The 57,228-nt window shown below is 64.7% G+C and carries 48 protein-coding genes and 1 tRNA gene; 28 read left to right on the top strand and 21 right to left on the bottom strand.

Annotated features, from left to right (window positions below; all coding sequences use genetic code 11):
• The first annotated feature begins 184 nt into the window (after positions 1–184).
• Together FKZ61_RS19820 and FKZ61_RS19825 are read left to right on the top strand one after the other, a co-directional pair.
• Positions 185–472 (top strand): hypothetical protein, encoded by a 288-nt coding sequence (locus FKZ61_RS19820; RefSeq protein WP_141611883.1) that lies wholly within the window; start codon positions 185–187, stop codon positions 470–472.
• A gap of 45 nt (positions 473–517) precedes the next feature.
• Positions 518–1,198 carry a hypothetical protein gene (locus FKZ61_RS19825; RefSeq protein WP_141611884.1) on the top strand — a complete coding sequence of 227 codons (681 nt, stop codon included), beginning with the start codon at positions 518–520 and terminating at the stop codon, positions 1,196–1,198.
• Positions 1,199–1,330: 132 nt separating this feature from the next.
• Here FKZ61_RS19825 and FKZ61_RS19830 read toward each other — a convergent pair whose 3' ends face one another.
• The 3 genes from FKZ61_RS19830 to FKZ61_RS19840 all read right to left on the bottom strand — a co-directional run bounded on the left by FKZ61_RS19830 (position 1,331) and on the right by FKZ61_RS19840 (position 6,116).
• A complete protein-coding gene (locus FKZ61_RS19830) occupies positions 1,331–3,943 on the bottom strand; it encodes a cyclic nucleotide-binding domain-containing protein (protein WP_170200058.1) in 2,613 nt (870 codons plus the stop codon).
• 500 nt (positions 3,944–4,443) lie between these two features.
• On the bottom strand, positions 4,444–5,832 hold the full coding sequence (locus FKZ61_RS19835; protein ID WP_141611886.1) for an SH3 domain-containing protein: 1,389 nt from the start codon (positions 5,830–5,832) through the stop codon (positions 4,444–4,446).
• Between the two features lie 199 nt (positions 5,833–6,031).
• Positions 6,032–6,116, bottom strand: a tRNA-Leu gene (locus tag FKZ61_RS19840).
• Positions 6,117–6,199: 83 nt separating this feature from the next.
• Here FKZ61_RS19840 and FKZ61_RS19845 point away from each other — a divergent pair.
• The 3 genes from FKZ61_RS19845 (at position 6,200) to mutM (ending at position 9,553) form a co-directional block, all read left to right on the top strand.
• The gene (locus tag FKZ61_RS19845; RefSeq protein WP_229964327.1) at positions 6,200–6,850 is read left to right on the top strand and encodes an RNA polymerase sigma factor; all 651 of its coding nucleotides are present in this window, start codon (positions 6,200–6,202) and stop codon (positions 6,848–6,850) included.
• A 233-nt stretch (positions 6,851–7,083) separates the two neighbouring features.
• Positions 7,084–8,697: an anti-sigma factor family protein gene (locus FKZ61_RS19850; protein WP_141611888.1), complete on the top strand. Its 1,614-nt coding sequence runs from the start codon at positions 7,084–7,086 to the stop codon at positions 8,695–8,697.
• A 10-nt stretch (positions 8,698–8,707) separates the two neighbouring features.
• Complete coding sequence (mutM, locus tag FKZ61_RS19855) at positions 8,708–9,553, top strand: bifunctional DNA-formamidopyrimidine glycosylase/DNA-(apurinic or apyrimidinic site) lyase (RefSeq protein WP_141611889.1); 846 nt, start codon at positions 8,708–8,710, stop codon at positions 9,551–9,553.
• Positions 9,554–9,573: 20 nt separating this feature from the next.
• Here the strand turns inward: mutM and FKZ61_RS19860 are convergent, their stop codons facing one another.
• The 3 genes from FKZ61_RS19860 to FKZ61_RS19870 form a co-directional block, all read right to left on the bottom strand.
• Positions 9,574–9,798, bottom strand: a complete 225-nt coding sequence (locus tag FKZ61_RS19860; RefSeq protein WP_141611890.1) for a hypothetical protein — start codon at positions 9,796–9,798, stop codon at positions 9,574–9,576.
• A gap of 337 nt (positions 9,799–10,135) precedes the next feature.
• Positions 10,136–10,849: an HAD family hydrolase gene (locus tag FKZ61_RS19865; protein WP_229964328.1), complete on the bottom strand. Its 714-nt coding sequence runs from the start codon at positions 10,847–10,849 to the stop codon at positions 10,136–10,138.
• Positions 10,850–11,093: 244 nt separating this feature from the next.
• A complete protein-coding gene (locus FKZ61_RS19870; protein WP_211358653.1) occupies positions 11,094–11,903 on the bottom strand; it encodes a PspC domain-containing protein in 810 nt (269 codons plus the stop codon).
• Between the two features lie 290 nt (positions 11,904–12,193).
• Here FKZ61_RS19870 and FKZ61_RS19875 point away from each other — a divergent pair, with 290 nt between their 5' ends.
• The 3 genes from FKZ61_RS19875 to uvsE are packed head-to-tail and all read left to right on the top strand — an operon-like array spanning position 12,194 to position 14,360.
• Positions 12,194–12,616 (top strand): hypothetical protein, encoded by a 423-nt coding sequence (locus FKZ61_RS19875; protein WP_141611892.1) that lies wholly within the window; start codon positions 12,194–12,196, stop codon positions 12,614–12,616.
• On the top strand, positions 12,613–13,374 hold the full coding sequence (locus FKZ61_RS19880; RefSeq protein WP_141611893.1) for a YqjF family protein: 762 nt from the start codon (positions 12,613–12,615) through the stop codon (positions 13,372–13,374). The genes FKZ61_RS19875 and FKZ61_RS19880 overlap by 4 nt, the downstream gene beginning before the upstream one ends.
• Before the next feature lie 32 nt (positions 13,375–13,406).
• The gene (gene uvsE / locus FKZ61_RS19885) at positions 13,407–14,360 is read left to right on the top strand and encodes a UV DNA damage repair endonuclease UvsE (protein ID WP_141611894.1); all 954 of its coding nucleotides are present in this window, start codon (positions 13,407–13,409) and stop codon (positions 14,358–14,360) included.
• Positions 14,361–14,422: 62 nt separating this feature from the next.
• Here the strand turns inward: uvsE and FKZ61_RS19890 are convergent, their stop codons facing one another.
• Positions 14,423–15,322 (bottom strand): MBL fold metallo-hydrolase, encoded by a 900-nt coding sequence (locus FKZ61_RS19890; RefSeq protein WP_141611895.1) that lies wholly within the window; start codon positions 15,320–15,322, stop codon positions 14,423–14,425.
• Positions 15,323–15,521: 199 nt separating this feature from the next.
• On the opposite strand from FKZ61_RS19890, the gene FKZ61_RS19895 reads away from it, so the two are divergent.
• From FKZ61_RS19895 to FKZ61_RS19905, 3 genes are all read left to right on the top strand, one after another.
• Positions 15,522–16,259 (top strand): DUF1361 domain-containing protein, encoded by a 738-nt coding sequence (locus tag FKZ61_RS19895; RefSeq protein ID WP_170200060.1) that lies wholly within the window; start codon positions 15,522–15,524, stop codon positions 16,257–16,259.
• A gap of 138 nt (positions 16,260–16,397) precedes the next feature.
• Entirely contained in the window at positions 16,398–17,489 is a 1,092-nt protein-coding gene (locus FKZ61_RS19900) for an HAD family hydrolase (RefSeq protein ID WP_141611897.1), read from the top strand.
• Entirely contained in the window at positions 17,474–17,974 is a 501-nt protein-coding gene (locus tag FKZ61_RS19905) for an NUDIX hydrolase (protein ID WP_229964329.1), read from the top strand. Before FKZ61_RS19900 ends, FKZ61_RS19905 begins: the two co-directional genes overlap by 16 nt.
• 150 nt (positions 17,975–18,124) lie before the next feature.
• On the opposite strand, the gene FKZ61_RS19910 is transcribed toward FKZ61_RS19905, so the two are convergent.
• A complete protein-coding gene (locus FKZ61_RS19910) occupies positions 18,125–20,908 on the bottom strand; it encodes a cation-translocating P-type ATPase (RefSeq protein WP_141611898.1) in 2,784 nt (927 codons plus the stop codon).
• Positions 20,909–21,597: 689 nt separating this feature from the next.
• Between FKZ61_RS19910 and FKZ61_RS19915 the strand changes: the two genes are divergently transcribed.
• The 9 genes from FKZ61_RS19915 (at position 21,598) to FKZ61_RS19955 (ending at position 31,048) form a co-directional block, all read left to right on the top strand.
• The gene (locus tag FKZ61_RS19915; RefSeq protein WP_141611899.1) at positions 21,598–23,328 is read left to right on the top strand and encodes a PAS domain S-box protein; all 1,731 of its coding nucleotides are present in this window, start codon (positions 21,598–21,600) and stop codon (positions 23,326–23,328) included.
• Positions 23,329–23,392: 64 nt separating this feature from the next.
• On the top strand, positions 23,393–24,040 hold the full coding sequence (locus FKZ61_RS19920; RefSeq protein WP_229964330.1) for a response regulator: 648 nt from the start codon (positions 23,393–23,395) through the stop codon (positions 24,038–24,040).
• 12 nt (positions 24,041–24,052) lie between these two features.
• Entirely contained in the window at positions 24,053–25,246 is a 1,194-nt protein-coding gene (locus FKZ61_RS19925) for a phosphotransferase family protein (protein WP_141611900.1), read from the top strand.
• 8 nt (positions 25,247–25,254) lie between these two features.
• Positions 25,255–25,803 carry an adenylyl-sulfate kinase gene (locus FKZ61_RS19930; RefSeq protein ID WP_141611901.1) on the top strand — a complete coding sequence of 183 codons (549 nt, stop codon included), beginning with the start codon at positions 25,255–25,257 and terminating at the stop codon, positions 25,801–25,803.
• 129 nt (positions 25,804–25,932) lie between these two features.
• Positions 25,933–26,853 carry an NAD(P)/FAD-dependent oxidoreductase gene (locus FKZ61_RS19935; RefSeq protein WP_141611902.1) on the top strand — a complete coding sequence of 307 codons (921 nt, stop codon included), beginning with the start codon at positions 25,933–25,935 and terminating at the stop codon, positions 26,851–26,853.
• A 75-nt stretch (positions 26,854–26,928) separates the two neighbouring features.
• Entirely contained in the window at positions 26,929–28,050 is a 1,122-nt protein-coding gene (locus FKZ61_RS19940) for a 6-phosphofructokinase (RefSeq protein WP_141611903.1), read from the top strand.
• 59 nt (positions 28,051–28,109) lie between these two features.
• Positions 28,110–29,207: a DUF3419 family protein gene (locus FKZ61_RS19945; protein WP_141611904.1), complete on the top strand. Its 1,098-nt coding sequence runs from the start codon at positions 28,110–28,112 to the stop codon at positions 29,205–29,207.
• A gap of 4 nt (positions 29,208–29,211) precedes the next feature.
• The gene (locus FKZ61_RS19950; RefSeq protein WP_141611905.1) at positions 29,212–30,009 is read left to right on the top strand and encodes a diacylglycerol/polyprenol kinase family protein; all 798 of its coding nucleotides are present in this window, start codon (positions 29,212–29,214) and stop codon (positions 30,007–30,009) included.
• Positions 30,010–30,037: 28 nt separating this feature from the next.
• Positions 30,038–31,048, top strand: coding sequence for a GNAT family N-acetyltransferase (locus FKZ61_RS19955; protein ID WP_141611906.1), 1,011 nt, complete (start codon positions 30,038–30,040; stop codon positions 31,046–31,048).
• Between the two features lie 33 nt (positions 31,049–31,081).
• On the opposite strand, the gene FKZ61_RS19960 is transcribed toward FKZ61_RS19955, so the two are convergent.
• The 3 genes from FKZ61_RS19960 to FKZ61_RS19970 form a co-directional block, all read right to left on the bottom strand.
• Positions 31,082–31,957, bottom strand: coding sequence for a carbohydrate ABC transporter permease (locus FKZ61_RS19960; protein WP_141611907.1), 876 nt, complete (start codon positions 31,955–31,957; stop codon positions 31,082–31,084).
• Positions 31,958–31,959: 2 nt separating this feature from the next.
• Complete coding sequence (locus FKZ61_RS19965; RefSeq protein WP_141611908.1) at positions 31,960–32,922, bottom strand: carbohydrate ABC transporter permease; 963 nt, start codon at positions 32,920–32,922, stop codon at positions 31,960–31,962.
• Positions 32,923–33,051: 129 nt separating this feature from the next.
• On the bottom strand, positions 33,052–34,446 hold the full coding sequence (locus FKZ61_RS19970) for an ABC transporter substrate-binding protein (RefSeq protein ID WP_229964331.1): 1,395 nt from the start codon (positions 34,444–34,446) through the stop codon (positions 33,052–33,054).
• A 672-nt stretch (positions 34,447–35,118) separates the two neighbouring features.
• Here FKZ61_RS19970 and FKZ61_RS19975 point away from each other — a divergent pair.
• The 8 genes from FKZ61_RS19975 to FKZ61_RS20010 all read left to right on the top strand — a co-directional run bounded on the left by FKZ61_RS19975 (position 35,119) and on the right by FKZ61_RS20010 (position 45,584).
• Positions 35,119–36,177: a LacI family DNA-binding transcriptional regulator gene (locus FKZ61_RS19975; protein ID WP_141611910.1), complete on the top strand. Its 1,059-nt coding sequence runs from the start codon at positions 35,119–35,121 to the stop codon at positions 36,175–36,177.
• Positions 36,178–36,298: 121 nt separating this feature from the next.
• Positions 36,299–37,060 (top strand): SDR family NAD(P)-dependent oxidoreductase, encoded by a 762-nt coding sequence (locus FKZ61_RS19980; protein WP_141611911.1) that lies wholly within the window; start codon positions 36,299–36,301, stop codon positions 37,058–37,060.
• 134 nt (positions 37,061–37,194) lie between these two features.
• Positions 37,195–38,349 carry a glycoside hydrolase family 88 protein gene (locus FKZ61_RS19985; protein WP_141611912.1) on the top strand — a complete coding sequence of 385 codons (1,155 nt, stop codon included), beginning with the start codon at positions 37,195–37,197 and terminating at the stop codon, positions 38,347–38,349.
• Positions 38,350–38,364: 15 nt separating this feature from the next.
• A complete protein-coding gene (locus FKZ61_RS19990) occupies positions 38,365–39,306 on the top strand; it encodes a carbohydrate ABC transporter permease (protein WP_141611913.1) in 942 nt (313 codons plus the stop codon).
• Position 39,307: 1 nt separating this feature from the next.
• Positions 39,308–40,216 carry a carbohydrate ABC transporter permease gene (locus tag FKZ61_RS19995; protein ID WP_141611914.1) on the top strand — a complete coding sequence of 303 codons (909 nt, stop codon included), beginning with the start codon at positions 39,308–39,310 and terminating at the stop codon, positions 40,214–40,216.
• Between the two features lie 288 nt (positions 40,217–40,504).
• Positions 40,505–41,866, top strand: coding sequence for an extracellular solute-binding protein (locus tag FKZ61_RS20000; protein ID WP_170200064.1), 1,362 nt, complete (start codon positions 40,505–40,507; stop codon positions 41,864–41,866).
• A gap of 348 nt (positions 41,867–42,214) precedes the next feature.
• Entirely contained in the window at positions 42,215–44,548 is a 2,334-nt protein-coding gene (locus FKZ61_RS20005; RefSeq protein WP_170200066.1) for an alginate lyase family protein, read from the top strand.
• Positions 44,549–44,612: 64 nt separating this feature from the next.
• Complete coding sequence (locus FKZ61_RS20010) at positions 44,613–45,584, top strand: aldo/keto reductase (protein WP_141611917.1); 972 nt, start codon at positions 44,613–44,615, stop codon at positions 45,582–45,584.
• A gap of 9 nt (positions 45,585–45,593) precedes the next feature.
• Here the strand turns inward: FKZ61_RS20010 and FKZ61_RS20015 are convergent, their stop codons facing one another.
• From FKZ61_RS20015 to FKZ61_RS20060, 10 genes are all read right to left on the bottom strand, one after another.
• Positions 45,594–46,577, bottom strand: coding sequence for a threonine ammonia-lyase (locus tag FKZ61_RS20015; RefSeq protein ID WP_141611918.1), 984 nt, complete (start codon positions 46,575–46,577; stop codon positions 45,594–45,596).
• 207 nt (positions 46,578–46,784) lie between these two features.
• Positions 46,785–46,997: a hypothetical protein gene (locus FKZ61_RS20020; RefSeq protein WP_141611919.1), complete on the bottom strand. Its 213-nt coding sequence runs from the start codon at positions 46,995–46,997 to the stop codon at positions 46,785–46,787.
• A 228-nt stretch (positions 46,998–47,225) separates the two neighbouring features.
• Positions 47,226–48,332 carry a metal ABC transporter permease gene (locus FKZ61_RS20025; RefSeq protein ID WP_141611920.1) on the bottom strand — a complete coding sequence of 369 codons (1,107 nt, stop codon included), beginning with the start codon at positions 48,330–48,332 and terminating at the stop codon, positions 47,226–47,228.
• A gap of 43 nt (positions 48,333–48,375) precedes the next feature.
• The gene (locus tag FKZ61_RS20030) at positions 48,376–49,512 is read right to left on the bottom strand and encodes an iron chelate uptake ABC transporter family permease subunit (protein ID WP_141611921.1); all 1,137 of its coding nucleotides are present in this window, start codon (positions 49,510–49,512) and stop codon (positions 48,376–48,378) included.
• 2 nt (positions 49,513–49,514) lie between these two features.
• Positions 49,515–50,360 (bottom strand): metal ABC transporter ATP-binding protein, encoded by an 846-nt coding sequence (locus tag FKZ61_RS20035; RefSeq protein WP_141611922.1) that lies wholly within the window; start codon positions 50,358–50,360, stop codon positions 49,515–49,517.
• 14 nt (positions 50,361–50,374) lie between these two features.
• Positions 50,375–51,334: a metal ABC transporter solute-binding protein, Zn/Mn family gene (locus tag FKZ61_RS20040; protein ID WP_141611923.1), complete on the bottom strand. Its 960-nt coding sequence runs from the start codon at positions 51,332–51,334 to the stop codon at positions 50,375–50,377.
• Between the two features lie 471 nt (positions 51,335–51,805).
• Complete coding sequence (locus tag FKZ61_RS20045; RefSeq protein ID WP_141611924.1) at positions 51,806–52,621, bottom strand: ABC transporter ATP-binding protein; 816 nt, start codon at positions 52,619–52,621, stop codon at positions 51,806–51,808.
• Entirely contained in the window at positions 52,614–55,025 is a 2,412-nt protein-coding gene (locus FKZ61_RS24105) for an FtsX-like permease family protein (RefSeq protein ID WP_141611925.1), read from the bottom strand. Before FKZ61_RS24105 ends, FKZ61_RS20045 begins: the two co-directional genes overlap by 8 nt.
• Before the next feature lie 4 nt (positions 55,026–55,029).
• Positions 55,030–56,358, bottom strand: a complete 1,329-nt coding sequence (locus FKZ61_RS20055; RefSeq protein WP_141611926.1) for an HlyD family secretion protein — start codon at positions 56,356–56,358, stop codon at positions 55,030–55,032.
• A gap of 172 nt (positions 56,359–56,530) precedes the next feature.
• Positions 56,531–57,199, bottom strand: coding sequence for a nitroreductase family protein (locus tag FKZ61_RS20060; RefSeq protein ID WP_141611927.1), 669 nt, complete (start codon positions 57,197–57,199; stop codon positions 56,531–56,533).
• Positions 57,200–57,228 lie beyond the last annotated feature (29 nt).

Below are 57,228 nucleotides of genomic sequence, written 5' to 3' on the forward strand. Positions count from 1 at the left end.
CAGAGGCCCGATCGGTTAAGCCGCGGGCCAGAGGCCCGATCGGTTAAGCCGCGGGCCAGAGGCCCGATCGGTTAAGCCGCGGGCCAGAGGCCCGATCGGTTAAGCCGCGGGCCAGAGGCCCGATCGGCGAATTTCTGCCGGGATTTACTCGCCTTTGATGAACCGGGAAAGAGAGGGGGGAGCCATGTTCAAAGTTTTGATCAGCTACGATATGCAAGAAGGCAAAGAGCAGGCGTGCCAGGAGTATCTGGTCAACAAGCTGGCCCCAGGCCTGGCCCGCCTGGGCTTCCGGGTGTCCGACGTGTGGTACACTGTCTGGGGGAATTCGCCCCAGATTACCAGCGGCGGGGAAGTGGAGGATCTGGAACAGGTACGCACCATCTTCCTCTCGCCGGACTGGCAGTCCCTGGCCGAAGGGATGGCCGAACTGACCCGCAATTTTCAGGTGCGGGTCGTCAAGGCCCAGAATTGACGGCAGTCCTGGTCTCGGGGCTGCTCCGGAAGGGATAAGCACACCATGAAGCATGCCGCCAGGCCGTTGGCCCTGGTTGTCCTGCTGGAGAACGTGGGGCATATTCACGGCATCCGGCTGCCGCCCTGGATCATGGCAGCCATCGACTTCGTCACCGAGGAGTACGCCAAGGCGCTGCTCCACCTCTACGGCGCCTATGGCCGCTACGACCTGGTGCGGATTCTGGAGGATGAATGGGCCACCGGTCCCTATCTGGCCGACACGCTTCTCCAGGTGAGCAAGACCCACCGGGTGGACCTGCTCTTGCTGGTCCACGGCTACGAAGGGGGGCTCGTCGGCTACCGAGGTCGCCGTTACGGCACGGACGCCATCTTCGGCCCCCTCCAGGCCGCCTGCCGCACCACCCCCGGGGCCCTGGATCTGCGCATGGTCTATGGCCTCAACTGTTACGGGGCCAGCCTGATCCCCACCTGGCTGGACCTGGGCGTCCAGGTGGTCAACGGCGCGGTGGGGGTGAACTGGATGCCCGAACCCAGCCTCTCCACCTTTCTGCGGGCCTGGCTCAACGGGGTTCCCTACTCCCGGGCAGTGGAGCAGAGCTATCAGGTGGCGGTGCGCTGGTGGCGTCGGATCTGGCGTCCCCGACACGGCCAGGAACACCCGTTCATCGCCAGCAGCCGCCAGGTGATTGCCGGCCGCCAGGACGTGCGCATCCACGAGGTGTAGGCAGCGGGGAAGGCGGTGGCCGGAAGCGACGGCCGGCCTGTCCCGGTGAGACAAAAACGGGGGAGCCAATCATTGGCTCCCCCGTCTCTTTTTGTCCCGTGGATCGGCGGCATCCCCCGGGCCGCCAGGGCCTCAGGGCCGGGTGACCCGTTGGAAGGTCAGCAGGAAGGAAGTGTGAATGCCGTAGCGGGGGCGGGTCAGGTCCCCCATGCCGGCGCCCACCAGGATGTCGCTGGGCGCACCTTCCACCTTGACGTTGTAGGCGTTGCCCGCCGCGTACATCTGGAAGTTGAAGGCGTAGTCCGGCGGGTTTTTATCTTCGGTGGGGGCGGTGTAGCTGCCATCTCCCCAGTAGACGGTCACCGGCTGGCCCACAATGCGGTTGCCGTTTTCGTCCAACACCTCCACGTAGATGTGGTGTTTGCCGCCGGATTCCTGTTCATCCCACCAGCGGGCCTCGATCAGGCGCCAGTAGGACTGCCCGGGCGGCACATTGGCCTCTTCCACCCGGACGCCCAGTTGGTCCAGCCGGGGATCCCAGGCCCGGGCCGGCAGGGAAGCCGCCTGGATTTCGGGCTCGGGGGTGGGCTCCGGCGGTGGCGCTGCCTGTTGGACGATGACCTGGGTCGGCGTGGCCGTGGGCGTCGGAGTCGGAACAGGCGTGTTGGTGGGCGTTGGGGTCGGGATGGGCGTGTTGGTGGGTGGCGGGGTGTAGGTGGCCGTGGGGGCCACCTGGCGATCCGCCATGGCGATCATCTGGGCCATTTGCTCGTCCCGCTGGGCCAGCTCATAGCTGCCTACCGCGTAGACGGCCTCGATGGCATCCAGCAGGTTGGTCGACGAGAGGGACGCGCCGCTGGCCACGCTGGTTCCCTGCAGAAGCTGGGCCAGGGCATAGGGCGCGGCGATCAGAAGCAGCCAGATGAGGAGCAAGATCAATAAGGCCAGACGAACTTTGGCAAAGGTGCTCAGGCTGCTGAACCACTGGCCGAAGCTGGTACGCTCCGGGGGAGGCGAGACCTGGCCGACCGCGGGCGCAGGGCGCCGCCGGGCCGCTGGGATGTTGGTGGCGATGGCCGTGGCCGAAGGTACGTAGCCGCCTTCCCCGGCCTCGCCGGCGGGATCCGGGCCGGCCGGCGTCAAACGCTGGCTCAACATGCGGCTCATGCTGATGGCCAGGCTGGGGTAGCGGTTCATCAGCATGTCGAAGTCGGCCTTGCTCAAGGTCCAGACGTCCACGTCCGTCTCGGCCATGGCGCTGGCGTTGTGGGGCTGGTTGGTGAGCAGAGCCCGCTCACCGAAGGTTTCTCCCGGTCCCAAGAGCCAGCTCCCCCCGGAGAAGGGCTGGATGCGCACCTGTCCCTTTTCCAGCAGGAAGAGGGTATCGGCCGGGCTGCTGGCCCGGTAGATCAGCTCGCCGCTCCGGTAGCGCATGGGGCGCAGGAACTCCACCACCTGTCGGAGCTCAACCGGGTTCAGTTCCGACAGCAGGGCAAAACGCCGGAACCGCTCTTCGTCGTATTCCTCTTCGTGGGTGGCCAGGCGAGAGGCCAGTCCCTGGTTCAGGGCTTTGCTGATGGCCGGGTGTTGGCTGGAGAGCTCGTCCAGGTCGGCGCGGTAGAGCACCCACAGGTTGGTGTTGCGGATGGCCGTGGCGTCTTCGGCCCGGATCTGTCCGGTCAGCACTCCCATCTCGCCGAAGAAACCGCCGGCGCCGATGCGGGCCAGCTCTTCCACCACACCGCTGGCGTTTTCCGCCGTCAGCTCGATCTCGCCCGATTCCACCAGGTAGAGCGCGTCGCCGGCTTCGCCCATCATGTAGACTCGTTCGCCGGCGGGCACATGCTGGAGGACCATCCGCTGGGCCACAGCCTGCATGATCTGGGGCGGCACCTCGGTGAAGAGGGGCATTTGGGCCAGCCGGCGCACGGCTTCCGCCTGGTCGGCCTTGCTCAGGCGAGCCCGCAGGTTGCGGCTGAGGGCCCGGCGCAACCCGGGGTGCTGGCTGCTGATGGCCTGGAAGTCTTCCACCGGCAGGAGCCAGAGGCGGCTCTCCTGAACGGCTGTAGCCGTCTGGGCATAGGGCTTGCCGGTCAGCAGGGCCAGCGCCCCCACCACTGTGCCGCTGCGGAGTACCTGGCGACCCTCTTCCGGCATCCCGGCCTCGGGCACCAGCTCCAGGGCGCCGCTCTCGATCACGTAAAGGCCCCGGGCCGGCTCACCGGCATGGTACAGGGTTTCTCCCGCGGGGAGGCGGTGGGGCTGCAGGCGTCGGGCAACTGCTTCCAGGGTGTGCTGGGGGAGGGCGCCCAGTTCCTGGGTGTTGGCCAGCCGCTGGATCAGGTAGTCCTGCATCTGGGCAATCAGGCTGCCGAAGTTTTCGCTGAGCCGGATGCCGATGGACGGCTGTTGCAGGATGAGCTCCCGCAGCCGGCGGTCCGACAGCTTCCAGAAAGAAAGGTCGGACACGGCCACTGCGGTGAAATCCAGGGGGGCCCCGTAGAAGAGGCTGGCCTCCCCCAGGAGGCTGCCTGGTCCCAGGGTCGCCAGGCTCTGCCCGGCTGCCGAGGTCAGGGCCACAAAGCCCTGGCCGATCAGGTAGATGGCCTCCCCCCGTTCGCCGGCTTTCAGCAACGTGGCGTGGGCCGCGCACTGGCCTTCCACAAAGGCGTTGGCCAGGGCCTCCCGCTCTTCGTCGCTCAGGCCAGCAAAAATGGGTACATATTGAATGAGTTCGTTTTTCACGCAACCTCCTCGCCGTCAGCAGATGCAATGTTGGCGCCACTGTCGGCGGATTCTGCCTGCCAGAGGGGCATCGAAAAGACTTTGGCAGAGACCCTGTCCCCCTTGCACCTCTGGGATATTTTAACAGTAGCGGCCAGATTGGACATGATACGGCGAACCGTGGTTATGATTTTGGGGCATAAACAATGCCCGGCCCGGTCAGTATACCATCTCCGTTCAGTACACCGTTCAGTACGCCTCAGTATCTCCCTCCAGGATACCCCTTCAGTATACCATGGCTGGCTTTGATTTTACCCGACATTCCACTGACGGCAACCGCTGAGTGTCCGCCTATTCGGCTACTCCTGCAGTCCGGTGGGGCCGCCAGGGCCAACCACAGGTCTGCCCCGTGTGCCCCGGTGTGAACGCAGGGCACACCCGGCCTGTCTCCCGCACCACGCTGTTTTGGACAGGATTCGGGGGAACTGGGAGGGCGCCCTGGACGTTGCCGAGGCAGAGAATCAATAGCTGCGCTGGAAAGTCACCGTCCAGCTATAGTGGCCGTAGCATCCCGGCGCATCCACAAAGGTCTTGCAACTGGCGTCGTCAGTACAGTAGCGCCCCTGGATCAGGTATTCGTAGGGGATCTCTGCCGGTCGGGTGGTGAGGCCCCGGGCGACCTCGCTGCTCACTTCCCGACCATCCACATCTCGGATGACCCGGACATCCTGGCCAGCGCCCAAGACGAATTCCACCACGCCGTCTCCTTTGCCCTGGGCCCCGGTCACATAAATTTCCTGGGCGCCATAGAGCACCTGGACGGCTACCCCGTTCAGCCGGTTGCCGTTGGCGTCGATGACGTTGACCACCAACTGGCGCTTCTCTCCGCAGACCACCGACGGACCGTCCAGACGGCCACCGTTTTCGTAGACATCCCAGAGGCGTTTCTCCACCACCCGGAAGTCGGGCCCATCGGCAGGGGCGGGTGCCGGAGCCTCCGGTGCCTGGGTGGGCTCCGCCGCCACGGGCGCCGGGGTGGGGGTGGGCGGTGGCGGCGGGATGCTGGCAGCCACCACCACATCCTGGACATTGCCGCTGGTCTCCACCAAGGGGGCGTAGATCCAGCCCTCCTGGCCCGTGGAGAGCTGTACCTGCCACCAGTCCTGGGCCGGGTTCCTGGCCAGGATCTCCACGGTTTCATCTTCCTGGAGCGCCCCGATGATGGGGTATTCGGTGCCGGGACCCTGCCGCACATTGAGCGCGTTGACGGCCCGGGCCTCGGGCCGGGCGGGCGTCGGCGTGGGGGCCGGCGTCGGCGTGGGCTCTGGCGTGGGGGTGGCCGTGGGCAGGGGCGGCTCGGTGGGCGCGGCTGTCGGCGCTGGGGGCGGAATTTCAGCCGCCGGGAGGGCGGCCCCCTCCCCTGCCTGGGCCGCCGCGGCGGGTGCCTGGGCGACCTCGGGGATCATCTGTTGGGCTGCCGCGTATTCGGCGATGACGGGCGAGTGCAGGCCCAGATCCAACGCCAGGCGCACCAGGGCTGTGGCCACCGACGGATCTTGCCCGCTCTGGATGGTTTCCTCGGCCAGCAGGAGCAGCCACTGCTTGGGGTTGGCCACCTCCAGGACATCCAGTTGCACCTGGGCCCGATTCAAATCGCCCGCGGCCTGATATTCCTGGGCGATGCGGATGGTCTCATCCCGCAGCTGGTTGCCGTCGCGGGCGCCTCGCTCGGGGCCGCAGGCAGCCAGGAGCAACAGGGCCGTCAGCAGCAGGAGCAGGAGGTGGAAGCGGCCGTGGCGTCGTTCTGGGTGGGGGAGGGGGGACGTCTGGATCGATGTGGGCGTATCTGACCTGGGGCGTTCGGTAGAACGTCCAATTAAAAAGGGCTGAAGATGCTCAGTTGTTGACATAAATCTTGTCTTTGAACCAGCCTATACCGATGACTTCCGGGGACGCCCCAGATATTCTGGTCGGGCATCGTCTGCTCGGGAGCCCCGGGCGCGGGCGGCCCAACCATCTGGGACAGCCCCTTATATCCCCATCAAGTTTTCGCCCCTGCCAGACCCTTGTTATAATAGCGCATCAGTGGGCCGGCAAGGGCGAGCTAGCTGGTGCCGAAGGTGGGAGTCGAACCCACACGGGTTACCCCACACGATTTTGAGTCGTGCGCGTCTGCCTGTTCCGCCACTTCGGCATGGATTACCCGACCAGTATACTGATGGAGCTCTGAATCGTCAAATGGACGGCCCCTTACATGTGGAAGAAGAGACCCGGTTGATGACCCAAAAGCAGCCCCCAATTTCAGGCCCGATTGACACACCTCTGGAAGAACTGGACGAAGAGGTGCTGATTCAGCGCGCCCTGGAGGGGGAGCTGGACGCTTTCAATCAGCTGGTGTTGCGCTATCAGGGGCTGGCCTACAGCGTTGCCTATCGCATGCTCCAGGACGACGCGGCCGCCGCCGACGCAGTTCAGGACAGTTTCATCAAGGCCTACCGGGCGCTGGACTCGTTCAAAGGTGGCAACTTCAAGAGCTGGCTGATGCGCATCGTGGTCAACACCTGCTACGACGTCTTGCGCTCTCGCCAGCGGGCCAACACCGAAAGCCTGGACGACCTGCCGGTGGATTCAGACTACGTCACCCACCTGGTGGACAAAGCCGAAAGCCCGGAAGATTATGTGGAGCGGATGGAGTTGAGCGACCTGCTGGAGCTTGGCATCCGTTCCCTCCCGCCCGACCAGCGGCTGGCCCTGGTCCTGTGCGACGTGCATGGCTACTCCTACGAAGAGATTGCCGAAATCACCGGCATGCCCATGGGGACGGTGAAGTCCCGCATCAGCCGGGCCCGGGCCAAGCTGCGGGACTTCCTGCTCCAAAAGCCGGAACTATTGCCAGGCTCATTCCGTCCTAACGTCAAAGATGGATGACTCTACGCCAATAGGGCCTGTCACCGCAGAGAGGCCGAGGGCACCGAGAACTTCGACAGAGGGCTCCAAGGGTGTCAGGGTTCGAAGAGCGTGAGAAGAAGAGTGCCAAGTGAAGAAAGGTCGGTTGGTCGGATCGGTATCGTCGTGGAGGACGCGTTCCAGGGCAAAGCATTTTGCCCGGGCAAGGTTGACGGGGCGCGTGCAATCAGGATAGCCGTTTCAACCAGTTTCGCATGAAATCATCGCCATATTCCCACATTACCGACGAGTTGCTGTCCGCCTACATTGACAATGCTGTGACCGAGGCGGAACGTGCGCTGATCGAGCAGGCCCTGGCCGCCGATGCCGAAGTGGCGTGGCGTCTGGAGACGCTGCGCCGGACGGTGCAACTGGTGAAGCAACTGCCCGCCGTCTCCCTCCCCCGGTCCTTTGTCCTGGAGGAGCACCACCTGGTGGAAGCCACCGTGCACCAGAGCCCGTTGTCGGCCACGGAGGCAGCCACGCCCACCCGCACCTCCTGGAGAGCCTGGCTGAGCCAGGTGGGAGAGGGATGGTGGGGCTTCTGGCAGGCGGGGAACCTGCGGCTGCGCAACGCCGCGGCGGCCAGCCTGGCGCTCTTCTTGCTGCTGACCACAGTAGGCCTCTGGCAGCAGGGCGGGCAAGGTCATCCACTGGCCCTCACCTCGGCCCAGCCCACCGCGGCCCAGCGTACCGCCCGGGCCGCGCCCGAGGCCATGACCGCAACTACCCTCTCGACTCCGGCTTCTAAGGCCCAGACGCCCGGCCAGCCAGAGACCGGCGCTGTGGAAGCCGAAGCCCAGATGGCTCCTGGTCAGGCCGAATCCCCCGCGGTCGCTGCAGAAGAGGGCGAGGCTGCGCCTGTATCCAAGGCCAAACCTGCCTCGGAGAACGAATCGCAAACCGAATCGGCAACCGAATCGTCAACCGAATCGTCCGCCGTGGCGATGGCCGTCGCACCCCAGGCGGATGAAGGAGAGACGGCCCAGGCCACGCCCGAGGAAGCCGCTGCCGGGGCAGCTGGCGAAGGGGACGTCGCCACTGTGGAAGCGGCTGCCGTGTCTTCGCCAGCCCAGGCAGAAGCGGCCACCGCCCCTGAGGCCGCTCCTGAAGCCACCACCCCTGAAACCACCACGGAATCCATCGTCATCGCCAGCGCGCTGCCCACCAACCCGCCGACCAGTAGCCGCAGCCTGGGACCGGCCGCCGTGGAGGCGGCCCCACCTGGTGGGGTGGGAGGCGGCTATGGCGTCGGTGGAGGAGGCGACATCGGCGGAGGGGTCGTGGCACCGCCTTCGGCCCGGGGATATGAAGCGCCGCCGGTGGCCGCAATGGCCGCACCGGCCGTCGACGTGGCCGCCTTGCCGCCACCTCCGGGCCCTGTGCCCGAGGGGACGGTCGAATCGGCCCTACCCGTGACCACGGAGATCACGGCCACGGTCCCCATCACCCAGACCCAAGCCCTGGAGGTCGCGCCCGAGGATACTGGCGCCGCCGCTGACACTGTGGAAGCTGACACTGCAGAAGCAGAAATTGACACCGTCGAAGAAGCGGAACCAGCCCCGGCTGAGGCTGCCACCCCGGATGCGTCCCAGGCTCCCACGCCAGTCCCCACGGCCAGCCCATCTCCGACTCCCTCGCCCGAGCCGCCTGCTCCCACCGGAGCAGAGCCGTCCGGTTCGATGGACACAGGGGCGATTGAGCCCGCCACCGGTTCAGCCGCCGGGCCCGCTGGCCTGTGGTCCAGGCTGCTCTGGCTCCAGGTGACCGCTGCCCTGTTGACCGTCACCCTGTCGGCCCTGTGGTGGCGCAGCCGGGGGCGAAGCTGAGACCGTCGCCATGCCTGAACTGCCTGAAGTGGAAACCTATCTCCGGGAGTTGGAGCCGACGCTCACGGGACGGCGGGTGACCGCCGTCCAGGTTTTTTGGCCCCGGACCATTGCGACACCTTCTGTGGATGCCTTCTGCCAGGGGATGGGGGGGCAGGTCTTTGCCCACTTTGGACGCCGGGGGAAGTTCATGTTGCTGGGCCTGGCCGGTGGGGATACCCTCATCGTCCATCTGCGCATGACCGGCCGCCTGCATCTGGAGCCGGCTTCTACCGGGCCTTCGCCCCACACCCATGTGGTCATGGCCCTGGACGACGGCCGGGCGCTCCACTACACCGATACCCGCAAATTTGGCCGCCTGTGGCTGGTCTCGGATCCCGAAACGGTTCTGGGCCATTTGGGCCCGGAACCATTGGATACCGACTTTACGGCCGCCTACCTGACGGGCAGACTGGCCGGGCGTCGGGCCAGCATCAAAGCGCTGCTGTTGGATCAGGGGGTGGTGGCCGGCGTGGGCAACATCTATGCCGATGAGGCCCTCTTTCTGGCCGGGATCCATCCGGCCAGGCCGGCCGGTTCCCTGGCGCCGGCGGAGGTGGAGCGCCTGTGCGGCGCGGTGACTTCTGTCCTGCAGCAGGCCATCGAGCGCCAGGGGAGCAGCCTGGGCGACAGTCCGTGGCAGAATTACCGGCGGCCCAACGGGCAACCGGGCTCATTTCAGGACGAACACAAAGTCTTCCAGCGCACGGGCCAGCCCTGTGTGCGGTGCGGGCAGCCCATCCAGCGCATGGTCATCGCCCAGCGGGGCACCCACTTCTGTCCCCACTGCCAGCCCCTGGCCGGTCACCCCGGGTGACCGGCGCCTTTCCTCGTCCTTCAAGCGTCTCCAATTCGGCGCCGGGTGGCAATTTCGTACGCCCGGCGTAACTCTGCCTCCTGGGCCTGGGCGGCCTTTTCACCCTCTTCCAGTGCCCAGTCCAGCCGTGATCGGTACTGTTGGTCGTAGGTGGTTCCGCGGGCGGGGCCAAAGAGATAGTGGAAAACGCCCGCGGCTGCCAGGCCGGCCAGAAAACCGGCCACAAAGTTGGTGCTCTTGCCCATGGAGTAAGTCCCCTTTCCGGACTTTGTTGCAGGAACTACAGATGCCCCTACGGCAACAAGCCACCGATGCCCCCGATTTTTCCTCTGGAAGCTCCGGGTCATTCGGCGTTTTTTGTCGCAGAGTCATTCTGGGCTCTACTGCACGAAGGTCAAATGAGGACGCTGACCCACGCAAATGAACGCGGATTCGAGTGATTCTCTCCTGCGCTTCTTTGCGCCTTTGCACCCTTGCGCCTTTGCGTTCAAAAATGCCCTTTTTGCAGGGGAGCCATTCTGTCATCTGGGTCATCTGTGGATCAAATACGGCCCCACCGGCCACCTTTTGCCGGCACGCCGACTACCAGCGGCTGAAATCCACACCGAACAGTTCACCGGGCTCGCAGATGGTGTGGTCTGCCACCCGGGGCAAATGATCGGGCCAGGGGATGTGCCCCTTGCGCCAGACTGTTTTCATGCCCACCTGTCGGGCGCCCCAGATGTCGGCCTCGGGGTTGTCGCCCACGAAGAGGCACTCTTCGGGGCGGGCGCCCAGTTGTCGTGCCGCACGTAGAAAGATGGTGGGTGTTGGTTTGGCCACCCCTTCCTGTTCCGAGATCAAAATGACATCCACCAGGCGATCCAGCCCGCTGTTGGCCAGCTTGGCCTGCTGGGAGCGGGTGGAGCCGTTGGTGACGATGGCCAGCCCGTGGCCCTGCTGGCGGTAGTGGGCCAGCAGATCCCGCACCAGTGGAAACAGGACGGGCTGTCGCCAGGTATGCCGGTAGTAGTCTTCGCTCAGCAGTGTGGGCGACAGGGGAATGGCAAGTTCCTCCACCATCTGGCCGTAGACCTGGGGCTTGGGGGTGCGTCCCACGTTGTCCAGTTCGAGAAAGCGCTGCAGGTAGGTTTCCAGGGGGATGTGCCCCAGGTATTCGTGTAGCCGTGCGTGCTGTTCCTGCAGTGCCTGCTCCACGGTGCTGCGTCGGTCGTGGAGCGTTTCGTCCAGATCAAAAAGGATGGCCCGGATCATCGTTTCCTCGGATGGGGCATGAACCGTTACGATGGTTTCCAATGAAAGCTGGTATCCTGTACCTCAGGCCGGGGGAATCGCTGGCCGCGATTATAACCGCCATTGGGGGCTCTCGCCAAGGGGAAGCTGGTATGGGATCCACTGAAAAATCCGGTGCATGGCGGGCCAATCCACGCACCGGATCTGGGCCGTTCGGTGGGGCTAGTAAATCCCGGCAGAAATTCGGCGGCGCTACATCTGGGAAACTCTCACCGAATTTCTGCCGTGGTATTGACGCCAGACTGTACTAGGCGTGATACCGGGCCGAGCCGTCCACAATGGGCACGTCCTGGGCCTCTTCCAGGTACGGGCGACTGGCCAGGGGCTCTTCCGGCAACAGCAGCCCCAACCCCACGTAGATCAGGACGCCCATGCCGATGCTCCCGATGCTGAAGGCCGCCCAGAGCAATCGGACCAGATTGGCGTCCAGGCCCAGGCTCTGGCCGATGCCCCCGCAGACGCCCATGAAGAGGCGATCCTTGCGGCTGCGTTTCAGGGGGATGCGGGCCTGGAGGTTACGGAACCCAGCCTTGAGCTCTCCCCGACCGGGCAGGCTGCTGTTCAGCCGCGCCCGGAGGCCGCTGCCCATCCCTGCCAGGCCTTGCTCCCAGTTGCCTTTGCCCACGCTGCGCAACAGCAGATAGCCCACCCCGATGAGCAGCCCGGGCCAGAAGATGGTGCCCACCACGTTCCAGAAGCTGCGCCATAGCCAGGGCAGGATCCCCAGGTTGGCCAGCAGCCACAGCCCGCCGAAGAGGATCAACAGGGTGGCGGCGCGGCTCAGGTTGCGCTCATTCAGCTCCAGGGCCGGGGGCTGCTGCTGGCCGCCCTGGCTGGTCCCCACCGGCAGCAGCGCCCACAGGGCCAGGTAGGCCAGGAGTCCGCCGCCCCCGCTGGCCAGGGTCGCCACCACCCACAGGATGCGCACCAGGGAGGGATCCAGGCCCAGGTACTCGCCCAGCCCCCCACATACACCGCCGACCAGCTTCTCCGTAGGATGGCGGTACAGGGTACGCCCGCGCGTCACCCCTGTGTTCGGCTCTGCTGTCTGATGCATCTTCTGCTCCTCTGCCTGTTCTGCCCACGTTTTTGCGGAACCCTGTTCGCCATCCGGGCGATTTTCCAGGATCGGTTCCATTTCTTTGTCCTTTCTCCCTTCTGGGCGCTTCCGTCCCTGGGTGGGACGGAAGCCGCCGCAAGACCATCCGCTGACGTCAATCATTACGCAGCAGAGGCGGAAAGGTTGCATCAACCAGGCGTGTTCTGTCTCCACGCCTGTGGTACAATTGTGCAATCTGTGGTTTTCGCAGTGGATCCATCCGTTTCCACACCGGACCCGAGTGCATCATGTGGATCTGGCTTGTCGCCCTGGGCGGTGCCGGTGTCTTCACCCTGGCGCTGGGGCTCTTGCATTTTTTCCTGCCTGTCCTGCTGGACTTTTCCCATGGGATTCCCCGGGAAGGTCCACCGTTGCGCCCGCTGCGCCTGGGGCCTCTCTCCTATGGAACCACCCGGCAAGATGTGTATGGCATCGCCTGGGTGATGAACCACGCTGCCAGCTATACCCTGGTCAGCATCGGCGTGGTGGATCTGCTGGCCTATCGCTGGCTGGGCAGTGATCTTGGGCGGTGGCTGGCCGGCTGGATCGCCGGCTGGTGGCTGTTGCGGGCGGCCAGCCAGTTCTATCTGGGACGGCGGCGCGGGGACTGGATCATTGCCGGGTGGTTTCTGCTCCTGGCCCTGTTGCATGGAGGGGTGGCCTGGTTATGATACAAACCCTGTTGCGCACGGTCTCCCATCGCCCCTGGCCCCTGCCGGCCTCGCCCTGGGTCATGCGTCAAACCTGGCATGACCTGCTCTTCGCCCACTGGCCCCTGCCGGCGGCCACGGTGCAGGCCCTGGTGCCGCCCCCTCTTACGGTGGAGACCTTCGATGGGATGGCCTGGGTAGGTGTGGTACCCTTCCGCATGAGCGGTGTGGTGCCCCGGGGTATTCCCGCCCTGCCCTGGCTTTCTGCATTTCCCGAGTTGAACGTGCGCACCTATGTCACCCTGGCCGGGGAGGAGGCGCCGCGGCCCGGTGTCTACTTTTTCAGCCTGGATGCGGCCAACCCGGTGGCCGTGGCGGTGGCCCGGTGGCTGTTCCGGCTGCCCTATTTCCGAGCCCGTATGCGCCTGGAGGAAACCGAAGGCATCATCCACTACCACAGCCACCGCACCCACCGGGGCGCGCCCAACGCCGAGTTTGTGGCCACCTATCAGGCCACCGACGGCATCTATCACAGCCGGCCCGACACCCTGGAGCACTGGCTCACCGAGCGCTATTGCCTGTACACCGTGGACGGCCAGGGCCGTGCTTATCGAGGTGAGATCCATCACCTGCCCTGGCCCCTTCAACCCGCCGCGGCGGACATCCAGGTGAACACCATGGCCGCCGCGGCCGGCCTTTCCCTGCCGGCCCAGCCACCCCTTTGCCACTTCGCCCGGCGGCTGGATGTGCTGGTCTGGCCCCTGACCCGGATTACGTAAACCCTGAACCATCCCCCGAGGCAGGCGTTTCCATGGTCCGATATCGTCTTGGCTTCCCCGTCAAAGTGCTGGGCGCTCCGCTGCCTTCCCACGACAGCCGCCGCTGGCAGAACAGGCCCCACCTCAGCGTGAGCCTGGCCTACCTGCGGGATATCTTCGAATATCTGCATCGGCACGACATCCGGTTTTACCGTATGGCCGGGCAACTGGCGCCCTATCTCACCCATCCCGACCTGCCGGATTTCCACCGCCAGCTCGAGGAGTGTGCGGTGGAACTGGCGGCCCTGGGCGACCTGGCCCGGGCCTATCGCCTGCGCCTGACCCTGCATCCAGCCTTTTACGTCCAGCTGGGCAGCCCGGACCCGGGCCAGGTTCAGCGGTCGATCCAGGAACTGGACGCGGCGGCCGCGCTGTTGGACGCCATGGGCCTGGATGAAGATGCGGTGGTGGTGATCCATGTGGGCGGGACTTTCGGGGATCCGGAGGCGACCCGGGCCCGCTTCGCTGAGCGGGTGAACGCCCTGCGGCCGGCCACCCGCCGGCGGCTGGCCCTGGAAAATGGCGACCGCCACCACGCCCTGGATGCCTCCCTCTGGATCCATCGCCGCACGGGCCTCCGGCTGGTGCTGGATCTCCTCCACCATCGCTGCCTGAACCCGGCTGGCTACCCCGTGGCCGAGGCGTTGGCGTTGGCCCTGGCCACCTGGCCCCCGGGCCAGCGTCCCAAGGTCCATTTCAGCACGCCCCGCACAGCCCTGCGCCGTCGCATCCTCCACGGCCAGGAGCATCTCCAGTTTCCCCTGATCAACCAGCACAGTGACTTCCTGAACCCTTTCGAGTTTATCGATTTCCTGCTCCTGGCCATGGAGCGGACAGAGCGGGCGTTTGACATCATGTTGGAGGCCAAGGGGAAAGATCTGGCCCTGCTGCGCCTGCGGGAGCAGTTGCGCACCTACGCACCGGATCTGGCGCCCCTGGTGGGCTAGGCTCAGCCCGCGCCGCCCACCACGCGCCGCACTTGTGACCGGTCGCTCAACACCGTCCCGGGTCAGTCCCGTGTCCAATCGGACCAGGGCGCCTGGGTGATTTCCGGGCGGACTTCAGGGCCGCGGCCCCCCGGCGCCAGCCGGCCGGTGACCACCTGGCCGTCGTGCTGGAAGACCAGCAGGGCATCCCGGCGCATGGCCTCATGGCGCAGTCGCCGCTTGGTCTCGATGCTGGTCATGGGATCCAGGTCGAAGGAGGGCACCCAGGCCAGACGCTCCAGGTGGACGGCCCAGCTACAGGCGTCGCCCAGGAAGAGCAGGCTCTCCCCCTGGTCTTCCACCCAGACGACCTGGATGGAGGCGGTGTGGCCCGGTGCGATGTCGGTGCGAACGCCAGGGGCCAGCTCTCGGGGGCCGTCAATGACCTCTAGCTGTCCTCGCTCCAGGAGGATCTGCCAGTTTTCGGCATGGTAGGTGGCAGCCGTCCGCTCGTTGGGGAAGCTGGCTTCAGCCAGGTCCAGCCGTTGGACCAGGTAGCGGGCGTTGGGGAAGGTGGGCACCACGGCGCCCGGGCTGTGATCGGGGGTATCCCACCGGGTGGCACCGCCGGCGTGATCGGCGTGGAGATGGGTCAGGAGAACCAGGGCCACATCTTCCGGGCGGATACCCACCCGGGCCATGTCGGCCAGGAGGCGACCCCGCCGCTCGTCCAGGCCGATGATCTGGCGCTGCCGGGCGCTGTACTTGTCGCCGTGACCGGTATCCACCAGGATGGGGCCGGCTGCGGACTCGATCAGCAGGCAGCGGGTGTCGCTGGGCACCTGGTTCAGCTCGTTGGGCTCCACCACCCGCTGCCAGAGGACCCGGGGGACCAGACCAAAGAAGCCGCCGCCGTCCACCGGATGGACGCCATCGCTCACGATATGGCAGCGGATGTTGCCTATGTTCAATGTATGGGCCATGTGGCGAATCCTTTCCGCAGTTGATCCCTTTCCACAAAGTGGTTTATGATTCTCCCCATTCGTTTTTCATTATAAGTCCGCTCGCGAAGCGTGTACAGGTGGAGCAATAGGGAATTCCATGCCAGGACAATCCTCCGAAACTCAAAAAGGCCCCGCCGCTGGTGTGAAGGGGCAAGTATTCGCCCAGGAATCAGCAGGTATGTGGAATGTGTTGGGCGGGCGGCCACACCCACGGCGCACCCCGTTCCCGTTCATCTCCCTGTTGGCGCCAGAACGCACCAGGATGTTGTTACTGCTCCTGCTCTACATCCTCTCTTCGGCCGCCAGCGTCGGCCTGTTCCTGTTTCGGGTCTATTACGCCCAAACGACGACCTATCGCTTCTTGAACAAAAATCTGCTGCTGGCCTGGATCCCGATGGTCTGTGCCTTGCTGGCCTGGCGCCTGGGATATGGGCGTCGGCGGCCATCCTGGCTGGTTTGGGGGCTGCTGGGGCTGTGGCTGCTGTTTTTCCCCAACGCGCCTTACCTCATCACCGACTTGATGCACATCTCTCCGCGCCATCGGGTGCCCCTGTGGTTTGACGCCCTGCTCCTCTTTTCCTATGCCTGGACCGGCCTGATGCTGGGCTTCTTCTCCCTGCAACTGGTCCAGCTCCTGTTCCAGCGCTGGTATGGACCGATGTTGGGATGGCTGGTAGCCCTGGTATCCATAGCGGCCGGCAGCTTCGGCGTCTACCTGGGCCGCCTGCCGCGCTGGAACAGCTGGGACGTGCTGTTGGCGCCCCACTCCCTGCTGACGGACATCCTGGCCCACTTCCATGCCCCCCTCAACCATCTTCAGGGACTGTTGATGAGCTTTTTCTTTTTCGTCTTTTTGACCGTGACGTACGTTACCGTGGCGGTGCTCGGCGGCATACGCTGGCAGCGGGAAGGATGAACCTGCCAGCGCGCTCCCTGCTTAGCTGCCTTCGGATGCGGGCCCCCTTGGCGGTTCGGCGCCATGTGCTATACTGATAACCGCCGGATCCAAAGGGATCCGGCAGGTCGTTGTCAGTTTTGCACAACGGATGGACGTATGATGAGCGAATCGTCCCACGACGAATCCCATGACGAATCCCGCGACGAACAGCAGGCGCATTCATCCCCGCCTTCCATGGAGCCCCTGACACCCGAAGAGAAAGAGGCGTTCCTGGCCCGCGCCCGGGCCCGGGCCAGGACCCTGACCGACGAAGAGCGACAGGCCATCTTCGGGGCATCGTCCACGCCGGGGCGTGCCCAGGCGACTTCTCTCCCGGAGGAGACGGAAGTGGCCGAAATGGCGGCCGCCCCGCTGGACGAGGAAACCCTGGAGCGGCTGCAGCACAATTTTTTCCCAGAGCTGGGCGAGGGGATCCGGCTGCCCTCCCCGCCCCTGATCCAGGGGGTAATCTTCGATTTTGACTACACCCTGGCCCACCTGACTCGCCCCCTGCCGGACTTGATGGCAGAAGGGGCCCGCGCGGCAGAGGCCTACATGCGTTCCACCGGCATGGATCTGCCGGCGGAATTCTGGCCCAACATCGTGGAAGCCCGCCGCTTTGCCGAGGAAAAGTCGGACGAGGAGCAGGAGGAGCACATCGCGGATGATGCCATGAGCTTCCTGCTTCAGTTCTTTGGTTACCCGGCCAGCCAGATGGATCCCGATGTCCTTCGCCGGGCGGTGGACCTTTTCTACGCCCCCGAGATGACCGCCTGGCAGCTCTACCCCGGCGCTACGGCCGTCCTGGCCCATCTGCAACGGGCCGGCTTCAAGCTGGCCGTCCTGGCCAACTACAACTGCGACCGGGTCTTCCAGCGGATCATCGACTATCTGGGGCTGCGCCCCTATCTGGACCTGTGCATCAGCAGCGCCAGCGTGGAGTACCGCAAGCCCGACACCCGCTTCTTCCAGTTAGCCCTGGACCGCTGGGATGCCCTGCCCCACGAAGTCATCGTGGTGGGCGACAGCCTGCTCCACGACATCCAGGGGGGGCTGGAGCTGGGCGCCCTCACCGTCCAGGTTCAGTTGGAAACCACGCCCCAGGTCCAGTTTGACAACGCCCAGGTAGCCGAACGGATCCGCCCGGACGCGATCATCACCGCACTCACAGACCTGCCCCAGCTGGTGCACACATGGGCCACAGCCTGATGGACGCTGCTTCTTTCCCCGAGCCTTCGACCGAACCCATTCGCCGCCGCTATCCCACTGCCCCCCTGGTGGGCGTGGGCGCGGCCGTCTTCAATCGCCAGGGGCAGGTGCTCCTGGTCAAACGGGGGCGTCCTCCCCGGGCCGGGCAGTGGGGCCTGCCCGGCGGCCTGTTGGAGCTGGGCGAGCGGCTGGCTGATGGCGTGCGGCGGGAAGTGCGTGAGGAATGTGGGATCGAAATCGACGTGGGCGATGTGGTCGATACCTTCGAGCCCATCGAGCGGGATGCCCAGGGCCGGGTGGAATACCACTATGTGGTCATCGACTTCTGGGCCACCTATCGGAGCGGCGTTCCCCAGGCCCAGGATGACGCGGCCGAGCTGGCCTGGGTCGACGTGGGTGCCTTGGACCAGTATGCCGTGGCGCCGGAAACCCGTTCGGTCATCCTGAAGGCATATCGGGCGTGGCAGGCGGCAGATCCCACTTGAGCCCGGGCGCGACCATGGCCCTGGCCGGTGAGGCCCGGCCGTCCGGGATCTGAGCCTGTTTTATTTTTGACATCAGTCGCCACACCCAGGCGGGTGATGGGACGGCGATGGATGTGCAGCTACGAGCTACTACGAGCTACCTGCTACGAGCTACGACGTGGCAGCGGTTTTCGTATCTCCTCCACGCCGACGCCGGCGGAATAGCCACTTCTCGAGCTCCACGCACCACAGGGGCAGGGTACAGACCGCCAGGCTCATGAGCAGATGCTGGGCGTCCAGGGGCTCGGTTTCGAAGAAGGTGCGGGCAAAGGGTACATAGACCACCGCCAGTTGCAGGACGATCGTCAGCAGGACGGCGCCGACCATGGGCCGATTGGAGAGCAGGCCGATCCGGAAGATGGACTCCCGCTCGGAGCGCACCCCAATGGCCAGGGCCATCTGGGAGAGCACCAGGGTGGTGAAGAGCATGGTCTGCCAGGCAGGATCCCCGGCCTGCCAGTAGTAGTAGCCCAACCCCAGGGGCGCCAATCCCAACACCAACCCAATCCAGATTACATCCCAGCCCAGGCCTCGACTGAAGATGCCCTCACTGGGCGGATAGGGCGGCCGGCGCATGACGTCCGGCTCGGCCGGCTCCACCCCCAGGGCCAGGGCCGGCAGGCCGTCGGTGATCAGGTTCATCCACAGGATCTGGAGGGGGAGGAGGGGCAGGGGCATTCCCACGAAGGGCGCCAGCAACATCACCCAGATCTCGCCCGAATTGCAGCTCAGCAAAAAGCGGATGAACTTGCGGATGTTGTCGTAGATGGTGCGCCCTTCCTCCACCGCGGCCACGATGGTGGCGAAGTTGTCGTCCTGCAGCACCATGTCCGCCGCTTCCTTGGCCACGTCCGTGCCCGTGATGCCCATGGCCACGCCGATGTCCGCCTGCTTAAGGGCCGGGGCATCGTTGACGCCGTCGCCGGTCATGGCCACCAGTTCTTTCTGGCGCTGCAGGGCCTGGACAATGTGAAGCTTGTGTTCCGGCGCCACCCGGGCAAAGATGGAGACCTCCCGCACCGCCTGGTCCAGCTCTTCAGGGGAAAGCTGTTCCAGGTCCTGGCCGGTGAGCAGGCGCTTGCCATCGCCGATGCCCAACTCCTGGGCGATGTGCCGCGCCGTCAGGGGGTGGTCGCCGGTGATCATCATGGGGCGAATGCCTGCGTTGCGGCACGTTTCCACGGCCGCCTTCACCTCGGGCCGCGGAGGGTCGATCATGGCCACCAGCCCCACGAAGATCAGCTCCTGTTCCACCTCCTGCACGGCACCGTCGGCCGGCGGCTCTTCCATGCCCCGGAAGGCCACCCCCAACACCCGCATCCCGTTTTGGGCCAGCTCGTCGTGGGCGGCCACGATGCGCTGGCGGTACTCCTCGTCCAGAGGCTCCACATGGTCCCCCGCCCAGACCCGGGTCGTCACCTGCAGAAGGCTGTCCAGGGCGCCCTTGGTGAAGGCGATGTAGGGCGGCGCGCCGGCCAAGTCCACCTGATCCCAGAGGGGGCGCAGGCTTTCCGGCACAGGCGTCTCGGCCGGCGGACGTTTGTGGACGGTGGTCATGCGCTTGCGGGCGGAGTCGAAGGGCACCTCGGCCACCCGGGGGCTGAGCTCCTCCAGCTTGCCCTTGAGCAGGCCGGCCCGGGCCGCGGCCACCGCCAGGGCACCCTCCGTGGGATCTCCCACCATGCGAAAGCGCTCCCCATCGCCCTCGTTGGCCGGCTCCACCACCGCGTCGTTGCAGAGGGCTGCGCCGGCCAGCAGAAGCGAGAGAGCCGGCTGCACAGGGCCGGGCGCCGCCTCCGCCACGGAGAAGGTCCCCGCGCGTTCCCGGCTCAGGCGCTCGGTCAGGTCGATGCGTTCCCCCACCACATCCAGCACCGTGACGGTCATCCGGTTTTCCGTCAGGGTGCCCGTCTTGTCGGAGCAGATGACCGTCACCGAGCCCAGGGTTTCCACCGCCGGCAGCTTGCGGATCAGGGCGCGGCGTTTCAGCATGCGCTGGGCGCCCAGGGCCAGGGCGATGGTGACCACCGCGGGCAGGCCTTCGGGCACGGCGGCCACGGCCAGGCTGACCGCGGTGAGCATCATCAGCCGCAGATCCTCGCCCCGCAACACGCCCAGGCCAAAGATGACGACCACGATGGCCAGGGCGACCAGGGCCAGCCGCCGGCCCAACTGATCCAGCCGGCGCTGCAGGGGGGTGGGCTCGTTTTCCACCGTCTGGAGCATGTCGGCGATACGGCCCAACTCCGTCTCCATGCCGGTGGCCGTCACCACGGCCTCACCGTGGCCATAGGTCACCACCGTGCCCATGTAGACCATGTTGCGGCGGTCGCCCAATGCGGCGTTGGCTTCGACTGTGACCTCTGCCCGCTTGCTCACCGGCTCCGATTCTCCGGTGAGGGTGGCCTCCTCTACCCGCAGATTGGCCGAGGAAATCAGGCGGCCATCTGCGGGGACCAGATTGCCCGCTTCCAGCAGGATGATGTCGCCGGGGACCAGCTCCCGGGCCGAAATTTCCTGGACATGGCCGTCTCGCCGGACCCGTACCTTGGGGACGGCCAGCTTCTTCAGCGCGGCCATGGCCTGCTCCGCCTGGTATTCCTGGCGAAAGCCCAGCACCGCGTTGAGCACCACGATGGCCAGGATGGCGACCGCGTCCTTGTAGTCGCCCAGGAGGGCCGAAATGACAGCGGCCACGATGAGAACCACCACCAGGGTGGAGGAGATCTGCTCCCACAGGATCTGCCAGGGGGACTTCCGTCCCCGCTCCACCAACTCGTTGGGACCGTAGCGGTTCAGCCGTTCCCGGGCTTCGGCGGCGGAGAGGCCCTGCTTGGCGTCGCTACCCAGGGCTGCCAGGACTTCTTCGATGGATTGGTGATGCCAGTCGCTCATGATGAACCTCTGCTTGCTTGTGGTGGCGTGGTGGTCAGGACATCCCGGCGGAAATTCGCCCATGGCATCCACCCGAACGGGGCAGCCGGATCTGCGCCATCGAACTGACGGCAGATGGTCAGCGTCTCCCGGCTGGTGATATCGCTGCCCGACCGTGGATTCGTCCTGGCCGCCATTATAAAGGCCGCCGAAAGGGACAGCAACCGGGATTTTGCGATCCACAATCCCACAGTCTACCAGTCGTCGCCTTTTCGTAGGCACGGCTCGTAGCTGCGCTTCGTCGCCTCTCCTGCATCCTTACTTTCTTTACGCAGGGCTTCGGCTCAGGTTGCGTCTGCTCCCTCCATCCCCGCTCGCCCAAATCTCAATCGTCCACGATTTCGATGCAGACGGCGCTGCATGGGAGGACGCCGCCTTTGAGGATGCGCACTCCACGAAGGGACAACCACCACGGCGCGGAGTCGGCATCCTCAGTCGTAGGTCCGCTTTCCATACCGGACCTGCGAAATCATAGGTGCCACGTCCTGGTGTCATAACCGTGGGCGCGGTGACGAATGTCCCCCAGAGGCTGGGACATCCTTACCCTGGCCATGCTGGAGCGGGTACCGGCTACGTGATATACTAAAGGCTGGACCCGGGTTGTCCGGCCGAGTCCGCGCGAAGGAATCCAATTCTGGTACCCTGAAACCATGACCCAATACCACGATCTGCCCTATCGCCTGCCCCTGGCAGAATCCCTGAACAGTACCGAAGTTCTCCAGTCCATTTTGGACGCGGCCCCCATCGCCATCGTTATGGTGGACCAGCAAGGCAACATCGTCTACGCCAACGAGAAGCTGGCCCACATGTTCGGCTACAGCCAGCAGGAGCTCCTCCAACAGCCCATTGAGCTCCTCATGCCGGAGCGCTTCCGCCAGGACCACCGGGCCCACCGGGCGGACTTTGCTCTCCATCCCCGGGTCCGCCCCATGGGATCTGGCATGGACCTGGCCGCCCGCCGCAAGGACGGCACCGAGTTTCCCATCGAGGCGGGGCTCAGCCCTATCCAGGTGGGGGACGAGATGCTGGTAGTGGGCTCCATCACCGACGTGTCCCGCCGTAAACAGATTGAGGAGATGCTGGAGCAGCGGGTGGAAGAACGCACCCGGGAGCTTGAGCGGCGACGACAGGTAGCGGATGGCCTGCGGGATATCCTGGCCATCCTCAATTCCAATCGCACCCTGCGGGAAACCCTGGACTACATTGTGGGCCAGGCATGCCGTCTCCTCCATGCCGACGCCAGCGCCATCTACCAGTTGGGCGACGAAGAGGGCATGTTCATCGTCCAGGCTGCCTACGGCTTGCCGCCCGAGTTGTTGCCCGAGCTGCCCCACACACAGCCGGCCGGGCAAGCCAATCCTGACGGATTCCCCACCGGCAGCGGTCCCACGGCTTCCACGCCCCGCGCGCCCCATACCTCCCCGCAGAGCCTGCCGTCCAGGCCCCGGGTCACCCGCCAGGCCGACTTCGTGCAGATTCGCGCCGGCGATGGCGCTGAAGAGCCCGGCACCCAGCCCGGGGATGCCCAGGATCCCCTGGAGAATCACTATCAGGCCGTCCTGACTGTTCCCCTGATCATCAAAGAGGACATTTACGGCAGCCTGATGCTTTATTACCGGGAGCCGCGCAAATTTTCGGTGGAGGAGATCGAACTGGCGACCACCATGGGCGATCAGACGGCCCTGGCCATCGAAAATGCCCGCCTGCGTACCCAGGTAGAGCATTCGGCCGTGGCGGCGGAGCGCAACCGAATCGCCCGGGACCTCCACGACTCGGTGACCCAGACCCTCTTCTCGGCCAGCCTGATCGCGGAGGTGTTGCCCAAGCTGTGGGCCCACAACCCCGAAGATGGCCGGCGTCGACTGGAGGAGTTGCGTCAGTTGACCCGGGGCGCGCTGGCAGAAATGCGCACCCTGTTGTTGGAGTTGCGGCCTGCCACCCTGATCGAAGTGGACCTGGGCGAGCTCCTGCGCCAGCTGACGGAAGCCATCACCGGCCGGGCCCGGGTCCCCATCGACCTGACCCTGGAGGGAGATCACCCCCTTCCCCCCGACGTGAAGGTTGCCTTCTACCACATCGCCCAGGAGGCCCTGAACAACGTGGCCAAGCATGCCCGTGCCCAGCACGTGACGGTCCACCTGGTGCGCCAGCCCGAGGGCGCCTGCCTGACCGTGACCGATGATGGGCGCGGCTTTGTGTTGGATGCCGTGACCCCGGAGCATCTGGGCCTGACCATCATGCACGAGCGGGCTGACGCCATCGGCGCCCGGTTGGAAATCACCAGCCGCCGGGGGCAGGGCACCCAGGTGCAGGTCACCTGGCATGCCCCAGCCACAGATGAGGCAGAGCAGGCCGAAGAGAATCGGTGTTCATCGGTGTAACCTGTGGATCATGCAGTGAAGCCTGGTCTACGACGGCAAAGAACATGCGGTAAGGATCATGACGGTGACGAAGCAATCGACCATTCGGGTGATGCTGGTAGACGACCATGCCGTGGTTCGCAGCGGCCTTTCGGCCTTCCTGTGGGCGTTCGACGACCTGGAGCTGGTGGGCGAGGCCGCTGACGGGGCCGAGGCGTTGGCCCTGTGCGAACGACTCCAACCCGATGTGATTTTGATGGACCTGATGATGCCCCGGATGGACGGTGCAGCCGCAACCCAGGCCATCCGGGCCCGCTATCCCCACATCCAGGTGGTGGCGTTGACCAGCTTTAAGGAGGATGAGCTGGTCCAGGCTGCGCTGAAGGCCGGCGCCATCGGCTATCTGCTGAAAAACGTCTCGGCCGATGAGCTGGCCCAGGCCATCCGCGCCGCCTACGCGGGCCGACCCACCCTGGCACCTGAAGCCGCGGAGGCCCTGATCCACAACGCCCGCAACGCCGATCGCCTGCCCCCCGGACAGGCCCTCACCGAACGGGAGCGGGAGGTGCTGGCCCTGATGGTGGAGGGGCTCAACAACAGCGAAATTGCCGAGCGGCTGGTCGTCAGCCGTTCCACCGTCAAATTCCACGTGAGCAACATCCTCTCCAAGCTGCAGGCCAACAGCCGCACCGAGGCGGTGGCTGTGGCGCTGCAGAGGAAACTGGTCGGCTAAGGAGAAGGGCCCATGACCCCGGAAACAGCCCGCTTCGACACGGCCCAGGTGGAGGCCTACCTGAGCCAGCTCCATGGCCAGCCGGCCACCGTGCTGGAGATGACGGGCCTCAGCGATAAGGCCATATCGGCCCCGGCAACGGACACGGCCGGCGGGGAGGCCGACCGGCGCTCCCTCAAGGTGTTCGGCTACGGCCGGCCCGTCCTGATCCGCTATCGGGTGGATGGCCAGGAGCACCGGGTGGTGTTGCACACGGCCGCCGCGGACCACTTCGGGCACGAAACCCGGGCGGACCGGGCCGCGGCCCTGTTGCGGTGCTACGATACCTTTAACCACCTGCCCCGGCACGTGCCCGCGCTGGATGTGGGCGCTTTCTTCCACACCACGCCCGATGCCAGCCCCGCACTCCATTCCCTGGGCGCTGCCGGTGAGTTCTTCCTCCTCTCCCGTTTCGTGCATGGGCAGGCCTACGCCCAGGACCTGGTACGCCTGCGGGATGGCGGCGACCTCACAGACCGGGATCGGGCCCGGGCCGAAGCGTTGGCCCGCTATCTGGCTGAAATCCACGCCCAGAAGTTCCCCGTCGACCAGGAGGAGACCGGCCCGCGGGACCGACGGGCCCTCTACCGCCGTCGCATCCGGGACACGGTGGGCAGCGGTGAAGGCATCATGGGGCTGGTGGACAGCTATCCAGATGACTTTGCCCTGCTGCCGCCGGACTGGCTACGGGAGGTGGAGCAGGCCTGTGTGGCCTGGCGTTGGCGTCTGAAAGGACAGGACCACCGGCTGGCCCAGGTACACGGCGACTTCCATCCTTTCAACGTCCTCTTCACCGGCGATGTGGAGTTCGCCCTCTTGGACCGCAGCCGGGGGGCCTGGGGGGAGCCGGCGGACGATGTGAGCTGTATGGCCATCAACTACCTGTTCTTTTCCCTCCAGCGTGTCGGGCGGCTGGCCCCGCCCTTCGAAACCCTCTGGACCCTCTTCTGGGAGACCTACCTGGATGCCACGGGCGATGAGGAGCTGTTGTCCCTGGTGGCGCCCTTTCTGGCGTGGCGGGGGCTGGTTCTGGCCAGCCCCGTCTGGTACAACGTGGGGGATGATGTGCGGCGCCTGCTCTTCGGCTTTATCGATCACGTGTTGGGCGCGGCGTCCTTCGACCCCAATCCAGCGGCCGTCAACCGGTACCTGGTGCCCGTTTCGTGAGGCGAGTCATGGGTAGGGACGAGACATCACCCGGCTGGGCCGTCTGGTTTACCGGCCTGCCCGCGGCTGGCAAGACCACCCTGGCCCGGACACTGCAGCGGCGCCTGGCCAGGGAAGGGATCTGCGCCGTGCTGCTGGATTCTGACGAGCTGCGGCCCATCCTCACACCCCAGCCAACTTTCACGCCCGGGGAACGGGAGGATTTCTACCGGCGGCTGACCCAACTGGCAGCCACTCTGGTGGAGCAGGGCGTGCACGTTCTCATCGCGGCCACCGGCAACCGCCAACACTATCGGGATTTCGCCGCCCGGCTCCTTCCTCACCTGGCCCTGGTCTGGGTCCGCTGCGCCCCCGAGACCTGCCGCCGCCGGGACCCCAAGGGGCTGTACCGCCGGGCCCTGGCGGGCGAGATCCGCAATTTCCCCGGGGTGGATGCGGCCTATGAGCCCCCTGCTGAACCGGTCGCCGTGGTAGACACCGACCGGGAGGGGCCGGATCAGGCTGTGGAGCGCCTGTTGGTGACCCTGCCCTTTCTGCGCTCGGGAGATAGCGGCTGAGGCGAGCCGGTTGGTCCACTTTTCCAGGATTTACTGCCCCCTTGCAAACTCCTGGGCTCTGTGGTTCAATCAGGATGCCCGCAAGGGCAGCCAACCAATGTTTTTTCGTTGATCAGAAGGCGAGGTGTTATGGCGGAATCGGATGTGGCCATTGTGGGAGGCGGGCCGGCGGGGCTGGCTGCCGCCCGCTACGTGTTGCACGCCCAGTTGCAGGCGACCATCATCGCCCCAGAGCTGGGCGGCTGGGTGGGCAATCGCTTCACCCTGCGCGGCCAGGAGCCGGTGGATTCAGTCTGGGGGGGCGGGCTGGTCCATGAGTTTGAGCAGCGGGTCCGGGAGCGCCCTGGGGCTACCTACGTGCAGCAGGAGGCCAGCCGGATCACCCGCCAGCCGGAAGGCACCTTCCGCATCACCCTGGCCGATGGGTCGGAAATCGCCGCCCGGACCGTCATCGTGGCCACTGGCGCCCGCCCCAAGCGCCTCTACGTGGCCGGCGAGCGGGAGTTCTGGGGCCGGGGCGTCAGTTTTTCGGCCATCAGCCATGCGCCCCTCTTCAAAGATCGGAATGTGGCCGTGGTGGGCAGCGGGGACCGGGCCCTGATCGCCACGCTGGAGCTGGCCGCGCTGGCCCGGCAGGTCTACCTGATCGTGGCCCAACCCCAGGAGCTGGCCGAGCTCCCCCTGGCGGCCAAGGTGATGGCCCGCCCCAATGTCTCCCTCTTCCGGGATTGGGAAGTTCAGGAGGTGGTGGGGGATGAGTTTGTCACTGGCATCAGCCTGGTGGGCAGCAACGGCGAGACCCGCCAGGTGGCGGTGGAAGGGGTCTTCGTCCAGTTTCCCCTCCTGCCCAACAACGAGCTGGTGCGGGGGCTGGTCACCCTGGACGAGGATGGCCACATCTATGTCAACCACCGCTGCGAGACAAATGTGCCGGGCCTCTTCGCGGCGGGAGATGTGACCAACATCCACGCCGAACAGGTGCTGGTGGCCATCGGGGAAGGCGCCAAGGCGGGCCTGAGTGCATGGGAATACCTGGTGACCCTGGACTGATCCTCGGACTCCGGACTTCGGACTCCGGACTCAAGTGACGTCTATCGGCTGGATTGGAGAAAGGAAGCACAGGCCATGGGCAAGTACATCGGTATTCTGACTGCAGGTGGCGATAGCCCGGGTCTGAATGCCGCCATCCGCGGCATCGGCAAGGCTGCCCACACCTACCCCGGCATGCAGGTCATCGGTTTTCGGGATGGTTTCCGCGGGCTGATGGAAAACCGCAGCGTCCGGTTGGAAAGCGATGTCCTCTCGGGTATCCTCACCCTCGGCGGCACCATCCTGGGCACCAGCCGGGATAAGCCCCACCGCATGCCCGTGGGGGGCAAGGTGATGGACATGCGGGATGTGATTGTGGATAACTATCACAAACACCACCTGGACGGCCTGATCTGCCTGGGGGGCGGCGGTACCCAGAAAAATGCCCTTCAACTGGTGGAAAAGGGCCTGAATGTCATCACCCTGCCCAAGACCATCGACAACGACGTGGCTATGACCGACGTCACCTTTGGCTTTGACACCGCCCTGGGCATCGCCACCGAAGCCATCGACCGCCTCCACAGCACGGCCCACAGCCATCACCGCATCATCGTGGTGGAGATCATGGGCCACAAGGTGGGCTGGCTGGCCCTGGGCTCCGGCATCGCCGGCGGCGCGGACGTCATCCTCATCCCAGAGATCCCCTACGACGTCCACATCGTGGCCGAAGCCATCCGACGGCGCAGCCAGGAAGGCAAACGTTTCAGCATCGTGGCCGTGGCCGAGGGGGCCATCTCTAAGGAGGATGCCGCCGCGCTGGAGGAGGCGCGCCAGGCCAAGAAAGAGGCCAAGACCAAAGAGGAGCGGAAGAAGGCCAAGGCCCGCCTGGCGGCCCTGGAGGAAAACCATGCCGGCAACACCATGCGCCTGGCCCAGCAGCTGGAAAAACTCACCGGCCTGGAGTCCCGCCTGACCATTCTGGGACACCTGCAGCGGGGCGGTACGCCCTCGGCTGCGGATCGCCTGCTGGCCACCCGCCTGGGCACCGCCTGTGCCGAGCTGGTCAACCAGGGCGTCTACGGCGTCATGGTGGCGGCCCGGGGCGAGGAAGCGGTGCCCGTGCCCCTGGAAGAGGTGGCCGGCAAGTTGAAGATGGTGCCCCTGGACCATCCATGGATCGAGTCGGCACGCCGGGTGGGGACCTGCCTGGGCGATTGACGACGGATACGCTTCACCCGCGGGGCAGTGGCGCCCGCTCCACCAAGAGGATCACGGAGATGGCCTCGGACCCCCGCGCCCAGGTGGATTTCACCTTCATCCGCTACGCCCAGTGCTGGGAGGATGCCGATGTGCTCCTGCAGGCCCTGGCCATCCAGCCCCACCACACCTGCCTGTCCATCGCCTCGGCGGGGGACAACACCCTGGCCATGGTGGCCCAGGGGCCGCAGCGGGTCATCGCCCTGGATCTGAACCCGGCCCAGCTGGCCTGCCTGGCCCTGCGGGTGGCCGCCTATCGGGCGCTGCCCTACGAGCAGATGTTGGCCCTGCTGGGCGTCCGCCCCAGCTCCTGCCGCCAGGAGCTCTACCGCTGTTGCCGACCCTGGCTGTCGCCCCAGGAGCGCCACTTCTGGGACGCCCGTCCCCAGGCCATCGCCCGGGGCATCGTGAACGTGGGCAAGTTTGAGCGCTATCTTCGCTTCTTTGGCACCCGCATCCTGCCCCTGATCCATTCCCGGGCCGTGCGGGAGCAGCTCTTGCAACCCCGGAGCCGGGCCGAGCGGGAGCGCTTCTACGTCCGCCATTGGGACAACTGGCGCTGGCGATTGCTCTTCCGAATCTTCTTCTCCCGTCCCCTGCTGGGCCGGCTGGGTCGGGATCCCCGCTTTTTTGCCTACGCCCAGGAAGATGTGGCCGGCCATCTCCTGGCCCGGACCCGTCACGCCCTGACCGAACTGGACCCATCCCAAAATCCCTACCTGCAATGGATCCTCCTGGGACATCATGGGGATGCCTTGCCCTATGCCCTGCGGCGCGAGCATTTCGACGCCATCCGCGCCCACCTGGACTGTCTGGAATGGCGGTGCCTGTCCCTGGAAGCCTACCTGGAGACCTGCGCGCCCCGCTCCATCGACCGGTTCAACCTGAGCGACATCTTCGAGTACATGTCTCCCGACGCCTATCGGGCGGTGTTGGAGCGGCTGGCCGACTGCGGACGCCCCGGCGGCCGGCTGGTCTACTGGAACATGCTGGTGCCCCGTTCTCGTCCCCCGGAGCTGGCCCACCGGCTGCGTCCCCTGGCCGAGCTGGCTCAGGCCCTGCACCAACAGGACAAGGCCTTCTTCTATCGCGCGCTGGTGGTGGTGGAGATCTGCTGAACCGGTGATGACATCTGCGCAGGAAATGCTGGTCATCCTGGCCAAGATCCTCCTGACCCTGGGCGCGGTCCTGGGGTGGATGTGGGTGCTGGCGGGCTACCAACGGCGCCGGCAGCCCCATCCTGAATGGGTGCGCAAGGGGATGCATCTGGGGGGTGGCCTCATTGCCCTGGCCATGCCCTGGCTCTTCGACGAGCGCTGGCCGGTGATGGTGTTGGGGGTGCTGGCTGCGGCTGGGTTGGGCCTGGTGCGGAGCGTCCGGGTGCTGCGGGAGGGGCTGGGCAGCGTGACCGGCAGTGTGGCGCGCAAGACGTGGGGGGAGATCTGGTTTCCACTGGGGGCCGCGGCCACCTACGGGATCTCCGCCGGCGATCCCCTGGTCTACAGCATCGCCATCCTGATCCTCACCCTGGCCGACGCCGGCGCCGGGCTGGTGGGGACTTTCTACGGTACCCGACGTTATCGGGTGTTCCAGGGAGAAAAAAGTGTGGAAGGCTCTTTGACCTTTTTCTTGCTGGCGTTGCTGTGTGTCGACCTGCCCCTCTGGCTGGCGGGACCCATGGGCGGTGCATCGGTGCTGGCCGTGGCCCTGTCGGTGGCCTTGCTGGCGACCCTGCTGGATGCCGTGTCCTGGTGGGGGCTGGACAACCTGCTGATCCCCGTCTGTTCTTGCCTGCTGCTTCAGCACTTGTTGACGCCGGAGCCATCAGCCTGGGCGATGCTGTTGCCCGGACTCCTGGCCCTGCCGGTGCTGGCCCTGGTCCTCTGGCCCCGGCTGGCAGCCCGGGCGAGGATGGGATAGGACGCTTTTAGAGAGGACTGGCATTGCCATGAAGCTACAATGGACGACCCACACACCGCCGCCGGCCTTCTTCTCGCTGCCCGGCCCATCCGGCGCATCCCTGACGCCTGCCACGCCTTCGGTGCGGGAGGCCGATGCCCACGGGCTGGTGACGGACCGCCACGGCCAGGCCCTGGCCCGGGCCTCCCTCTGGTGGCGGCACGTGCCAGCCTATCCCGGCGAGCGGCTGGGGCTCATCGGCCACTATGCCGCCACCGACGACCAGGCGGCCGCGCATCTGCTGGCAGAGCTCTGCCGGAGGCTGGCCCAGGAGAGCTGTACCCTGGCCGTGGGGCCCCTGGATGGCAGCACCTTCCGCGCCTATCGGTTCGTGACCGAACGGGCGCCGGGGGGACAGGAGCGCCCCCCCTTCTTTCTGGAGCCCGATCAGCCCGATGCCTGGCCCCGCCAGTTTGTGGCGGCTGGCTTTGAGCCTCTGGCCCACTATTTTTCCGCCTGGGGAAAGCTGCCGCAATCGGATCCACGGCTGTCCGAGCTGGAGGAGCGGATGCGCGCCCACGGCATCACGGCCCGGCCGGTGGACCTGGCCCACTTCGCCGACGAGCTGCGACGCCTTTACCCGGTGGTGTTGCGCAGCTTTCAGCACAATTTTCTCTACACCCCCATCGGCGAGGCGGAGTTTCTGGCCCAGTATCACCCCCTGGCTTCCCACATCCTGCCGGAGCTGGCCCTGCTGGCCGAGCGCCAGGGCGACCTCATCGGTTTCCTCTTTGCGATTCCGGACCTGGCCCAGGCCCGGCGGGGGGAGGCGGTGGATACGGTGGTGATCAAGACGGTGGGCATCCTGCCAGAGTACAGCGGCCTGGGAGTGGGGAGCTGGCTGGTGGCCCGGTGCCAGCAGCAGGCCCGGGCCCTGGGGTTCCGCTACGTGATCCACGCGCTGATGCTGGAGGAGAGCCGTTCCCGCCGGATCAGCGGACGCTATGCCGCGCCCATGCGGCGCTACACCCTCTACGCGCGCCGCCTGCGGGATGGATGATGCCTTCCCGGTGGGTGGCTTTTTCCCCCTGCTCTACCCCTTCAACGCACCGGCCATCAGGCCTTCGATGAAGTAGCGCTGCATGGTGACGAAGATGATGATCACCGGCAGGGTGGCCAGGACCGCGCCGGCCAGCACCAGCCCATACTGGTCGCCGTAGGGACCGCGCAGGGTGGGCAGGGCCAGGTTGATGACGTACATGACCCGGTCGTTGATGACGATCAGGGGCCAGAGGAAGTCGTTCCAGGCGCCATTGAAGAAGATGATGCCCAGTACGGCAATGGCTGGCTTCAAGTTGGGCAGGGCAATGCGGAAGAAGATGCTCAGCTCGTTGGCGCCATCCATCCGGGCCGCTTCCATCAGCTCGGTGGGAAGCGCCAGGGAGTACTGGCGGGCCAGGAAGATGCCGAACGCGTTGGCCGCAAAGGGGACGATCATGACCCAGTAGGTGTTGAGCCAGCCCAGGCCCACCATCATCTTGTAGAGGGGCACCAGCAAAATCTCGAAGGGCAACGTGAGGCTGGCCAGGATGAAGATGAAGAGTTGTTGTTTGAGGGGGAACTCATATTTGGCGAAGGCAAAACCGGCCAGCATACACAGGAGTAGGGATAGCAACGTCCGCCCGCCGGCCACGATGAAGGTATTCAGGAACCAGCGGGTGAACAGGGTTTCGGTGAAGAGTTTGGTGTAATTATCGGGGAAGAAGGTCTCCGGCAGCAGCTTCACCGGAAAGGTAAAGATCTCGTACTGGGGCTTGAACGAAGCCGAGATCATGTAGAGAAAGGGCAACGCCGTCAGAAAGACTGCGCCCATCAGGATCAGATTGGTCAGGACGATGAAGAGCTGTCGGCGAAGCTTGGAAGTGGAGCGTGCGTGCTTGCGGGGTTGGGAGAGCGTTTGTACAGCCATCTCTAGTGATCCTCACGGAAGGCGCCGAAGAAGCGCAGGTTGATCAGGGCCAGGGTGACGACGATCAACACCAGCGTATAGCCGATGGCCGAGGCGTAGCCCAGGTTGAAGTAGGAGAAGCCGGTGTTGTAGAGGTACATCACCATGCTGATGGATTGATCCCGGGGGCCGCCGCCGGTCAACAGGTAGGGCTGGGTGAAGATCTGATACGAACCGTTGATGGCGGTGATGACCACGAAGAGGATCACCGGCCGCAGCAGGGGAATGGTGATGCGAAACAGGATGGTCCACGCGTTGGCCCCATCCATGGCCGCGGCCTCCTCCAGCTCCCGCGGAATGTTCTGCAGCCCGGCCAGGAAGTAGAGGGAATTGAGGCCGGTAAACTGCCAGATCAAGAGCAGGATGATGGAAAACTTGACCACCTTGGGATCCCGCAGCCAGCCGATCTTGGCCCCCTCGCCGAAGAGGCTGACCAGGTAGCTGTTGATCAGGCCCGAGTTGTAGTCGTAGAGGATGCCGAACATCAGGGCCACCACCACCCCGGAGGTCAACAGGGGCACGAAAAAGGCCAGGCGGTAGAAACTCTTCAAATTGAGCCAGGGGACCAGCCACGAGTGGACCACCACGGCCAGGATGAAGGCCAGGGGGATCTGCAGGAAGAGGCTGCCCAGGGCATAGACGGTGGAGTTGATGACCGACTGTTTGAAACGGGGATCGGCCAACAGGTTGATGTAGTTGCTCAGCCCCACAAATTCGGGCGTGCTGATGCCCTGTTGTTTGTGAAAGCTGATCCAGAAACTGTTGAGGACGGGGTAGGCCAGGAAGATGGCGAACAGGATGAAAAACGGCGCGATGTACAGGTAGGGGACGATCTTGATCTGATTCCGTTGCCACCAGTAGCCCAGCCCAGAGTATTGCTTGGCGGCCACATCGGCCTGGAGCGGACGACTTTGATTGACTGCCATGGGGCAAAGCTCTCCTTCACCGTAGAGTCGCCGGTATCGGGGCACCGGCCTGGAACCGGGATTCCCACCGGTGGCCGCGGCGGCGAACCGCGCTGGGGCCCGCCGCCACGGTATGCCAGTGGACTTCGGTTACATGGACTTGATACGCTGCAATTCCGTTTCCAGATCCGCAAACAGGGTGTCGTAGTCCTGGTTGTTGTCCTGCAGAACCGGGGTCAGGACAATGTTCTGGAAGGCGGTGTGGAACTCCGGCGCCCACGGTGACTGGTAGATGCGGGGCATGGCGTCGGCCAGCTTCAGGTAGAGCTCACCGATGACCTGGCCGCCGTAGTAGTCGTAGGGCTCGTTGAGGATGGGGTCGGTCAGCACCGGCTTGTAGGTGGGGATGATGCCCCGCTGCTGGGTATCCTCCAGCACCGCCCTGGTCAGGTGGGTGAACTCGATGATCATCCACGCCTCTTCCGGGTGCTGGGCCAGCTTCGGGATGCTGACGCTGGTGCCGCCGTGGGTGGCCGTGGGCAGGCCTTCGCCGATGCCGCCGGGCAGCTCCTGCAGGCGCCACTCTCCTTCCTGCCCCGGGCCGATTTTGTCATCCCGGCCCAGCTTGCCGTTGTGCCAGGGCGCGCCCATGGTGGTGGCAATCTGGTTCTGGCGGAAGGCTTCCCAGTAGATGGGGGGCGACCAGGTGGAGTCGCCGGTGACCGGCGCGATGGTGGCGAAGCCCAGGTCGTGGACCATGCTGCGCTGGTATTCCAGGATCTCCTTGCCCAGGTCGTTGAGGCCGCCGAAGTCGCCGTTTTCGTCGAACATCAGCCCACCGGCGGCGTAGAGCATGATCTGGAAGTCGCCGTCGTGGAGGTCGTGGAAGGAGATGATGTACATGTCCTTCTCACGCTTGAGGATCTCCCCGGCCACCTTGAGATCTTCCCAGGTTTTGAAGGGGGTTTCGATGCCCAGTTCGTCGAAGACCGCCTTGCGATAGGCCAGGGTGCAGGCGTTCATCTCGTTGCCGATGCCATAGATGGCCCCCTGCCACGACCAGTAGTCCACCGCCGAGCCCAGCACCAGGTCGTTGATCTTGTCGCCGATCAAGTCCGTAAGATCCACGAAGCAGATCTCCTGGCCCTTGAAGAAGGCGGCCATGCGCCCCTGTTCCACCCGCATGATGTCGGGCACGCCCACGCCGGAGGCACAGGCGGCCAGCATCTTGTCGTGGATCTCGTTGAAGGGCGCCACCACTTTGTTGAGGCTGATGTTGGGGTGCTCGTCGGTGAAGCCGTAGTTCTTCATGGCATCTTCCAGCCACTGGAGGCCCTGTTCCCAGTGGGCCCAGGCTTCCACCACCACTTGGGTATCGGCGGGCGGGGCGGCTGCCTCACTGCCGGTGGCCGCCTGCTGGGATTGGCCGCCGGGCGCCGAGGGCGCGCAGGCGCTCACCAGGGCAGCGCCGCCCACGGCCGCGCTGAGTTGCAAAAAGTGACGGCGGCTCATCTGACCACGTTTCGATTGTCCTGAAGTGAACATGCACCATTCCTCCTCAAAAATGGAAATAGAAAGGACATAGAGCAAACGCGAATCTTGGGGGGAGTCGCGTTCAGCCGCGTGATACGGGCCGGCGTGTCGGCCGCGAAGCGGGCGGTTACACTGCACCATGCACCCGCGCCCAGGCGAAGCGGGGGATCGGAAACGTTTTCGGCTGTCGTCAACAAAATTTATCGTCAAGAGTGAAAGGCTCTGGGGAGGCGATGTTTTTATGCGTTAGAGAGTTGAGCCTTTCGATCTCCGCAGGGTTCTGTTCCATGTACAGAGATGTGGGAATGGCGCCCACAATATACTGCGCGCCGGGTCTTTTGTCAAGGTGAGAAAAAAGCTCGCCCCGGCGACCGTGACGGCTCCCCGGCCGGCAAAGAGCTGGAAAAAATCTCAAAATTGGTGCTTGACAAATCTCCAACCGCGTGATATTGTAACGATACACTAAAACGTTACACTCAGCCCAACCGAAAACAGACCAGGGATCGCCGGCGCTTCTCCCCAGACAACGACGCTCTGCCCAAAATCACCTGGTGCAGCAGCTCGAGCATCTCGGGGAGGCTGCTGTGGCAGTTGACTTTTGTCGTGCAGATAAGTGTATCGTTTTACCTGGTTGGTTTTATCTTGATTTATCCCTGGTATTATTCGAATCACTGGACATCTGCCATGAGCAACAACGACAAGGTCACCATCGTTGATGTGGCTCGGCTGGCGAATGTTTCCGTCAGCACCGTTTCGAACCTGCTCAATGGACGCGATGAGCGGATGCGTCCCAGCACCCGAGATCGGATCCTGGCGGCCATCCGGGAACTGGGCTATACCCCCAACCAGGCGGCCCGGCAGCTGAAAACCGGGCAGGCCTCCATCCTGGGTCTGATCGTCCCATCGGTGGCGAACCCATTCTATGGCGTCTTCGCCCGGGAAGTGGAGAAAGCAGCCCTGGCCCTGGACTACCAGGTCCTCCTGGGCAACAGCGAGCGGGATCCAGAGCGGGAGCGGATCTACGCAGAGGCGTTGTGGAGCCAGGGGGTACGGGGCCTCATCTTCGGCTCGTCCCTGGTGGCTTTTACCCACCTCCACGACTTGATTCAGCGGGGCCTGCGGGTGATGGCCTTCGACCGCCCCGGACAGGCTGCGGACCAGGTGCCCATCGACTCCATCGGCGTGGATAATGTGCAGGCTGCCCGTCTGGCTACCAAGCATCTGCTTGCCCTGGGCCACCGCCGCATCGGCTTCCTCTCCGGCCCTATCCGCACGGTCAGCCGCATGGATCGGCTGGCGGGATATCGCAGCGCATTGGAGGAAGCCGGCATCCCCTACGATCCCCAGCTGGTCTGGCAGGGGGCGGAACCGGACAACTTCGGCGATTCCGAGGCCGTGGAGCTGGGCCGGCAGGGTGCCCACGCCCTTCTCAGTCTGACGGATCCGCCCACCGCCCTGGTCACTGTGAACGACATGTATGCCTTTGGCGCCTATGCCGGCGCTCGGGACCTGGGGCGCCACATTCCGGAGGATCTTTCCGTGGTGGGCTTTGATGACATCATGCTCTGCCAGGTGGTTGAACCGCCCTTGACCACCATCCGCCAGCCGGTGGCCGAGATCGCCCGCATGGCGGTCCAGCGTCTGGTGGGGCGCCTCCAGAACGAGGTCGATGAAGAGCCGGGCCATATCACATTGCCCTCCCAACTTGTGGTGCGGGCATCCACGGCCCCCCCAGTCAGCTAACTGTTGCCGGCTGGATGACCGCCGAGGGGCGCCGGGCCGCATCCGTGTTGTCCGGTATGGGCGGGAGACGAACCGCGAAAGACCAGCGATTAAAGATTGAGACGAAAGGAAAGGTTTGACCATGCAACTGGACCTATCGGGGAAAAATGCCCTGGTCACAGGTGGTAACATCGGCATCGGTGCTGGCATTTCGGAGGCCCTGGCCAGCTGTGGCGCGGCGGTTGCCCTGACCTACTTCTCCCATCAAGAGGCGGCCATGGAGACGGTGGCGCGCATTGAGCGAGCGGGTGGGCGCGCCTTCGCCTTCCAGTTGGACGCCACAGACAGTGCCCAGGTAAACGCGGTGGTGAACCAGGCGGCAGAGGCGTTGGGCGGGGGAATTCACATCCTGATCAACAATGCCGGCCACCTGGTGGGGCGGGTCTCTGTGGCGGAGATGGATGACGCCCACTGGCACAAGGTGTTGGATGTCAATCTCTCCAGCGCGTTCTACGTCACCCGGGCCACCCTCCCCTTCATGCCCAATGGGGGGCGCATCGTGAACATGTCTTCCCTGGCGGCCCGCAATGGGGGCGGCAACGGAGCGGTTCCCTACGCGGCCGCGAAGGCGGCTATCCTCGGCTTCACCCGGGGGTTGGCCAAGGAATTGGCCCCCCGCAACATCACTGTCAACGCGCTGGCCCCGGGCTTCATCGTGGATACCCCCTTCCACGAGACCTTCACCGGGGTGGAGAAGTATGACAGCATCGTGGCTGGCATTCCCCTCAAGCGTGCAGGCACCCCCCAGGACGTGGCCGGCGCGGTGCTCTACTACGTCTCCGAGCTGGGTTCCTGGATCACCGGGCAGGTGGCGGAGATCAACGGCGGGGCCTGGTTCGTCTAGTCCGTCCCGGCGGAAATCCACCAGGGCTTCCCTGGGAGCAAGCCATCAGATTTCCGCCATGTTACATGGTGTAGAGGCCTGTAAGCGAGGTTGTTTGTCTCGAGGTTGAAAGTAGACGGTTGAAAGGGGCAGTGATGGCGTACCAGTGGCAAGAGGCAATTGACTATAGCATCACGATCATCGCCCACAACATGGAGACCCTGGAGGATTTCCCCGAATCCTGTGATGGCCCAACCTGGAATCTGGTTCAGCGGGAGCGGGGCGCACCCAGTCACTGGGTGGATGGCTTCTGGACAGGGCTCCTCTGGCTGGCCTATGGCCATACCGGGGAAGACCGCTTTGAGCAGGCAGCCCGTGACTGGACAGCGCGCCTGGCCTGGCTCAAGGAGAGCGTGGCCACCCACGACTTGGGCTTCATCTTTTACCTCTCCCACGTGTTGGGAGGACGGCTGACCGGGGATGAGGGGCTCTACGAGAACGCGGTGGAAGCCGCCGCCACCCTGATTCGCCGTTTCAACCCCCGGGGGGAATATCTGCAGGCCTGGGGCACACCGGATGGTCGACCCACAGACCGGGGGCGGATCAACATCGACGTGATGATGAACCTGGAGCTGCTTTACTGGGCCAGCGAATACACCGGCGATGCCCGTTTTGCCAACGTGGCCACCCAGCATGCCCGCACCACCCGACTGGCCCTGATGCGTCCCGACGGCTCCACCGCCCAGGTGGGCGATTTCAACCCGGATACGGGCGTCTGGTTGCGGCGGGAGACCTACCAGGGCTTCTGTCACGACACCTGTTGGTCCCGGGGACAGGCATGGGGGCTGTACGGCTTTACCACCTGCTACCGCCATACGGGCATCGAGTCCTTCCTGTGGACGGCCCGGGCCATGGCCGAATACACCCTGCAAAACCTGCCTGAGGACCTGGTCCCCTTCTGGGATTACGGCTGTCCAGACATTCCCCACACCTATCGGGACTCATCGGCGGCTGCGGCGACCGCCTGTGGCCTTTTGGACCTGGCCGCCTGTGAGCCTGATCCGGACCTGGCTGCCCGATGGCGCGATTGGGCCCAACGGATCACCGACTCCTTGTGGCGCAACTATTCGACCCGGGGAACTCATATACCCGCCTTGTTGCTCCATGGCTCCCGCTCCGTTCCCCACGGTTTCATGGATCACGCCCTCATTTACGGGGATTATTACTTTTTCGAAGCGCTGACCAAGCTCACTCGTGCCGACATCGCTGAGCGCGCCTTTCCGGAGCCAGCTCGTCTGGCTGTTGTATAGCTGAAGGAGGATTCTATGACGGCAACGGCTGCCCCCAGACGCTCCCAATTTAAGTTGAGCACCTTTCGACAGGAGGCGCTGTACGGCTATCTCTTCATCTCTCCCTGGGTGATCGGCTTCACCATCTTTGCCCTGGGGCCTCTGCTCGCCTTGATCTACCTGAGCTTCACCCGGTGGGATCTGGTGGGGAGTCCCAGCTGGGTGGGCTTGCGCAACTACTCCCGTCTCATGTCCGACGAGCTCTTTTGGCAGGCCATGAAGGTGACCGTGGTGTATGGCCTGGGACGGGTGCCCCTGGGGATCATTGTCGCCCTGGGCGCGGCGCTGCTCCTCAACCAGAAGGTGAAGTTTGTGGGCCTGTGGCGGGTGATCTACTACATGCCGGTGGTGCTGCCGCCGGTGGCGGTCTCCCTGGTGTGGATGTGGATCTACAACCCCCGCTACGGGGTGCTCAACGGTTTCATCCGCCAGGTGTTGGGCCAGGAAGGGCCGCGGTGGCTCGATGATCCGATGCTGGTGCTGCCATCGCTCATGGTGATGGCCATCTGGGTGGCGGCCGGGCGTAACATGATCATCTATCTGTCGGGTCTGCAGGGTATCTCCCAGGACCTCTACGATGCGAGTTCCATCGACGGGGCAGATTCCTGGCGACAATTCTGGCAGATCACCCTGCCCCTGTTGACGCCCATCATTTTCTTCAACCTGATCACCGGCATGATCGATACGTTCAAGCTGTTCACCCAGGCCTATGTCATGACCCAGGGCGGGCCGCGCAACGCCTCCCTGTTCATCACCTACTACCTCTATCAGAAAGCGTTTCAGCAATTTCAGATGGGCTACGCTTCGGCTTTGGCCCTGGTCCTGTTCGTCGTCATCATGGTCTTGACTGTCGTGGTCTTCCGCTGGTCTCGGGCCTGGGTGTACTACGAGAGTGAAGTCGTGGGCGGAGGTAACTAAAATGGCAGATTCCAGCACAACCATCAGCCAGACACCGGCGGCGCAGGTGAGCTATGTAAGCGCCCGGCATCCGGGGTTTAAGTACATCATCACCCGTGCCTTGATCTATCTGATTCTGATTTCGGGGGCCCTGTTTATCTTCATCCCGTTGGCCTGGACGCTCAGCACCTCGTTGAAGACCGAGGCCCAGACGCTGGCCTATCCACCTACCTGGATCCCCAACCCGATCCAGTGGCGCAACTATCCGGACGCGTTGACGGCCCGGCCCTTCGACCGTTACTACATGAACACCTTCATCATCACCATTTTGAGCGTGATCGGCCAGGTGCTCAGCTCGTCCCTGGTGGCCTACGGCTTTGCCCGTTTTCGCTTCCCCGGGCGGAACCTGCTCTTCATGGTGGTGCTGAGCACGCTGATGATCCCCTTTCACCTGTTGATCATCCCCCGGTTCATCCTGTTCCGGTACCTGGGATGGCTGGATACGTTGCTGCCTTTGATTGTGCCCAACTTCTTCGGCGGCGCGTTTTCCATCTTTCTCATGCGCCAATACTTCCAGACCATTCCGCTGGAGCTGGACGAGGCCGCCAAGATTGACGGCGCGAATCCCTGGCAGACCTTCTGGCAGATTTTGCTGCCCCTGGCCAAACCAGCCCTGGGAGCGGTAGCCGTCTTCGAGTTCATGGAGGCGTGGCAGGACTTCCTGGGGCCCTTGATCTACCTCAGCTCCGACCGGAACTACACCGTCTCCGTCGGTCTGGCGGCATTCCGCAACGACTACTTCACGGCCTGGCATCTCTACATGGCTGCCGCCGCGGTGGCCATGGTGGTGCCCCTGATCGTCTTCTTCCTGGCCCAGCGTTACTTCATCAGTGGCGTCGCGTTGACGGGCTCCGGTGGCTCAAAAGGTTAACTTCCGGCCCCACGGATGGACCTGGCACGTACAGTGCCAGGTTGGGGGAACGGCAGCCTTCCAGGCGCAGCGGATTCGCTGCAGAATGCCGTTCCCGTCCATCCACCCGGTAGCCCGTTGCCGAACTGGGGTGTGCGTTTCACGTGATGTTGGCGAAATGGGTACAGTGCAGGAGGTACAACAGGACAACAGGAGGTGTTGCATCGACAGAGCATGAACAGCCCAATGGACAGCATAAAGCTGGATCGGATTCTACGAAAGTCTTTCTTGTCAGTTACAGGAGGAAACATGATGAAATTGCCCAAATTGATGTTTTTGACCGCGCTGCTGGTCGCGCTGGTCGCATTCACAGGCTGTGGCGCCCCCGCAGCGGCCCCGTCTACCGGTGAACAGAGTGGGGACAGTGCTGCCCAGGCACCCGCGGATGAACAGGCGACCATCAAGTGGTTCCTGCGCTGGGACCAAAATCGGGTGGACAATGTGGCGAAGCCCCTGATCGAACGCTTCCAGGAGGAACATCCCAACGTCACCGTCGAACTGGAGAACATCGGTAGCAGCGCTGACTACTACACCAAGCTGCAGACCACAGTCGCCGGCGGCACGGCCCCAGATGTCTTCTACCCGGCCACCCACATCGCCTACGCCCTGGCCAGCAAGGGCGCCATCCTCCCCATCGATGACTACATCGCCCGGGACAACATTGACCTTTCCCAGTACGAACCGGCCGTTTTGGATCTCTACACCATCGACGGCAAGGTCTACTGCCTCCCCCTGGATCGCGCCGCCCTGGTGGTCTTCTACAACAAGAAGATGTTTGACGAGGCCGGCGTCGCTTATCCCCAGGAGGGTTGGACCTGGGATGACTTCCTGGCTACAGCCCAGGCCTTGACCAAGGATTTCGACGGCGACGGCCAGATCGATCAATTCGGCGTGGATCAGTTCCGGGATTACTGGCCCATGGTCGTCTGGAGCAACACCGGCCATGGCCTGTTCGACGACATCCGCCATCCCACCAAGTTCCTGGGCAATGAGCCCGAAGTGATCAACTCCATCCAGTGGGTGGCCGACCTGATGCTGAAGTACCAGGTTATGCCCACGGACGAGCAGCGGGCCGACATCAGCGACCTGTTCGCGGCACAGAAGGCCGCCATGCAGGTGGTGGGCCACTGGCGGATTCCCCTCTACCTGGGCACTGAAGGCCTGGAATTCGACTTCGCGCCCCTGCCTATCGGCAAATTTGGCGAGCCGGTCAACCGGGCCGATGGCAGCTGCTTCGCCATCTCCGCCCAGACCAAGTACCCGGATATCGCCTGGGAGTTCGTCAAATTCCTGGCCGCTCCGGGCGCGGAGGGCGTCAACATGCTGCTCAACCTCAACGTCATGACCCCGGCCCTGGAGGAATTCCAGCAGGATGAGCGCTTCCTCAACCCGGAAAGCCTGCCCGGCTCCAACAAGGCCGCCTTCCTGGCCGGCAAGGAACACCTCTTCACCATGTACGATCCCATCCATCCCATGTACGCCGCCTTCGATGCGGCCTGGAAGCAGGAGTTGGGTGAGGTCTGGATTGGCGCTGCCACCGCCGAAGAAGCCATGGCCCGCCTCTCCCAGCAGGTTGAAGAGATGTTGGCCAACCTCCAGGACTACGAATAGCCCGGAGGATTGCATCGGTATTTTCGGGCAGGGCATATCGGCCGATATGCCCTGCCCGAAATCTTGGTTTTTCTGGCCGCTTTCATACCCCAGCAACTTGATCCGGATCGCACAGATGTATCACCGTAGCTTTCCCTTCCAGATGTTGTTGCTTCTCCCGAGGCTGACGGACGGGATGTCTTCAGTCGGCAAGGGCTTCCGGTGTGATGGCTGTTTCACCAACATGGAGTATCATGGCCGCGCGGGCCTCCTCTGGCTGGGGCCATGAGCCTAGCTTCTCCACGGCCCTGTGCTTCCATGCCAGGCAGCAGACCATCGCCCACCGCTACTGATCGACCGGAGGAACCCGTGCATCCCAATCTATTCCTCAGCCAGGCAGAGATCGCCGAGATTCGGCGGAAGATGGAACAATACCCCTGGGCCCAAGAAGCCTACCGTCTTCTGAAAGCCAATGCAGATGCCTGGGCGGCGCGGACGGAGATCGCCGTGCCTGAAACCGGCGGCGGCTTCTACCACGCGGCCGATGCCACCGCCTATCGAATCACCGAGGCCCATTACCGTCACGCAGATGCCGCCCGCGACCTGGGCCTGATGTTCCAGCTCACAGGGGATGGCCGATACGTGCGCAACGCCAGGGCCATCCTGTTGGATTACGCCGACAAATACCTGACCTATGAGATCCACGACAAGGAAGGGCGCACCGGTGATCGGGCGGAGGCCGGTGGCCGGGCAACGCCCCAGGGAATCAACGAAGCCACCTGGGTCATCTCCCTGGCATGGGCCTACGATCTCCTGTACAACGAGTTGGCTCCTGCCGAGCGTGCGGCCATCGAAACCCGGGTGCTGCGACCGGCCGCCGAGATCATCATGGACAACAACGAGGGGCGCCACAACCACCAGACCTGGTACAACGCGGGCGTAGGCGTGATCGGGTTCGCCCTGGACGACCCGGCGCTGATCTGGTATGCCCTGGACAAGCCGGACAGCGGCCTGCGCTTCCAGATGCAGGCGAGCATCACCCCGGAAGGGATGTGGTACGAGGGCTCCATGCACTATCAGTTCTACGTCTTGAAGGCCCTCTTCCCCCTTCTGGAGGCCGCCTACCACGCCGGCATCGACCTCTACCAGCAGGAGCCGGCCTACAAGCGCCTCTTTGACTTCATGCTCGACTACGCAGACGCAGACCTGCGCCTGCCCACCTTCAACGACGGCCGGGTCGCGGTGTTGTCGGATCCCGACCGGGCGCCTTTCTATGAGGTGGCGTACCGTCGCCTGGGCGATCCCCGTTACGCGACCGTGCTGCGGAGCTACCCCCGCACCGATCTGCTCGCCCTCCTCTACGGGGTGGCGGAGGTGCCCCAGGTGGCCCCGTTGCCCTGGCGCAGTCGATATTTCCAGGGCGCGAACCTGGCGGTCCTGCGTTCCGACGCCGGGCAGAAAAACTTACAGGCCGTGTTGAACACCCTGGGCTACCAGGGTGGCCATAGCCATCCAGATCAACTGGGCCTGGTCTTTCATGGTCTGGGCACGGTGCTGGCACCGGACGCCGGCTCCATCAAATATCGCATGCCGGCCCATGTGGCCTACTTCAAGCAGTCCATCGCCCACAACCTTCTGGTGGTGGACGGCCAATCCCAGGCGCGTACGCCGCCACCAGCCGTGCAGGCCTTCGCCGGCGGCCATCATCTCCAACTGGTGCGGGCCACCACCACCGACGCCTACCCAGGGGTGAACCTGGTGCGTACCCTCCTCCTGACGGATGACTACCTGGTGGACATTTTCCAGGCAGAGAGCGCTGCCGAACATACCTACGACTGGGTGTACCGGAACCGGGGGGAGTTCACGACTGACGCCCTGGATTTTCAACCCACAGGGGACGCCCCAGGTACAGGCCATGGCTACGAGTATCTACAGCACATCCGCGCGGCTGAACCCTGGTCGGGCGGCATCTGGCATGGGACCTGGCAGCTCGACCCCAATTGCCACGTGCGGGCGACCTTGTTGGGCGCCGCCGGTGACCGCTACTTCCTGGCCGACAGCCTGATCGCAGCGGACCAGGACGATGAGATCGCCGACTACACGTTGCCCGTGCTCATCGCCCGTCGGCGGACCCGTGCCACCCGCTTTGTCGCCCTGCTGGAACCCTACCAGTCGCAGCCCCAGGTCCACGGAATCCAGCCCCTGGCCCTCTACGATGGCGACGACCGGCCCCTGGCCTTGGAAGATGGCGTGGCCCTGGAACTCCAGCGAGGAAAGGCCCGGGAGCTGCTCATCCTGGACGACACAGATCGGGTCAAACGGGCCGAGGCCCTGGCTTCTGACGCCCGGCAGATCTGGGCCCGCTTCGAAGGGGGCCAGCTACGCGCCCTGTTCTTGGGGATGGGCAGCGAGGCCAGCGGGGCCAACTGGCGTCTCCGCCTGGAGAGCCTGGCCGCCGTTCCCGACATCCAGGATGTCGCTCTGCTGCTGGAACTTACCCAAGACAACCGAGCCCAACTGCAGAATTGCAGCTTCCGGCCCCTTGACGTTGAGCTGGAAGGGCTGCTGTCCGGTTCGCTGGAGATCTGGCAACTGGACCAGGAGGGTCAACGGCACCAGGCCGTGCAACCCAGCCAGACCGCCGCGGGTTTCGCCCGCTTTGTGATGGCCCCCCAAACCGTTTATGAAGTCGTTGGAACATGAAGTCATCCACAACGGATACCACCGCGATTGAGATCACAGCGATGAAGAAGGAGCAAAAGAACTGATGCAATACGTACCTTTGGGCAATACCGGCGAGACCGTCTCCCAGATGTGCCTGGGCACCATGATGTTCGGCGACCGCTGCGACGAGGCCGAATCGGATCGCATTCTGGCCACGGCCATGGACGCCGGCGTCAACTTCGTGGACACGGCCTGGTCTTACATGGAGGGGCGCACGGAGGAGATCCTGGGGCGCATCCTCAAAGGGCGGCGGGATAAGCTTTTCGTCGTCACCAAAGTGACCAAAAGCACCGACGGCGCCTGGATCCGCCAGAGCATCGACGAGAGCCTGGCGCGCCTGCAGCTAGACTATGTGGACCTCTACCTGATTCACTGGCCGCGCCCCCACATGCGCCCGGTCGAGATGATGGAAGCCTTGAACGACGTGGTCAAAGCAGGCAAGGCCCGGTATGTGGGCTGCTCTAACTTTCCGGCCTGGCTGCTGGCCCACTGCAACGCCATCGCCCAGCGGGAAGGGTGGGCGCCCCTGGTCTGCAACCAGGTGCCCTACAATCTGATCGAACGGGGAATCGAGGTGGAGGTGTTGCCCCAGGCCGTGGCGGAGAAAATCGCCATCACCACCTATCGCCCACTGCTCATGGGCGTGTTGGCGGGCAAATATGGCGCTGGCGAAACCATTCCCGAGGATTCTCGGGGCGCCACCGATCCCCGGGTGCCGGCCTGGCTGGAGAAGTTCGGTGCGGGGCTGGTGCGTTTCAACCAGTTCGCTGCAGAGCGGGGGCTGCATCCTGCCCAACTGGCCATCGCCTGGGTACGACATACGCCCGGCGTCACCGCGCCCATCGTGGGGGTCAGCTCCCAGCGACAACTCCAGTCCAGCCTGGGCGCCTTCGACGTGGAGCTGACTGAGGAGGAGTACAAGCAGCTGGCGGATATGTTCGATGCAGCCGTCAAAGAAGAGAGCGGCGGCAGCTATCCCAGCCTGCGCCGCTCTTTTGAACTGGTCACAAACTGACTGCCGGCGCTATGATCCATCCAGCGCCTGGCGCAGTTCATCCGGCGAGATGTTGCCCCCGCTGAGGATGAGCCCGACACGGCGGCCCTGGAGCTGTTCCCGCAGCCGCAGGGCCGCCGCCAGCGGGGCCGCGCCCGCCGGTTCGGCCAGCGTCTTGGCTTTCTCCAGGTAGAGGCGGATGGCCACCAGCAGCTCCTGGTCATCCACCAACACGAAGTCGTCCAGGTGTTGCCACAGGATCTGCTGGGGGAGCATGAAGGGCTCGCCGGTGGCCAGGCCGCCGGCAAAGGTCTCGATGGGGGCGGTGCGCCAGGTCCGCTCCTTCCAGGTGAGATAGGCTGCCGGTGCGCCCCTGGCCTGGACACCGATGACCCGAATGTTGGGGTCAACGGCCTTGGCCACCAGCGCGGCGCCGGCCGCGCCACTGCCGCCACCCACCGGCACCAAAATGACCTCCAGATCCGGCTGGGCCTCCAGCATCTCCAGGGCGTGGGTGCCCACGCCGGCGATGAGCAGGGGTTCGTCGCCCGAGGAGATGAAGCGCAGGCCCTCTTCGGCCTCCAGGGTCGCGCAGTGGCGTTTGCTGGCCTCGAAGTCCGCGCCGTGGAAGACCACTTCCGCGCCGTAGCTGCGCATGGCTTCCACCTTCACCGGGTTGGCCCCCTCCGGCACCACGATGACAGCCCGGATGCCGAAGAGCTGGGCGGCGTAGGCGATGGACTGGCCATGGTTGCCAGTGGAGGCGGTGACGACGCCCCGCTGGCGGCTGGCTTCATCCAGGTGGGCCATGAAGTTGATACCACCCCGGATCTTGAACGCGCCAATGGGCTGGTAGTTTTCGTGTTTGACGTAGACGCTCGCCCCCAGCAGGCGGTCCAGGGATGGGTAGCGATGGAGGGGTGTGGGCGGGAGGTAGCGCCGAATGACCTGGCGGGCCCGCAGGATATCCTGAAATGTAGGGGGAGAGGGCAAGGGCGGGGATGATGGCTGCATGGGCAACTGACTCCGTGGCTGGGCTGATGGTCGATGGCGATTGGCTGGCCTACTGCCCCACGTCAGCCACCAGGGGCAGGGCAGGGCCTGCGCGCCCTGGAGCTGCGGAAGGTCGCCAGGCAGCTCAATCTGTCTCCGATTCTATCCCCTTGCCCCGGAATTGGCAATTTGCTGTGCCCGGCATGGGAGGCCGGCGGCCGGGCCTGCTTACTCCCGTCCCTGTTGTTCCTGGGTGAAGTAGCGGTTGAGGCGGACCTCCCGCAGGGTGCGCAGGATGATGCCCGTGATCCACCAGGCCGTCAGGCCCATCATCAGGCCCGAGGTGCCGCCCAACAGCAGGCCGTGGGGACCGCCGGCCAGGACACCGCTGACGGAGCCCGAGAGGGCCCCCATGAGCGCCAGAAAGAGCAGTTGTTGCATGGTCAATCCTCCCCTGAGTCCCAAAGCCTCTCTTCCGGTGCGAGGCAAATCGGTCGAGAGCCAACGGGTTGTGGTACATGCCGGTGATTTCCAGCATGCAGGCGGTTTCATCTAGGATACGCCGCGGGGACCGGGGAAGTTCTGAACATTTCCGGTCGCGATTCGGACCGTTTTCTGACGACAGCGCTTTCTGGCTATCTCGGGTTCGGGGATGCGTTGGGCCGCGCCTCAATGGACCAAAGCCTGGCGGGCCTGGCGCCGTCCTTCCTCCGTCAGCAAGAGGGTCCCGTTCTGCCGCTGGATCAGGCCGTGGCGCTCAGCCTGGCGGACCACCCGCAGGGCAAAGTCCGGGCTCCAGCGCAGCTCTTCCTCCAGATGCGCCAGCCGGTTTTCCGCCTCGGCTTCCGGGCTGCCTTCGTGGTGGAGCAGATGAATGACCAGCATGGCCTGGGCAAATTCCCAGCGCTGGCGCTGTCTGCGCCGGGCGACAGCAACGATCCCCCGCCCCGGCGCGAAGAGGAAGACGGCCACAAAAATGGCGCCGGTGACGGTGGCCATGGAGCCGGCAATGTTGGCATCCAGCAGGCGGGCCAGCCAGTAGCCGCCGATGGCGCTGGCCACGCCTATCAGGACGCTCAGGCCCACCATCCGCTCCAGACGGTCCGTGAGCAGGTATGCCGCCGCGGCCGGTGTGATCATCAACGCCACCACCAGGATCGATCCCACCGCGTCGAAGGCCCCCACCGCCGTGATGGAGACCAGAGTCATCAGCCCGTAGTGGATCAGGCCCGGCGAGAAGCCCAGGGCCGCAGCCAGGCCCGGGTCAAAGGTGGCCAGCTTGAGCTCCTTGTAGAAGAGGAAGATGGCCAGCCCGTTCAAGAGCAGGATGATCCCCATCACCACCAGGGCCCGGGGCAGATCCCAGCCCCACAGGATCAGCCGGTCGAAGGGCGCGAAGGCCAGCTCGCCCAGCAACACGGCATCCACGTCCAGATGCACGCCCCGGGCAAAGCGGGAGATGAGGATCACGGCCACGCTGAAGAGGGCCGGAAAGACCAGGCCAATGGCCGCATCCTGTTTGACCAGCCGGGTGTTGTGGAGTAGCTCCACCAGGCTGACCGTCGCCACGCCCATGGCCGCGGCGCCCACGATCAACAGGGGAGATTCCAGGCTGCGGGTGAGGAAAAAGCCCAACACGATCCCAAGCAACACCGTGTGGCTGATGGCGTCGCTCATCATGGCCATCTGCCGTAACACCAAAAACACGCCGGGCAGGGCACAGGCTGCGGCCACCACGGCTGCAATCAACTGGATTTCAACTTGGGTGACACTCATGGCTGACTTCCTTCTGGCCTGTCTGGAGAGACAGGGGCGGGTTTCAATCCGGCGGCTGGTAGCTCTCGGCCAGGCGGCGGGCTGCCTGGAGACCGGCCGGGGTCAGGGCCCAGTGCTCGTCGTCCACCTGCCGCACCAGCCCACGCTCGGCCAGGACGGCCAGGCTGCGGCGCACGCCCCGCTGTCCGGCGCCCATCACCCGCAGGCTGGCCACCGCGTGGGGATGGCTGGGATCCGGGTGCTGCAGGGCCAGCTGATACAGGTTCAGGAGCACCTGGTCCGTGTGCAGGCGCTGCCGGTTTCGCCGCTGTTGCAGCCAGTTCCAGCCCAACCCCCGGTTGGGTGCCAGCAAGAAGGAGAAGAGCGCGATGGCGCTGATGCAGAGGACGATGACCGGCCCGGTGGAGAGGCCGCTGGCCAGCCCACTGATCAGGGTGCCGGCCACGCCTGCCAGGGCGCCAAAGAAGGCGGCCAGCGCCACCATCACCCCCAGGCGATCCGTCCACTGGCGGGCGGCCGCGGCCGGCGCCACCACCATGGCGCTCATCAACACCACCCCCACCGCCTGGAGGCCGATCACGATGGCCACCACCAGCAGGGTGGTGAGCAGGATCTCCAGCGCCTGCATGGGGTAGCCCAGGCTGGCTCCAAAGTCCCGGTCGAAGCTGAGCAGCTTGAACTCCTTCCAGAAGAGCAACATCAGCAGCAGGGCCAGGCCACCGAAGAGGGCCATGGTGGCCACATCCCGGGCCAGTAGGGTGGCTGCCTGCCCGAAGAGAAAGTGGTTGAGGCCGGCCTGCCGGGCGTCGGGATTGCGCTGCAGAAAGGTCAGCAACAGCAGGCCGAAGCCGAAAAAGACCGAGAGGATGATGCCCAGGGAGCTGTCCTGTTTGATGCGGGTGTAGCGGTTGATGGCCACCATGAAGAGGGTGCCCAGGATGCCGGCCGCGGCCGCCCCCAGCATCAACACGGCCGGGGTCTTCAGGCCCGTGAGCATGAAGGCCAGCACCACGCCCGGCAGGGCGGCGTGGGACATGGCATCGCCCAACAGGCTTTGCCGGCGCAGCATGGCAAAAGAACCCAACGCCCCGCTGACAATCCCCAGGGTAGCCGCGCCCAGGGCCACCGTGCGCAACGTGTAGTCAAATACCAGCCCATGCAACAGGCCGCCAATGTCCATGGTTACCTCCCGCGCGGAACAGCGGCCGCATCCCCAGGCAGGTCGGCCGCTCGGGCGCTGCGGTCTGGCTCTGGGGCACGGGCCTCCTCCCCACTGTTCTCCCGGGCGTTGCGGTGTAAAAAGGCCACCCGCCCGCCGTAGGTGAGCCGCAGGTTCTCCTCGGTGAAGACCTCGCTCACCGGTCCGCTGGCAATGCGCCGCACGTTGAGGAGGGTGACCCAGTCGAAGTATTCGGGCACCGTCTGCAGGTCGTGGTGGACCACCACCACCGTCTTGCCGGCCGCGCGCAGCTCCTTGAGCAGGGTGACAATGGCCCGCTCTGTGGTGGCGTCCACCCCCTGGAAGGGTTCATCCATGAAGTACACCTGAGCGTCCTGGACCAGGGCCCGGGCCAGGAAGGTGCGCTGCTGTTGTCCGCCGGAAAGCTGGCTGATCTGGCGATGGGCGTAGGCCCGCATGCCTACCTTGTCCAGCGCCTGGAGGGCCAGCTCTCGCTCCCGGCGGCCCGGCCGCTTGAACCAGCCCAGTGCGCCGTAGCGCCCCATCATCACCACATCCAGCACGTTGGTGGGGAAGTCCCAATCCACGCTGCCCCGCTGGGGGACATAGCCCACCAGCCGGCGCTGCTCCGCGTACGGTCGTCCGTAGATGAGGACCTGGCCTGCCGCCACCGGCACCAATCCCAGGATGGCCTTGATCAGGGTGGTTTTGCCGGCGCCGTTGGGCCCCACGATGGCCATCAGGGTGTTGCCGGGCACCCGCAGGTCGATATCCCAGAGCACCGGCTTGTTGCCGTAGGCCACGGTCAGGTCTGTCACCTGGATGGCATCGGTCGTTGGCGTTGACATGGCCTCTTTTCTCCTCAGGACTGGCCAAGCAGGGCGTTGACAATGGTGTCCACGTTGTGGCGGACCATGCCGATGTAGGTGCCTTCCGGCGTGCCGGGGTCCCCCAGGGCGTCGGAGAAGAGCTCCCCGCCGATCTGCACCTGGAAGCCCTGGGCGGCCACCGCAGCCTGCAGCGCCTCGATGTTGCGCACCGGCACAGACGACTCCACGAAAATGGCCGGGATCTGGCGTTCGACGATGAAATTGGCCAGGGCGCGCACATCCGCGGTGCTGGCCTCGGAGGCGGTGCTGATGCCCTGGAGCCCCCGCACTTCAAAGCCATAGGCCCGGCCGAAGTAGTGGAACGCATCATGGGCCGTGATGAGCACACGCCGTTCCGGCGGGAGCTGGGCCACCTTGTCCAGAATCTCCTGGTGGAGGGCTGCCAACTCCTGGAGGTAGGCCGCGGCCCGGGCCTCGTACTCGGCCGCATGCTCGGGATCGTAGGCCGCATAGGTATCCCGGACGGCCTCCACCGCTTTCATCCACAAGGTCACGTCAAACCAGACGTGGGGATCGTAGGCGTCCTCGTAGGCTGCCCAGGGCAAGAGCAGCTCCTCGGGGATGGCCTCGGCCACGGCGGTAACCGTCTTGCGACGCCCCAACTGCTCCAGGATTTCGGCCATCTGAGCTTCCAGGAAGAGGCCGTTATAGAAAATGATTTCCGCGTTCTGGAGCAGCTCCACGTCGCCTTCGCTGGCCACGTAGAGATGGGGGTCCACCCCGGCGCCCATGAGCCCCGTGACGGCGACCCGGTCGCCGCCCACGATCTGGGCGATGTCGGTGATCTGGCCGATAGTGGTCACCACCTGGATGGGCCCGTCGCCCGGGCGGGGGCTGTCCGCGGCAGAGGCTGCACAGGCGCTCAACAGGCCCACGAGTGTTACCAAGAGGAAGGCGAGGCTGAGACGGTGGGGCGTCGATTTTGCTGACATGATGGAAGCTCCTTTGGATCAAAACCTTCTGTGTCTCTTTTCGGTGTAGAACGCTTTTTTCGGGCGAGTTAAGACAAGGATTACGGTAGTGCGTCGTCAATGTTTTTAGTCGTGACTAAAAATCTTTTTGGATGATAACATCAGTTCTGGTTTTGTGTCAACTAAAAACAAGGGGGCGAAGAGGGGCCGGCGCCGCATCTGCGGATGCTCATTCCGCAGATGGGCAGAGATTGCGGCGGGGAGTCGGCCTCCTGCCCGGAAAAAGGACGCGGATTCGCACAGATGAACGCAGATTCCGCAGTTTTCATTCCGTGCGCCTTCAGTGCGCCGAGGAGGATGAAAAATCTGCACGATCCGCAGGTCACGCAGGGATACGTGACCTGGGGTTCCGTTGGGTGCAGATGTCCGGCCAGGCGACCGGACCTGCCAATCCCCGTCAATCTGTGGATTCAATCCAGGGGGAACCTGCGTCTACGCGGGGCGGAGCTGGGGGATGGCGGGATCTGGCTGCCCGTCGGTGGAGGGGGCCTGGGGACCGGCTTCATGCAGAATGGCGCCGTCCGCGATGGTGATGGTCCGGGTGACCCGGCGGGCCAGGTCTTCGTCGTGGGTCACCATGAGGATGGTCTTGCGCTCGGCCACCAGGCGGGTGAAGAGCTGGAAGACGGAATCCGCGGTTTTGGAATCCAGATTGCCGGTGGGCTCGTCGGCCACCAGCAGGGGCGGATCGTTGGCCAGGGCCCGGGCGATGGCCACCCGCTGCTGTTGCCCACCCGAGACTTCGCTGGGCAGCTTGTGGGCGTGGTCGGCCATGTCCACCTGCTCCAGCAGATACATGGCCCGGTCGTAGCGTTCTGCCGGGCGAAACATGTTGCAGAAGTCCATGGGGAGCATCACGTTTTCCACACAGGAGAGCATGGGCAGGAGCTGGAAGAACTGGAAGATGATGCCGATGTGGCGTCCCCGCCATTCCGCCATTTTGCCCTCGCTCAGATCATTGATATGGGTGCCGCCCACCCAGATGTCGCCCGAGGTAGGTCGGTCGATGCCGGTGATCATGTTGATCAGGGTGGACTTGCCGGAGCCAGACTTGCCCACCACAGCCACAAACTCGCCCTCGCCGATCTGGAGGTCGATGCCCCGCAGGGCCACGAATTCGCCGACGGGGGTCTGGTAGGCCTTCACCACCTGTTCCAGGCGAATGAGGGGGCTGCCCTGAGGAGGCTGACCATCGCTGGGCCGAAGGCGTGTTCCGGGTTTTTCCGGCTTCTGGAAACGGTTATTCATAGCTCAACACCTCGCGTACCGTCAACTGGGAGGCCCGCCGCGCCGGCAGGAAGCTGGCCACGCCGGCCAGCAGCAGGACGATCACCAGCCAGAGGATGGCCCCGCCCGTGGAGAAGATGTAGGTGGGCGCCGCCCGCAGCAGGGCCATGCCCACCGTCATGGTCAGGATCCGGCTGGCCGGCAGGGCCAGCAGGCCGCCCACCATCCAGCTGATCAGGCCGATGATCACCCCTTCCGTGAGTACGATGCGCAGGATGGCGTTGTTGGAGGCGCCGATGGCCCGCATCACGCCGATTTCTCGGGTACGTTCCAGGACATTGATGCTCATGGTGCCCATCAGCCCCAGGCCGCCCACCACCCCCAACAGCACGGCCATGGCCAGCAGGAAGAGGATGATCACGTCGAACACGGTGCTGATGGTGGCCCGAAGCTGGCCGATGGTCTGCATCTGTTGCACCCGAAAGCCGCTGCGCCGATACAGGTTTTCAATGCGCTCCCCCATGACCTTCTGGTTCTCAGGGCTGCGGTCGTCCAGACGGACCAGAGAGACCTGGGCCCGGTCAATGGCGTTGGTCACCTGGCCAAAGTAGTCGAAGTTCACGAAGGCGTTGGCGCCTGTCAGCACACCCCGGACGATGCCCACCACCACCCATGTTCGCTCTTTGCCGTCCACCTTCAGGGTGATGGTATCCCCCACCTGGATGTCCTCCTCCGTGCCCAGAACGTCGGTGTTGATCACCACCGCGTTGGCGTCGCCGGGCTGGAGCCAGCGGCCCGAAACCAGGATAGGGTTGAGCATGGTGGAATCTGGCCTGGGCGCGTAGACGATGATGTTGTCGCTCTCGGTGCCGTCCGGCCGGACCCGGCGGGCGGTGCCGAAGCCCCAGGTCTCCACCTCTTCCACGCCGGGCAGTCCCATCACCTGCCCCTGGATGCGGGCCGTCCGGTAGGAGCGGTCGAAGATCACCTGGACGTCGTAGTCGAAGTAGGTCAGCGCGTCGTCCAGGGTCTGCTGCAGGGAGGCCCGGATGCTGAAGATGGAGATGAAAATGGTGCTGGCCAGGGAAAGGGTGATCAGCGTCAGCAGCAGGCGTGCCTTGCGCCGGAAGGTGTTGCGCAGGGAGATCTGCAAGGGGCGGCCGATGGGGATCACGTGGCGCAGGGCCACGATCACCCGGTCCACCAGGCTGTGGCCGAAATGCCCTTTGCCCAGCCCGTGTTCGCTGATGGCCTCCCGCACCGTCACTCGGACGCCCCGCAGGATGGGCACCACTGCAGCCAGGACCGGCGCGCTCAGGCTGATCACCACCTGGACCAATAGCACCTGGAGATCCAGGTGGAGACCACCCACGTCGAAGTTCAGGAGGCCGGCGAAGAGGGTGGCCAGGCCCAGGGAGCCCAGCATGCCCAGGGGGACCGCCACCAGCAGCGCCAACACGCCAAAGATCACGGCCATCACCAGGTACATGGCCGCAATCTGGCCGGCCCGGGCCCCGATGGCCTTCATGATGCCGATCTGGCGCACATGCTGGGTCAGGATGGCGGAGAGGGTATTGACGATCAGGAAGCCACTCAGAAGCAGGGAAAGCACCCCAATGGCCCCCAGGATCATGGAGAAGGCATCCAGGAAGTTCTGGGCCGGGTGTTCGCCTGGCGTGGGAATGAAGGTGAAGAGCACCGTGGCGCCGGCCCGTTCCATCCGCTTTTCGATCAGTTTGGCCACCTGGTTGACATGCTCCGAATTCAGCCGGTCGCCGGCGGCCACAAAGACCAGCTGGTTGTAATCCCGGGGCTCGCCCAGCCATTCCAGGGTGTCGAAGGTGATGTAGCCGTAGCCCGCGCCGTTGATGAAGGCGGGCAACTGGCTCAGATCGTGGACCGTGCCGGCGATGCGCAGGGTGCGCTCCTTGCCGTTGGGCGCCTCAATCTGCAGGGTGTCGCCAATGTCCACGCCCCCAAGCCCCAACGACGGGGACAGGGATGCCCGCTCCAACAAGAGCGCCCGGTGGGGTGGGGGAAATTCCCCTCGCTCCGGCCGCAGCTTGTTGATCTCCATGGCCTGGTAGTCTGGGATGGCGGTGAGCTGCAGGCTGCGCCAGGCGCCGTCGGCATCCCGGAAGCGCACGTTGACCGCCCGGCGCCCCTCGGCCGCGGCCACCTCGGGCATGGCTGCCACGGCCTGGATCAGGTCGTCGTCGAAGGTGGTCAGGGTGAAGAGGGTGCCGCTGGCCGGGTTCACTGCCGCGTAGGCTGCGGGCAGGTTCTGATCCACCATGCGCTGGGAACCCATGACCATACCGATGGCCCCCACGCCCACAGCGATGGAGAGGAGGACCAGGACGGTGCGGGTCTTGTTGGACCACAGGTCCCGCAGGACCTTGCGCCAGCGGGGCGCGAGCCACATGGGCCTACTCCTCCCTGTCGGGCTGAATGGTCACCGAGGCGGTCATGTTCCAGCGCAGGCGTTCATCCTGGATGTCTGGCTGGATGGTGGCTGTGTAGGTGATGTCGCCCTGTTTGCTTTCGCCCAGGGGGCGGATGCGCACCACCGTGCCGCTGATCTCCACCTCGGGCAGGGCGTCAAAGGTGAGGATGGCCCGGTCGCCCTCCTGAATGTGGACCACGTTGATCTCGGTCAGGTCGTCGGTTTCGATCTGCCAGGCCGACAGGTCGGCCAGTTGGACCACGGGCGTCCCGGCCACCACCTGCTCGCCCACCTGGAGGGTGAGCGCGGCGACGGTGCCCGGGAAGGGGGCCCGCAGTTCCGTTTCGGCCAGGGCGGCCTGGCTCTGCATCAGGTTGGCCTGGGCTTCCATCAGTTCAGCTTCGGCGGCGGCGATATCTTCGGGGCGGGCGCCGGCCTGGCGCAGGGCCAGTTCAGCCTCGGCCCGTTCCACCTCGGCCTGGGCGGCGGCGATCTGTCCGGCAGTGGCCGGCGTGCGGGCCTTGTCCAGGTTGGCCCGGGCCCGTTCCACTTCAGCCTGGGCGGCGGCAATTTCACTTTCCTTGGCCCCGGCGGCCAGCAGGTCATAGCGGGCTTTGGCCGCCTCGTAATTGTTGGTGGCCCGCTCCAGTTCGGCCGCCTGGGGCAGAGCGGCCACGTCGTTGCGCCATTTCACCTGGTCGTAGGCACTCTGGGCCTGTCGTAGAGTCGCCTCGGCATTCTGGAGGTCGGCCAGGGCGGCGATGAGCTGTTCCTCGTCCGCACCGTTGAGCAGGCGGCGCAGGTTGGCCTGGGCGGCAGCCAGGGCGGCTTCGGCGGCGGCCACATCTTCCGGCCGGGAGCCCTCCAGCAGGCTGTCCAGGTTGGCCCGGGCGATGTCCACGGCGGCCTGGGCGGCGGCCACTTCCTCCGGGCTGGGGCCTGCCTTCAGCTTCTCCAGCCGGGCCCTGCTGCTGCGGACCCGCGCCTCGGCCTGGGCGATGGCGATCACCTGGCGCTCATTTTGCAGCCGCGCCAGGACCGTGCCGGCCTCCACCGTATCGCCTTCCTCTACCAGGATCTGGGCCACGATGCCCGTGGTGGCAAAACTGAGGGCGGCGTGCCGAATGGGCACCACCGTGCCATCTACGATCACCACTTCCGGCGCGGTGACGGTGGGGAGGGGCGTGGCGGTGGGTTCGGCTGCTCCGGCCGGAAAGAGGGATGCATCCGGGTTCTGGTTCTGGAGATACCAGTAGCCGGCGCCCAGGACCACGGCCAGGCCGATGAGGGTAAAAACGATCCATTTCTTCATAAACAAGTCCGCATGAGTGGCGCAAAATCAGTGGCGCAAATTCATCATCCGAGAAGTCAAACCACCTACCATTACGGGCGGATTTGCTTCCGGGTTTCAGCAGGGGACGCTTCAGGCGTCCATCTGGGAATCTTTGGCTGAAAATATGGCGGTAGAATATGGCGATAATTCGTCAATAAAAGGTGGCGATCTCATCCAGCGACTTTTTGCCGATATCGGGCACCCGGGCATCCGACGCCGGGTAGCCCACCACCAGGAGCAAGAAGGGGCGTTCGTTGGTTGGGCGCTGCAGGATGCGGTTCAGGAAGTGCATGGGGCTCGGCGTATGGGTCAGGGTAGCCAGGCCTGCATGGTGGAGGGCGGTGATGAGGATACCGGTGGCGATGCCCACTGATTCGGTCACATAGTAGTGCTTGATTTTCTGGGTCTGGGCGACCAGCTCGTAGCTGCGGGCAAAGATGGCGATCAGGTAGGGGGCAATCTCCAGGTAGGGCTTTTCGGGCGTGGTGCCGAAGGGTTGGAGGGCGTCCAGCCATTCCTGGGGCGCGCGGCGGGTGTAGAATTCCCGTTCCTCCGCTTCTGCGGCCAGGCGAATTTCATGTTTCACAGCCGGGTCGCTAACCACGGCGAAATGCCAGGGCTGCATGTTGGCGCCGCTGGGGGCTGTACCAGCTGCCCGCAGGCAGTCCTCGATGATGCTCCGGGGCACCGGCCGATCGGAGAAATGGCGGACGCTGCGGCGTCGGCGCATCTCGGCATAAAATTCTGCCGCCCGCCGGGCCATCTCCTCCACTGGATATTCGCGATAGTCGCGCAAAGGGATCAGTTGCGGCGCACTCATGAAGACCTCCGTGGCAGGGCAGAAACGAT

It is taken from the genome of Litorilinea aerophila, assembly GCF_006569185.2.
Classification (GTDB): Bacteria; Chloroflexota; Anaerolineae; order Caldilineales; family Caldilineaceae; genus Litorilinea; species Litorilinea aerophila.

Bases quoted from the DNA above. Each gene is read 5' to 3' on its own strand.
- FKZ61_RS19820 (WP_141611883.1), top strand. From the start codon at position 185: ATGTTCAAAGTTTTGATCAGCTACGATATGCAAGAAGGCAAAGAGCAG.
- FKZ61_RS19825 (WP_141611884.1), top strand. From the start codon at position 518: ATGAAGCATGCCGCCAGGCCGTTGGCCCTGGTTGTCCTGCTGGAGAAC.
- FKZ61_RS19835 (WP_141611886.1), bottom strand. From the start codon at position 5,832: ATGTCAACAACTGAGCATCTTCAGCCCTTTTTAATTGGACGTTCTACC.
- FKZ61_RS19845 (WP_229964327.1), top strand. From the start codon at position 6,200: ATGACCCAAAAGCAGCCCCCAATTTCAGGCCCGATTGACACACCTCTG.
- FKZ61_RS19850 (WP_141611888.1), top strand. From the start codon at position 7,084: ATGAAATCATCGCCATATTCCCACATTACCGACGAGTTGCTGTCCGCC.
- mutM (WP_141611889.1), top strand. From the start codon at position 8,708: ATGCCTGAACTGCCTGAAGTGGAAACCTATCTCCGGGAGTTGGAGCCG.
- FKZ61_RS19860 (WP_141611890.1), bottom strand. From the start codon at position 9,798: ATGGGCAAGAGCACCAACTTTGTGGCCGGTTTTCTGGCCGGCCTGGCA.
- FKZ61_RS19870 (WP_211358653.1), bottom strand. From the start codon at position 11,903: ATGCATCAGACAGCAGAGCCGAACACAGGGGTGACGCGCGGGCGTACC.
- FKZ61_RS19875 (WP_141611892.1), top strand. From the start codon at position 12,194: ATGTGGATCTGGCTTGTCGCCCTGGGCGGTGCCGGTGTCTTCACCCTG.
- FKZ61_RS19880 (WP_141611893.1), top strand. From the start codon at position 12,613: ATGATACAAACCCTGTTGCGCACGGTCTCCCATCGCCCCTGGCCCCTG.
- uvsE (WP_141611894.1), top strand. From the start codon at position 13,407: ATGGTCCGATATCGTCTTGGCTTCCCCGTCAAAGTGCTGGGCGCTCCG.
- FKZ61_RS19890 (WP_141611895.1), bottom strand. From the start codon at position 15,322: ATGGCCCATACATTGAACATAGGCAACATCCGCTGCCATATCGTGAGC.
- FKZ61_RS19895 (WP_170200060.1), top strand. From the start codon at position 15,522: ATGTGGAATGTGTTGGGCGGGCGGCCACACCCACGGCGCACCCCGTTC.
- FKZ61_RS19900 (WP_141611897.1), top strand. From the start codon at position 16,398: ATGATGAGCGAATCGTCCCACGACGAATCCCATGACGAATCCCGCGAC.
- FKZ61_RS19905 (WP_229964329.1), top strand. From the start codon at position 17,474: ATGGGCCACAGCCTGATGGACGCTGCTTCTTTCCCCGAGCCTTCGACC.
- FKZ61_RS19910 (WP_141611898.1), bottom strand. From the start codon at position 20,908: ATGAGCGACTGGCATCACCAATCCATCGAAGAAGTCCTGGCAGCCCTG.
- FKZ61_RS19915 (WP_141611899.1), top strand. From the start codon at position 21,598: ATGACCCAATACCACGATCTGCCCTATCGCCTGCCCCTGGCAGAATCC.
- FKZ61_RS19925 (WP_141611900.1), top strand. From the start codon at position 24,053: ATGACCCCGGAAACAGCCCGCTTCGACACGGCCCAGGTGGAGGCCTAC.
- FKZ61_RS19930 (WP_141611901.1), top strand. From the start codon at position 25,255: ATGGGTAGGGACGAGACATCACCCGGCTGGGCCGTCTGGTTTACCGGC.
- FKZ61_RS19935 (WP_141611902.1), top strand. From the start codon at position 25,933: ATGGCGGAATCGGATGTGGCCATTGTGGGAGGCGGGCCGGCGGGGCTG.
- FKZ61_RS19940 (WP_141611903.1), top strand. From the start codon at position 26,929: ATGGGCAAGTACATCGGTATTCTGACTGCAGGTGGCGATAGCCCGGGT.
- FKZ61_RS19945 (WP_141611904.1), top strand. From the start codon at position 28,110: ATGGCCTCGGACCCCCGCGCCCAGGTGGATTTCACCTTCATCCGCTAC.
- FKZ61_RS19955 (WP_141611906.1), top strand. From the start codon at position 30,038: ATGAAGCTACAATGGACGACCCACACACCGCCGCCGGCCTTCTTCTCG.
- FKZ61_RS19960 (WP_141611907.1), bottom strand. From the start codon at position 31,957: ATGGCTGTACAAACGCTCTCCCAACCCCGCAAGCACGCACGCTCCACT.
- FKZ61_RS19965 (WP_141611908.1), bottom strand. From the start codon at position 32,922: ATGGCAGTCAATCAAAGTCGTCCGCTCCAGGCCGATGTGGCCGCCAAG.
- FKZ61_RS19970 (WP_229964331.1), bottom strand. From the start codon at position 34,446: ATGTTCACTTCAGGACAATCGAAACGTGGTCAGATGAGCCGCCGTCAC.
- FKZ61_RS19975 (WP_141611910.1), top strand. From the start codon at position 35,119: ATGAGCAACAACGACAAGGTCACCATCGTTGATGTGGCTCGGCTGGCG.
- FKZ61_RS19980 (WP_141611911.1), top strand. From the start codon at position 36,299: ATGCAACTGGACCTATCGGGGAAAAATGCCCTGGTCACAGGTGGTAAC.
- FKZ61_RS19985 (WP_141611912.1), top strand. From the start codon at position 37,195: ATGGCGTACCAGTGGCAAGAGGCAATTGACTATAGCATCACGATCATC.
- FKZ61_RS19990 (WP_141611913.1), top strand. From the start codon at position 38,365: ATGACGGCAACGGCTGCCCCCAGACGCTCCCAATTTAAGTTGAGCACC.
- FKZ61_RS19995 (WP_141611914.1), top strand. From the start codon at position 39,308: ATGGCAGATTCCAGCACAACCATCAGCCAGACACCGGCGGCGCAGGTG.
- FKZ61_RS20000 (WP_170200064.1), top strand. From the start codon at position 40,505: ATGATGAAATTGCCCAAATTGATGTTTTTGACCGCGCTGCTGGTCGCG.
- FKZ61_RS20010 (WP_141611917.1), top strand. From the start codon at position 44,613: ATGCAATACGTACCTTTGGGCAATACCGGCGAGACCGTCTCCCAGATG.
- FKZ61_RS20015 (WP_141611918.1), bottom strand. From the start codon at position 46,577: ATGCAGCCATCATCCCCGCCCTTGCCCTCTCCCCCTACATTTCAGGAT.
- FKZ61_RS20020 (WP_141611919.1), bottom strand. From the start codon at position 46,997: ATGCAACAACTGCTCTTTCTGGCGCTCATGGGGGCCCTCTCGGGCTCC.
- FKZ61_RS20025 (WP_141611920.1), bottom strand. From the start codon at position 48,332: ATGAGTGTCACCCAAGTTGAAATCCAGTTGATTGCAGCCGTGGTGGCC.
- FKZ61_RS20030 (WP_141611921.1), bottom strand. From the start codon at position 49,512: ATGGACATTGGCGGCCTGTTGCATGGGCTGGTATTTGACTACACGTTG.
- FKZ61_RS20035 (WP_141611922.1), bottom strand. From the start codon at position 50,360: ATGTCAACGCCAACGACCGATGCCATCCAGGTGACAGACCTGACCGTG.
- FKZ61_RS20040 (WP_141611923.1), bottom strand. From the start codon at position 51,334: ATGTCAGCAAAATCGACGCCCCACCGTCTCAGCCTCGCCTTCCTCTTG.
- FKZ61_RS20045 (WP_141611924.1), bottom strand. From the start codon at position 52,621: ATGAATAACCGTTTCCAGAAGCCGGAAAAACCCGGAACACGCCTTCGG.
- FKZ61_RS24105 (WP_141611925.1), bottom strand. From the start codon at position 55,025: ATGTGGCTCGCGCCCCGCTGGCGCAAGGTCCTGCGGGACCTGTGGTCC.
- FKZ61_RS20055 (WP_141611926.1), bottom strand. From the start codon at position 56,358: ATGAAGAAATGGATCGTTTTTACCCTCATCGGCCTGGCCGTGGTCCTG.
- FKZ61_RS20060 (WP_141611927.1), bottom strand. From the start codon at position 57,199: ATGAGTGCGCCGCAACTGATCCCTTTGCGCGACTATCGCGAATATCCA.